The sequence below is a fragment of the Rhizobium sp. WYJ-E13 genome, assembly GCF_018987265.1.
GTDB lineage: Bacteria > Pseudomonadota > Alphaproteobacteria > Rhizobiales > Rhizobiaceae > Rhizobium.
The window spans coordinates 1,798,920-1,855,769 of sequence record NZ_CP076853.1; the positions used below are offsets into that span (position 1 = coordinate 1,798,920).

52 protein-coding genes and 1 pseudogene (2 of these 53 running past the window's edge) are annotated in these 56,850 nt (G+C 60.9%); 21 read left to right on the top strand and 32 right to left on the bottom strand.

Annotation, left to right across the window (positions count from 1 at the left end):
- A protein-coding gene (locus tag KQ933_RS09050; RefSeq protein WP_216758456.1) for a methyl-accepting chemotaxis protein crosses the window boundary here: on the bottom strand, positions 1 to 1,796 show its 5' portion. 25 nt of this gene lie to the left of the window's left edge; only the first 1,796 of its 1,821 coding nucleotides appear in the window; the start codon lies at positions 1,794 to 1,796; its stop codon lies beyond the left edge, outside the window.
- A gap of 299 nt (positions 1,797 to 2,095) precedes the next feature.
- Here KQ933_RS09050 and KQ933_RS09055 point away from each other — a divergent pair, with 299 nt between their 5' ends.
- Both KQ933_RS09055 and KQ933_RS09060 read left to right on the top strand, forming a co-directional pair.
- The gene (locus KQ933_RS09055) at positions 2,096 to 2,482 is read left to right on the top strand and encodes an acyl-CoA thioesterase (RefSeq protein WP_216758457.1); all 387 of its coding nucleotides are present in this window, start codon (positions 2,096 to 2,098) and stop codon (positions 2,480 to 2,482) included.
- A gap of 4 nt (positions 2,483 to 2,486) precedes the next feature.
- A complete protein-coding gene (locus KQ933_RS09060; RefSeq protein WP_216758855.1) occupies positions 2,487 to 3,071 on the top strand; it encodes a hypothetical protein in 585 nt (194 codons plus the stop codon).
- A 51-nt stretch (positions 3,072 to 3,122) separates the two neighbouring features.
- Here KQ933_RS09060 and KQ933_RS09065 read toward each other — a convergent pair whose 3' ends face one another.
- The 7 genes from KQ933_RS09065 to KQ933_RS09095 all read right to left on the bottom strand — a co-directional run bounded on the left by KQ933_RS09065 (position 3,123) and on the right by KQ933_RS09095 (position 11,561).
- A complete protein-coding gene (locus KQ933_RS09065) occupies positions 3,123 to 4,295 on the bottom strand; it encodes a DUF1501 domain-containing protein (protein WP_216758458.1) in 1,173 nt (390 codons plus the stop codon).
- A gap of 40 nt (positions 4,296 to 4,335) precedes the next feature.
- Complete coding sequence (locus KQ933_RS09070; protein WP_216758459.1) at positions 4,336 to 5,865, bottom strand: DUF1800 family protein; 1,530 nt, start codon at positions 5,863 to 5,865, stop codon at positions 4,336 to 4,338.
- Positions 5,866 to 6,070: 205 nt separating this feature from the next.
- Positions 6,071 to 7,273 (bottom strand): diguanylate cyclase, encoded by a 1,203-nt coding sequence (locus KQ933_RS09075; RefSeq protein ID WP_216758460.1) that lies wholly within the window; start codon positions 7,271 to 7,273, stop codon positions 6,071 to 6,073.
- A 156-nt stretch (positions 7,274 to 7,429) separates the two neighbouring features.
- Positions 7,430 to 8,668: an endonuclease/exonuclease/phosphatase family protein gene (locus KQ933_RS09080; RefSeq protein ID WP_216758461.1), complete on the bottom strand. Its 1,239-nt coding sequence runs from the start codon at positions 8,666 to 8,668 to the stop codon at positions 7,430 to 7,432.
- 234 nt (positions 8,669 to 8,902) lie between these two features.
- Complete coding sequence (locus KQ933_RS09085; protein ID WP_216758462.1) at positions 8,903 to 10,156, bottom strand: MFS transporter; 1,254 nt, start codon at positions 10,154 to 10,156, stop codon at positions 8,903 to 8,905.
- A gap of 338 nt (positions 10,157 to 10,494) precedes the next feature.
- Positions 10,495 to 10,779 carry a hypothetical protein gene (locus KQ933_RS09090; RefSeq protein ID WP_216758463.1) on the bottom strand — a complete coding sequence of 95 codons (285 nt, stop codon included), beginning with the start codon at positions 10,777 to 10,779 and terminating at the stop codon, positions 10,495 to 10,497.
- Positions 10,779 to 11,561, bottom strand: a complete 783-nt coding sequence (locus tag KQ933_RS09095; protein ID WP_216758464.1) for a thioredoxin family protein — start codon at positions 11,559 to 11,561, stop codon at positions 10,779 to 10,781. Before KQ933_RS09095 ends, KQ933_RS09090 begins: the two co-directional genes overlap by 1 nt.
- Positions 11,562 to 11,678: 117 nt before the next feature.
- Here KQ933_RS09095 and KQ933_RS09100 point away from each other — a divergent pair, with 117 nt between their 5' ends.
- Positions 11,679 to 12,899: a helix-turn-helix domain-containing protein gene (locus KQ933_RS09100; protein ID WP_216758465.1), complete on the top strand. Its 1,221-nt coding sequence runs from the start codon at positions 11,679 to 11,681 to the stop codon at positions 12,897 to 12,899.
- A gap of 32 nt (positions 12,900 to 12,931) precedes the next feature.
- On the top strand, positions 12,932 to 13,564 hold the full coding sequence (locus KQ933_RS09105) for a PQQ-binding-like beta-propeller repeat protein (RefSeq protein WP_216758466.1): 633 nt from the start codon (positions 12,932 to 12,934) through the stop codon (positions 13,562 to 13,564).
- A gap of 126 nt (positions 13,565 to 13,690) precedes the next feature.
- Here the strand turns inward: KQ933_RS09105 and KQ933_RS09110 are convergent, their stop codons facing one another.
- The 3 genes from KQ933_RS09110 to KQ933_RS09120 all read right to left on the bottom strand — a co-directional run bounded on the left by KQ933_RS09110 (position 13,691) and on the right by KQ933_RS09120 (position 16,009).
- The gene (locus tag KQ933_RS09110) at positions 13,691 to 14,494 is read right to left on the bottom strand and encodes a class I SAM-dependent methyltransferase (protein ID WP_216758467.1); all 804 of its coding nucleotides are present in this window, start codon (positions 14,492 to 14,494) and stop codon (positions 13,691 to 13,693) included.
- A gap of 88 nt (positions 14,495 to 14,582) precedes the next feature.
- Entirely contained in the window at positions 14,583 to 15,035 is a 453-nt protein-coding gene (locus KQ933_RS09115) for a TspO/MBR family protein (RefSeq protein ID WP_253958297.1), read from the bottom strand.
- A gap of 68 nt (positions 15,036 to 15,103) precedes the next feature.
- Positions 15,104 to 16,009 carry an AraC family transcriptional regulator gene (locus KQ933_RS09120; RefSeq protein WP_216758468.1) on the bottom strand — a complete coding sequence of 302 codons (906 nt, stop codon included), beginning with the start codon at positions 16,007 to 16,009 and terminating at the stop codon, positions 15,104 to 15,106.
- Between the two features lie 92 nt (positions 16,010 to 16,101).
- Between KQ933_RS09120 and KQ933_RS09125 the strand changes: the two genes are divergently transcribed.
- Entirely contained in the window at positions 16,102 to 16,839 is a 738-nt protein-coding gene (locus tag KQ933_RS09125) for an SDR family oxidoreductase (RefSeq protein ID WP_216758469.1), read from the top strand.
- 108 nt (positions 16,840 to 16,947) lie between these two features.
- Here the strand turns inward: KQ933_RS09125 and KQ933_RS09130 are convergent, their stop codons facing one another.
- Positions 16,948 to 17,823, bottom strand: coding sequence for an NmrA/HSCARG family protein (locus tag KQ933_RS09130; protein ID WP_216758470.1), 876 nt, complete (start codon positions 17,821 to 17,823; stop codon positions 16,948 to 16,950).
- Between the two features lie 109 nt (positions 17,824 to 17,932).
- Between KQ933_RS09130 and KQ933_RS09135 the strand changes: the two genes are divergently transcribed.
- Together KQ933_RS09135 and KQ933_RS09140 are read left to right on the top strand one after the other, a co-directional pair.
- Entirely contained in the window at positions 17,933 to 18,850 is a 918-nt protein-coding gene (locus tag KQ933_RS09135; protein ID WP_216758471.1) for a LysR family transcriptional regulator, read from the top strand.
- A gap of 68 nt (positions 18,851 to 18,918) precedes the next feature.
- Positions 18,919 to 19,677 (top strand): adenylate/guanylate cyclase domain-containing protein, encoded by a 759-nt coding sequence (locus KQ933_RS09140; RefSeq protein WP_216758472.1) that lies wholly within the window; start codon positions 18,919 to 18,921, stop codon positions 19,675 to 19,677.
- A gap of 49 nt (positions 19,678 to 19,726) precedes the next feature.
- On the opposite strand, the gene KQ933_RS09145 is transcribed toward KQ933_RS09140, so the two are convergent.
- Positions 19,727 to 20,587: a hypothetical protein gene (locus KQ933_RS09145; RefSeq protein WP_216758473.1), complete on the bottom strand. Its 861-nt coding sequence runs from the start codon at positions 20,585 to 20,587 to the stop codon at positions 19,727 to 19,729.
- A 144-nt stretch (positions 20,588 to 20,731) separates the two neighbouring features.
- Between KQ933_RS09145 and KQ933_RS09150 the strand changes: the two genes are divergently transcribed.
- The 4 genes from KQ933_RS09150 to KQ933_RS09165 all read left to right on the top strand — a co-directional run bounded on the left by KQ933_RS09150 (position 20,732) and on the right by KQ933_RS09165 (position 26,962).
- Positions 20,732 to 21,301 carry a TetR/AcrR family transcriptional regulator gene (locus tag KQ933_RS09150; protein WP_216758474.1) on the top strand — a complete coding sequence of 190 codons (570 nt, stop codon included), beginning with the start codon at positions 20,732 to 20,734 and terminating at the stop codon, positions 21,299 to 21,301.
- A 171-nt stretch (positions 21,302 to 21,472) separates the two neighbouring features.
- Positions 21,473 to 22,630, top strand: coding sequence for an efflux RND transporter periplasmic adaptor subunit (locus KQ933_RS09155; protein WP_253958323.1), 1,158 nt, complete (start codon positions 21,473 to 21,475; stop codon positions 22,628 to 22,630).
- A gap of 6 nt (positions 22,631 to 22,636) precedes the next feature.
- Positions 22,637 to 25,795, top strand: a complete 3,159-nt coding sequence (locus KQ933_RS09160) for an efflux RND transporter permease subunit (RefSeq protein ID WP_216758476.1) — start codon at positions 22,637 to 22,639, stop codon at positions 25,793 to 25,795.
- A 369-nt stretch (positions 25,796 to 26,164) separates the two neighbouring features.
- A complete protein-coding gene (locus KQ933_RS09165; RefSeq protein WP_216758477.1) occupies positions 26,165 to 26,962 on the top strand; it encodes a class I SAM-dependent methyltransferase in 798 nt (265 codons plus the stop codon).
- Positions 26,963 to 27,010: 48 nt separating this feature from the next.
- Here the strand turns inward: KQ933_RS09165 and KQ933_RS09170 are convergent, their stop codons facing one another.
- From KQ933_RS09170 to KQ933_RS09180, 3 genes are all read right to left on the bottom strand, one after another.
- Positions 27,011 to 27,355, bottom strand: a complete 345-nt coding sequence (locus tag KQ933_RS09170) for a hypothetical protein (protein WP_216758857.1) — start codon at positions 27,353 to 27,355, stop codon at positions 27,011 to 27,013.
- 183 nt (positions 27,356 to 27,538) lie between these two features.
- Positions 27,539 to 28,291, bottom strand: coding sequence for an SDR family oxidoreductase (locus KQ933_RS09175; RefSeq protein WP_216758478.1), 753 nt, complete (start codon positions 28,289 to 28,291; stop codon positions 27,539 to 27,541).
- A 172-nt stretch (positions 28,292 to 28,463) separates the two neighbouring features.
- Positions 28,464 to 29,363 carry a helix-turn-helix domain-containing protein gene (locus tag KQ933_RS09180; protein WP_216758479.1) on the bottom strand — a complete coding sequence of 300 codons (900 nt, stop codon included), beginning with the start codon at positions 29,361 to 29,363 and terminating at the stop codon, positions 28,464 to 28,466.
- 145 nt (positions 29,364 to 29,508) lie between these two features.
- Here KQ933_RS09180 and KQ933_RS09185 point away from each other — a divergent pair, with 145 nt between their 5' ends.
- Both KQ933_RS09185 and KQ933_RS09190 read left to right on the top strand, forming a co-directional pair.
- A complete protein-coding gene (locus KQ933_RS09185) occupies positions 29,509 to 31,539 on the top strand; it encodes a hypothetical protein (RefSeq protein WP_216758480.1) in 2,031 nt (676 codons plus the stop codon).
- 70 nt (positions 31,540 to 31,609) lie between these two features.
- Positions 31,610 to 32,697, top strand: a protein-coding gene (locus KQ933_RS09190) for an IS3 family transposase (RefSeq protein WP_216758481.1) whose coding sequence is annotated in 2 segments (ribosomal slippage) — positions 31,610 to 31,859 and positions 31,859 to 32,697 — 1,089 coding nt in all. Because the reading frame shifts where the segments join, the coding sequence is not laid out codon by codon here.
- A 124-nt stretch (positions 32,698 to 32,821) separates the two neighbouring features.
- Here the strand turns inward: KQ933_RS09190 and KQ933_RS09195 are convergent.
- Positions 32,822 to 33,859 (bottom strand): MBL fold metallo-hydrolase, encoded by a 1,038-nt coding sequence (locus KQ933_RS09195; RefSeq protein ID WP_216758482.1) that lies wholly within the window; start codon positions 33,857 to 33,859, stop codon positions 32,822 to 32,824.
- Between the two features lie 604 nt (positions 33,860 to 34,463).
- Between KQ933_RS09195 and KQ933_RS09200 the strand changes: the two genes are divergently transcribed.
- The 3 genes from KQ933_RS09200 (at position 34,464) to KQ933_RS09210 (ending at position 39,021) form a co-directional block, all read left to right on the top strand.
- Complete coding sequence (locus KQ933_RS09200) at positions 34,464 to 34,664, top strand: hypothetical protein (RefSeq protein WP_216758483.1); 201 nt, start codon at positions 34,464 to 34,466, stop codon at positions 34,662 to 34,664.
- Positions 34,665 to 35,017: 353 nt separating this feature from the next.
- Positions 35,018 to 36,808 (top strand): glycoside hydrolase family 15 protein, encoded by a 1,791-nt coding sequence (locus KQ933_RS09205; protein WP_216758484.1) that lies wholly within the window; start codon positions 35,018 to 35,020, stop codon positions 36,806 to 36,808.
- 101 nt (positions 36,809 to 36,909) lie between these two features.
- On the top strand, positions 36,910 to 39,021 hold the full coding sequence (locus KQ933_RS09210; RefSeq protein WP_216758485.1) for a catalase: 2,112 nt from the start codon (positions 36,910 to 36,912) through the stop codon (positions 39,019 to 39,021).
- 98 nt (positions 39,022 to 39,119) lie between these two features.
- Here the strand turns inward: KQ933_RS09210 and KQ933_RS09215 are convergent, their stop codons facing one another.
- Both KQ933_RS09215 and KQ933_RS09220 read right to left on the bottom strand, forming a co-directional pair.
- On the bottom strand, positions 39,120 to 39,446 hold the full coding sequence (locus KQ933_RS09215) for a helix-turn-helix domain-containing protein (RefSeq protein WP_216758486.1): 327 nt from the start codon (positions 39,444 to 39,446) through the stop codon (positions 39,120 to 39,122).
- Positions 39,439 to 39,681, bottom strand: a pseudogene (locus KQ933_RS09220) (type II toxin-antitoxin system RelE/ParE family toxin); the annotation flags it as partial. The pseudogene KQ933_RS09220 and the gene KQ933_RS09215, both read right to left, overlap by 8 nt.
- A gap of 442 nt (positions 39,682 to 40,123) precedes the next feature.
- Between KQ933_RS09220 and uvrB the strand changes: the two are divergent.
- Positions 40,124 to 43,066 (top strand): excinuclease ABC subunit UvrB, encoded by a 2,943-nt coding sequence (gene uvrB / locus KQ933_RS09225; protein ID WP_216758487.1) that lies wholly within the window; start codon positions 40,124 to 40,126, stop codon positions 43,064 to 43,066.
- 110 nt (positions 43,067 to 43,176) lie between these two features.
- On the opposite strand, the gene KQ933_RS09230 is transcribed toward uvrB, so the two are convergent.
- Positions 43,177 to 44,673, bottom strand: coding sequence for a reverse transcriptase domain-containing protein (locus tag KQ933_RS09230; RefSeq protein ID WP_216758488.1), 1,497 nt, complete (start codon positions 44,671 to 44,673; stop codon positions 43,177 to 43,179).
- A gap of 865 nt (positions 44,674 to 45,538) precedes the next feature.
- On the opposite strand from KQ933_RS09230, the gene KQ933_RS09235 reads away from it, so the two are divergent.
- Positions 45,539 to 45,898 (top strand): hypothetical protein, encoded by a 360-nt coding sequence (locus KQ933_RS09235; RefSeq protein WP_216758489.1) that lies wholly within the window; start codon positions 45,539 to 45,541, stop codon positions 45,896 to 45,898.
- 251 nt (positions 45,899 to 46,149) lie between these two features.
- On the top strand, positions 46,150 to 46,536 hold the full coding sequence (locus tag KQ933_RS09240; RefSeq protein ID WP_216758490.1) for a GNAT family N-acetyltransferase: 387 nt from the start codon (positions 46,150 to 46,152) through the stop codon (positions 46,534 to 46,536).
- A 100-nt stretch (positions 46,537 to 46,636) separates the two neighbouring features.
- Here KQ933_RS09240 and KQ933_RS09245 read toward each other — a convergent pair whose 3' ends face one another.
- The 3 genes from KQ933_RS09245 to KQ933_RS09255 form a co-directional block, all read right to left on the bottom strand.
- On the bottom strand, positions 46,637 to 47,245 hold the full coding sequence (locus tag KQ933_RS09245; RefSeq protein WP_216758491.1) for an exonuclease domain-containing protein: 609 nt from the start codon (positions 47,243 to 47,245) through the stop codon (positions 46,637 to 46,639).
- Between the two features lie 214 nt (positions 47,246 to 47,459).
- A complete protein-coding gene (locus KQ933_RS09250) occupies positions 47,460 to 47,750 on the bottom strand; it encodes a GIY-YIG nuclease family protein (protein ID WP_216758859.1) in 291 nt (96 codons plus the stop codon).
- A gap of 484 nt (positions 47,751 to 48,234) precedes the next feature.
- Positions 48,235 to 48,561 carry a hypothetical protein gene (locus KQ933_RS09255; protein ID WP_216758492.1) on the bottom strand — a complete coding sequence of 109 codons (327 nt, stop codon included), beginning with the start codon at positions 48,559 to 48,561 and terminating at the stop codon, positions 48,235 to 48,237.
- A 388-nt stretch (positions 48,562 to 48,949) separates the two neighbouring features.
- Between KQ933_RS09255 and KQ933_RS09260 the strand changes: the two genes are divergently transcribed.
- On the top strand, positions 48,950 to 49,597 hold the full coding sequence (locus tag KQ933_RS09260) for a pyridoxamine 5'-phosphate oxidase family protein (protein WP_216758860.1): 648 nt from the start codon (positions 48,950 to 48,952) through the stop codon (positions 49,595 to 49,597).
- An 81-nt stretch (positions 49,598 to 49,678) separates the two neighbouring features.
- Here KQ933_RS09260 and KQ933_RS09265 read toward each other — a convergent pair whose 3' ends face one another.
- Positions 49,679 to 50,278: a J domain-containing protein gene (locus KQ933_RS09265; RefSeq protein WP_216758861.1), complete on the bottom strand. Its 600-nt coding sequence runs from the start codon at positions 50,276 to 50,278 to the stop codon at positions 49,679 to 49,681.
- A 674-nt stretch (positions 50,279 to 50,952) separates the two neighbouring features.
- On the opposite strand from KQ933_RS09265, the gene KQ933_RS09270 reads away from it, so the two are divergent.
- Positions 50,953 to 51,165, top strand: coding sequence for a cold-shock protein (locus KQ933_RS09270; RefSeq protein ID WP_007818490.1), 213 nt, complete (start codon positions 50,953 to 50,955; stop codon positions 51,163 to 51,165).
- Positions 51,166 to 51,268: 103 nt separating this feature from the next.
- Here KQ933_RS09270 and KQ933_RS09275 read toward each other — a convergent pair whose 3' ends face one another.
- From KQ933_RS09275 to KQ933_RS09310, 8 genes are all read right to left on the bottom strand, one after another.
- Positions 51,269 to 51,556 (bottom strand): hypothetical protein, encoded by a 288-nt coding sequence (locus tag KQ933_RS09275; protein WP_216758493.1) that lies wholly within the window; start codon positions 51,554 to 51,556, stop codon positions 51,269 to 51,271.
- A gap of 141 nt (positions 51,557 to 51,697) precedes the next feature.
- Positions 51,698 to 52,015 carry a hypothetical protein gene (locus KQ933_RS09280; RefSeq protein ID WP_216758494.1) on the bottom strand — a complete coding sequence of 106 codons (318 nt, stop codon included), beginning with the start codon at positions 52,013 to 52,015 and terminating at the stop codon, positions 51,698 to 51,700.
- Positions 52,016 to 52,112: 97 nt separating this feature from the next.
- A complete protein-coding gene (locus tag KQ933_RS09285; protein WP_216758495.1) occupies positions 52,113 to 52,667 on the bottom strand; it encodes an alpha/beta fold hydrolase in 555 nt (184 codons plus the stop codon).
- Between the two features lie 181 nt (positions 52,668 to 52,848).
- Entirely contained in the window at positions 52,849 to 54,036 is a 1,188-nt protein-coding gene (locus KQ933_RS09290; protein ID WP_216758496.1) for an arabinose transporter, read from the bottom strand.
- Between the two features lie 210 nt (positions 54,037 to 54,246).
- Positions 54,247 to 54,783: a GNAT family N-acetyltransferase gene (locus tag KQ933_RS09295; RefSeq protein ID WP_216758497.1), complete on the bottom strand. Its 537-nt coding sequence runs from the start codon at positions 54,781 to 54,783 to the stop codon at positions 54,247 to 54,249.
- 32 nt (positions 54,784 to 54,815) lie between these two features.
- Positions 54,816 to 55,346, bottom strand: a complete 531-nt coding sequence (locus tag KQ933_RS09300) for a GNAT family N-acetyltransferase (protein WP_216758498.1) — start codon at positions 55,344 to 55,346, stop codon at positions 54,816 to 54,818.
- Between the two features lie 27 nt (positions 55,347 to 55,373).
- Positions 55,374 to 56,171: a glycosyltransferase family 25 protein gene (locus KQ933_RS09305; protein ID WP_216758499.1), complete on the bottom strand. Its 798-nt coding sequence runs from the start codon at positions 56,169 to 56,171 to the stop codon at positions 55,374 to 55,376.
- Positions 56,172 to 56,308: 137 nt separating this feature from the next.
- A protein-coding gene (locus KQ933_RS09310; protein ID WP_216758500.1) for a YdcF family protein crosses the window boundary here: on the bottom strand, positions 56,309 to 56,850 show its 3' portion. It continues 244 nt past the right edge of the window; 542 of the gene's 786 nt are visible here — the last part of the coding sequence; the start codon falls outside the window, past its right edge; the stop codon is at positions 56,309 to 56,311.

Consider the following 56,850-nt stretch of genomic DNA (forward strand, 5'->3'; position numbering starts at 1 on the left):
CCCTGCCCCGTATCACCCCGCAGCCGGAACTTCGACAGCAGCGACCGCAGCTGCTGGCTCTCTTCCGCGAGCGTCTGGCTGGCCGCCGTCGTCTCCTCGACCATGGCGGCGTTCTGCTGGGTCATCTGGTCCATGTGGTTGACCGAGGTGTTGATCTCGTGAAGGCCCGTCGCCTGTTCGCGGGCAGCCGTCGCGATGGAATCGACATGGGCGTTGACGCGGTTGACCAGCGCCTCGATCTCGACCAGCGCATCGCCGGTCGAACGCACCAGCGCCACGCCGCCTTCGACCTCGGATGCCGAGCTCGAAATCAGCGTCTTGATCTCCTTCGCCGCATTCGCCGAACGCTGCGCCAACTCGCGCACTTCCTGCGCCACGACAGCAAAACCGCGACCGGCTTCACCGGCACGTGCCGCTTCCACACCGGCGTTCAGTGCCAGGAGGTTGGTCTGGAAGGCGATCTCGTCGATGACGCCGATGATCTGGTTGATGCGGCTCGAACTATCCTCGATGCGGCTCATGGCCAAAACGGCGTTTCGGACGATCTCGCCGGATTTGCCGGCACTGGTCTTCGTTTCCGCCACCATGGTACGCGCCTCGTTGGCGCGCTCGGAGGCGGTGCGAACCGTCGCGGTGATCTCGTCGAGAGCGGCGGCCGTCTCTTCCAGCGCAGCCGCTTGCTGCTCGGTGCGCTTGGAGAGGTTGTTGGTCGCTTCGCTGATATCCCGGGCGCTGTCGTTGACGATATGGCTCGATTCGGCAATCGCATTGATGACGCTGTTCAATGCATCCACGGCGGCGTTGAAGTCGGAGCGGAGCTTCGCATAATCCTGGCCGATATCGTCGATCGCAACCGTCAGGTCGCCGGCCGCAAGCCGTTCCAGTCCGGCGCCAAGCGCCATCATCGCCGCAGTCTGGCGTTCTGAGGAGGAGCGCAGGCTCTCCTCGTTGCCGCGCCGCTCGCCTTCGATCTCGCGCTGGCGCTCGTCCTCGCGCACCCGCAGCTCCGCGCGCTCGGCAACGGAATCGCGCAGTACGATCAGCGATTTCGCCATCTGGCCGATTTCGTCGCGACGGTCGGCATCGGATATCTGAACGCTCGCATCCTCATCGGCAATCGCGTTCATCGCCGCCTTCAGCCGGGCAATCGGCGAGGTCACGCTGCGCACGATGGCATAGGCGATGGCGAGCGTGGCGATGGCGCCGAGCAGGCAGAGCACCGCAGCCCATATCGCATTCTGGCGATAAAGCGCGGCAAGGTCGTCTGCATAGACGCCGGTGCCGACGATCCAGCCCCAGGGCGCAAAACCGGCCACATGCGAATATTTCAGCACCGGCTGATCGGCGCCCGGCTTCGGCCAGTAGTAATCGACGAAGCCCTGCCCGCTCGCCTTCACCGTATTGACGAATTCGATGAACAGGAACTTGCCGTTCGGGTCCTTGTTCTGGCTGAGGTCCGTGCCGTTCAACTCCGGCTTGACCGGATGCATCACCATGGTCGGATGCATGTCGTTGATCCAGAAATAGCCGGTGCCGCCGCCGTAGCGCATGGAGGCAATCACGTCCTTGGCGGCAGACTGCGCCTGTTCGCGGGTCATCGTGCCCGCCTGCTCCAGCTTGTAATATTTGTCGAAGATGGCAAGCGCCGTCGCATCCATCTGCGCCAGACCGGCTTTGCGCTCGGCTTCCAGCTCCCGATAGGAAAAATTGAGGAAGAAGATCATCGTCGCGGCAAGCACGGCGAGCGCGAAAGCGACGAGGCTGTAGAGGCGGGTTGAAATCCTGATGTTGCGCATGGGGTTCCGGCGGTTCTCATGTGTGACAATTATCAAATACTGATGTGAGCCGCTTACCGGACGGTAAAGCTTGATTAGAATGTGATGAAATAACGCTACGTGAGGCAATCGGGCGCAGCCCTTATCCTCAGATCAAACAATTGAATTTTAACAGAATTTCAACAGTTGAGAATCTTGCGCAGGCAGCGGATATTTTTCGCCTGACACACCGGGACCGCCTGTCTCGCAGGCCTTCGCATCACTTGGGCTTTGCATTACGGTGAGTCCAGATGAATCACCGGCCAGATGAGGAGCCCTTGATGACCGATGCCGCCAAGCCGACAGGCGAACTCACCTTGCGTACGCTGGCCATGCCGGGCGATGCCAATCCCGCTGGCGATATTTTCGGCGGCTGGGTCATGGCGCAGATGGACCTGGCAAGCGGCATCCGCGCCGCCGAGCGCGCCAGAGGCCGCGTGGTAACGGCGGCGGTAAAGGAAATGGCCTTCGAACTGCCGGTCAAGATCGGCGATACGCTATCCATCTATACGCATGTGGAGCGCGTCGGCCGCACCTCGATCACGTTGCGGGTGGAAGCCTGGGCGCATCGCTCGCGCTATAACGAGCAGGAAAAGGTCACCGCCGGCACCTTCATCATGGTGGCGCTGGACGAGGACGGCAAACCCAAGGTGGTCCCGCAGGATTGACATGATGCAGGCGGCGGCGACACCGGAGGTTTATGTCTACATCCGCACTGTCATGTCGATGGTGATCGGCCTCTCGCTCGCCCGTTTGCTCACCGGCCTCGGCGGCATCGTCCAGACGCCCGGCAAGCACCGCGTCTACTGGGTGCATCTCGGCTGGGTCGCCTCGATGTTCCTGTTCATCATTCATTTCTGGTGGTGGGAATATCGCCTTCAGTCGCTCGCCGTCATCTCCTTCGGCGTCTACCTGTTTCTCATCAGCTTCTGCTGCCTGTTCTTCTTCCTCTGCGTGCTGATCTTCCCGACGACGCTGGAGGATTACGGCGGCTACGAGGAATATTTCATCTCGCGGCGCCGCTGGTTTTTCGGCATGCTGGCGGTGACCTATGTGGTGGATTTTCTGGATACGCTTTTGAAGGGCAAGGCGTATCTGGCGGCGCTCGGATGGGAATATCCGGTGAGGAATGCCGTCTATATCGTGCTGTGTGTCGTTGCGGCCTGGACGGCGAACCGGCGGTTTCATGCGGTGTTCGTCGGCGCCGGCCTGCTCTACCAGATCACCTGGATCTTCAGGCTTTACGATTTGATCTGAAGCCTCTCTCCTCCTGTGCCATTGTGCTGAGATGAGGGAGGTGAGGATGCCTCAAGCCCGCAAGAACTGCGACCCCTTGTCGAAACTCAATCCCGGAAAAATCTTCCCCGTCAGATCCTCGGCCGACACATCGAACTGCCGGTAGAGCATCGCCGCCGCCAGTTCCCGCACATCCGCCGTCGGCATCAGATCCCGATCATCGAGCAGCGCACCATCCACAATCCCCGGCCATCTGCCGAGAATCCTCCCGCCGTCGATCGCCCCACCCGCCAGCACTGCGCAGCCGCCCGTGCCATGATCCGTCCCGGCGGAACCATTCTCCCGCACGGTGCGACCGAATTCCGTCATGGCAAGCACCACCGTCTTCGCCCAGAGATCGGCTCCCATCGTCGCCTTCAGCGTGGTGATCGCTTGCGCCAGATCCTGCACCGGCCGCTTGAACTGGCCGAACTGGCCGACATGCGTATCCCAGCCGGTGATCGAGAAGCTGGCGATGCGGTAATCGCCCTTCAGCATATTGCCGGCTAGCGCTGCGACATCGGTGATCTTCTCGCCGCGCTGACCGGATGGTTCTGCCATCATGGAGGCGCTGTTGGCGCGCATCGCCTCATCCATCGCCTTGGCAAAGGCCGGGTCGGCGGCATAGAGCCGCATCAGGAACTGCATCTCGTCCTTGGCCGGCCCGAGATTGGAGTCCGAGGCCCAGACATCGACATTGTTCGGCCCGGTCAGGATCAACTCGGTCGATGTATTGACATCGATCGCCTTGCGCGCATCCGAGCGCGGGATGACGGCGAGCGCCCGGTTCAGCCAGCCGGTCTTTTCCTCGGCCACATGTTCGCCGCCGGATTCCAGCATGTCCTGCCCGTCGAAATGGCTGCGCTGATCGCGATAGGGCGTGGAGACGGCATGGACGAACGCAAGCTCTTTGGCCTTCCACAGTGGCATGAGATCGGCCGCTGCCGGGTTTAGCCCGAAATGCCCGTCGAGATCGATAAGCCCCTTGTCCGGCGTTAGCGCCAGCGTGGGCCTCAGCGCCGCAAAACCGGCATCGCCATAGGGCTGTACCAGATCGAGCCCGTCCATCGCCCCGCGCAGCACGATCGTCACGAAACGGTTGTCGCCGGGCATCGCCGCGAAGGTCACCGGCGTGAAGATGGGGGCTGCGGCAAGGCAGCAGGCGGAAGCGAGAAAACCGCGGCGGGAAAGCGTGAACTCTGTCATGACCGGCTCCTAAAGCAATTCCAGCAAAAGCGTTTTGCGTCTATCGACGGTTGAATTCGGGGGAAGCGAGAACCAGCGTCAGGCCGCTCACCCTGTTCGGTGCCTGCGAGACGACGCGGATCGTCTCATCGCGGGCGGCATCTGCCAGCGTCGCCTTCAGGAACTCACGCGGATCGACATCCCTGCCGAACTGGGCGCTGGCGCGTCTGGCCCAGGCAAGCCGCTCCGAGAGCTGGCTTGCGGTAATCCAGGCTGAAAAGCTCTCCTCGAAGCCGGCCGGGCTCGGCGGCAGCCATGTGGGCTGGCCCATGCGGCGAAGAGCCCCCTGCCCGAGCGCGCGTGCCATCTGGAAGGCCTTGCGGCGCTTGATGCGCGCCTCGTCATCAGGGCTCGGCGGCGCCTCCATCATCGCCTGCCCGTCAGGCGCCCCATCCTGCTTCTTCGGCTGCATTGCCATCATCTCGTCGCTATCGGCATCGTCCTCCTGATAGGCCTGCATGAAGGCTGCGACATCGCCGGTGCCCGATCCGCCGTTCAGCGCCCTCAAGCCGGTAACGATATAGTCGAAAGGCTGGCGCGCCTTGGCGCCTTCGTTCGCCCAGGCGGCAGGATGATCGAGCATGGTGCGATAGACGGCGGAGAGCTCGCCATCCGTCTTCTTCCACGCCTCGCTCATGGCCGCGATCATCTCTTGCGGCGGCTGGTCGGAGATGAAATGCACTGCGAGCTTGCGGCTGATATGCTCCGCCGTCTTCGGATGGGCTGCGAGATCGTCGAGCATGGCAAGGTAATCCTTGCGCGTGCGCTTCGCCCCGCCATAGCTGACCCCAAGCACCTCGTGTTTTCCGGGCTCGGAAATCTGCGGCCGGAAGGCGGTCTCCATTTCCTGCGGGTCGATTGTCAGCCCGGTCAGCACCATGGCCGCCGATCGCACATCAGCCTGCGTATAGCCGCTGCCGGCGCCGAGGGTGTGCAGTTCCAGAAGCTCGCGGCCGAGATTTTCGTTCAGCCCCTTGTTGCGCCGCATGCCGCCCTTCGAATCCGGCCCCAGCGACTGCGCCTGGTCAAGATAGATCAGCATCGACGGATGCTCGGTGGCGCTGCGCAGCAGCGTCGAAAACTTGCCGCCCATATAGGGACGGATCGCCTCGGCCTCATAGAGCGGCACGATCAGCCGCATCGGCAGGCTCTTGGCGGCACTCGTGGAGAAATGATTGGTCCAGAACGTCGCTAGCCGCTCGTTGAAACCATCGGGCGAAAGCACGGATTGCATTAGCCGCGCATTGGCATCCATCTGGAAGAGCACCTGCGCCCGGCGCTGAAGAAGCCGCCGCTGCTGCCGCCGGGCAAGATCGTCGCCATCGGCTTGCCGGATCTGCTTAAGCCTCTCCTGCAGATCGAGGATCTGCGTATGCCGCGCCTCGATGCCGCCGACGGGAAAGCTCGGCACGATATCGGCGCCGCGCGTCACCTGCCCGATCAGATCATCCTTCGTCTGCGGCGGGCTCTCGCCTGGCCGCAACCCGTAACCGAAACGGATCGCCGCCATCGTCGGAAAAGACAGGCTCATGACCGTTCACCTCCTCATCACCAGATAGTGACAAGGTCTCAGCCAATTGCGACGGCAATCTGCAGGAATTGCGGCAATTTTCCGACATGGACGATTTGTAATATATTGAAATCGTTGGGATTGGCCCTGTCGCCGACACTGCATCGGCAGCGGCGGATTCGTCAATTGCACCATGGGGCCGGGTCGAAGACCAGCCGATATCGCCTCAGCAGTCGTGTCTTTCCGATGCGCGATAAAGACGCGGCCCGGACATGTCGCTGGGTGGTTCGCCCTCGACCATCACCTTGTTGCGCCCGGCCTCCTTGGCCCCATAGAGCGCCTTGTCGGCCCGGGCGATTTGCTCGTAGAGGGAATGATCGGCGGGATTGGCGCCGGCAACGCCGAAGCTTGCGGTGATCACGCCGTCGGACCCGATCGGCATGCCGTCGGACCCGATCGCCTTGCGGTCGATCGCCGCAAAGGCAAGCCGCGCCCGGTTGGCGAAATCGGCACCCGCCACCAGCGGCGTTTCAGGCAGGAAGATCACGAATTCCTCGCCGCCGAAACGCGCCGCAAAACCGCCTTCCGGCAACCGCACCTGCAATATCCTAGCAAAGGCGCGGATCACCTCGTCGCCGGCGCCATGACCGAACGTATCGTTCACCCATTTGAAATTGTCGATGTCGCAGATGATGGCGGCGCCCTGCACCCGGCCGCGCTCACGGACCATACGATCGAAACCGCGTCGGTTGAGCATGCCGGTCAGCGGATCGCGCTCGGCGGAATCGCGGTGCGCCGTGATGGTATCGAAGGTGGCTGCCGCAAGTGCCGCGAGCGCAAACATCAGCGCCAGGATGGATGCCGAGGCCTGCATATAGAAGGCATATTGCGACGAGATGAAGTCATCGTGGCCGCCATAGGACGGGATGATGAACACGAAAACGATATTGCGGATAACTGTATCGGCAACCACAAGGCCGGAGACCGCCAGGAGCACCTTGTCCGCCGCATGGCGCATGCGCCGCAGGCTGGTGGCGATCGCAAAAGCGAGCAGCGCCGCGCAGCCGAGATCATCCAGCAGAAATTCCACCGGAATGCTCTTGAGGACCAGAGCGGCATAGAGGATCCCCGCGTAGATCGCCCCTGCAAAGCCGAGACGCTGCGCCAGCCAGGACGGCCGCCCGAAGCGGGCGAGCAGCGCGCCCGAATAGAAAATGAATGAGATCAGGAACAGCGCGTCGGCGATCAGCGATGCGGTGCGCTCGGCAACCAGGCTGTCGATCAGCGGAACGGAAAAAGCGGCCGCGGCAAAGAGATAACCCGGCCCCCACAACCTGGCTTCCCGCGACCCGAAACGGCTCACGATCAGGAAGGTGCAGCCGAAAATCAGCATCATGACCGGCAGCAGGAAGGCGAAATTACTATCCATGAACCCTCGCGGCGGGACGCGATACAGAACCGGCGCATGGAGGACGTTAGACCGGACGGGTTAAGAAAGACCTATGCGGGAATTTCTGCCAGGGCCGGAACGGGACGACGCCGATGCATCCGTCCCGAGCGTCCAAGGCGGATGGTGTTTTCCCCCTCACGGGATGACCGGTTCGTCGTTCTTCAGCTTGTCGAGATAGCCTGCGGCAAAATCGATATTCAATTCCACGAAAAGCGGGAAATGATCGCTGATCTGGTAGGTGCGCCATTCCTCGTAGAAGGCCTGCAGCTTCGGCTCATCGGTCTTCAGGACCGTCTGCTCGGCGATGAAGGCCCTCTGCTTGGTGATCTTCCTCTGTGCGGTCGCTATTCTTTCAGGCGTGGCGCCTGGTTTGTCTGCGGCCCTCTGCTGACGAGCGATCTCTTCTTCGGCGGCTGCGATCTTGCTGTCGATGGAGGCGATCACGGCATCGCGGTGAAGCTTCAAATCGTCCTTCCGGAAAACGGACTCGAACACGTTCAGCACACCATGCTCCTTGCCGCTGCCAGGATTGGCGAGGCTCACCTCACCCGCCTCCGGCATGAAGGAAATCTGGTCATAGAACTTCGTCTGGGTGGAGTTGCTGCCTATATTATTCTTGAAGACCTGAAAGCCGTGTCTATCCAGTGCATCGAAGGTCGGCGCATCGAAAGCGTCAATATTGAAATCGCCGACGAGGATATGTGCGGTCGTCTTGTCCTCCTTGGCACGATCGGCGACGAATTTTGCAACCGCATCGATTTCATTCACGCGCCTTTTGAACTCCGGCGCCGTCAGTTTGTCCTTGCCGTAATAGATGTGGACGGTCGCGAAATTGAACTTGAACCAGCCCGACTGGAAACTGCAGGAAAAAGGCGTTCGGGCAAATTGTCTCGCCTTGGTCACGTCGGAAATCTGCTGCTCGAAAGGCAGCACCAGTTCACCGGCAACCCCGGTGAAATGAACCTTGTTCTTGTTGTAGATGAAGCCCAGTCGCTCCTTGTTGCCGGATTCCCCCAGCGTAACATCGGTCATGATGTAATCATATTCCGGACCGACCGTTTCCATCAGCCGCTCGAAGGGCGCCATATCTTCGCAAATCTCCTGTACCGCGATGATATCGAAGGCCGAAACCACCTCTGCGAGATAGAAGAAACTCTCATCGAGCCGCGGGCCGTTGCCGAAGCGGTTGTCATCGAAATTGCGGATGTTCCATGTGCCCAGCAGCAAGGTCTGTCCGGCAGTCCGGATCGGCATGGCGGCAGCGATCTGCGCCTTGAGCAGTTTCAATCCGTCGATCGTCTGATCTCGCAACGCCTTCCGTTTGTCTGCCGGATAACGTCGAAATGCGTAACGCAATTTCCAGTAAGCAACCATTTCCCCCTCCCCAAGTTTGCAAGTTAAAGTTTTAACCGCAGTCCCAAAAAAGAAAAGCGAAATAACCGTCATAATTGCAGGAATGAAAAGAGGAGGCCGCGCACGACAGCGCCGCGGGGTCTTTTAAGACGCGCAAAGGACGCTGTAACACTTTGCGGTTCTGCATAATTTTGCCCTTAAATGGATTCCGATTTAAGGAATTATGCAGCAGGCGCGGCCCCTATCGAGAAGAAGTCAGGCGCGATGAATCGCTCCACTGGGCGCTTCAGCCTCCTCCGTGCCGAAGAGCACATCCTTCTTCTCGTACCCGAGGCCCGACAGTACCGCGACCGCGATGGCGACGACGACGGCTACGATGACCAACGCGGCCGCGTAGTCACCGTTCCAATGGGCGGCGAGACCTGCCTGCATCGTCGCATTGCCGGACGCAAGCAGATTGCCGAGCTGGTAGGCAAAGCCCGGAAATGTGCCGCGTACCTCGTCGGGAGAAAGCTCGTTGAGATGCACGGGCACGATGCCCCAAGCACCCTGCACGAAAAACTGCATCAGGAAGGCGCCGATCGCAAGCAGCACCGCCCCCGGCGCATAGGCCCAGAGCGGTGCCACGGGTACGGCGATCAGTGCGGCGATGACGATCGCCCGCTTGCGGCCGATGCGCTGCGAGAGCGCCCCGAAGAACAGCCCGCCTGCTATCGCGCCGATATTGTAGACGATGGCGATCGCGCCGACCGTATAGCTCGAATAATTGCGCTGCGTTTCCAGGAAGGTCGGGTAGATATCCTGCGTGCCGTGGCTGAAGAAATTGAAGGCGGTCATCAGGAGCACCGCCCAGATGAAGAGCGGAATGTTTTCGCGCAGCACGGCGAGGAACGGCCGGCGCCCCTGCCGCTGGCGTTTCACGAAGACCGGGCTCTCCTGAACATTGCGGCGGATATAGAACACGAGCAGCGCCGGAGCCACGCCGACGAAGAACATGCCGCGCCAGCCGATCACAGGAAAGAGCAGGAAGAACAGCAGCGAAGCCAGCAGATAACCCGAGGGGTACCCCGCCTGCAGAATGCCCGAGACGATGCCACGGCTTTCCTCTGGCACGGTCTCCATCACGAGCGAGGCGCCGACACCCCACTCGCCGCCCATGGCGATGCCATAGAGCGCGCGCAGCACCAGGAACATGGTGAGTCCGGTGGAAAAGCCGGTCAGGAAATCGAAGAGCGAATAGAGCAGCACATCCACCATCAGCGTGATACGCCGCCCGTAACGGTCCGCCGCAAGCCCGAAGATCAGGGCGCCGAGCGCCCGCATGGCAAGGGTGAGGAAGATCGCAATGGACACCGCGGGAACGTCGGTATGGAACTCTTCGGCTATATATTTGAGAACGAAGACGAGAATGAAGAAATCGAAGGCGTCGAGCGTCCAGCCGAGATAGCTGGCGATAACGGCGTTGCGCTGCTGCGGCGTGAGCGCTCGCAGGCTTGCCAGTGCGGACATATGCATTTCCTCCGTCCGAAAGCGGCGGCGAGGCGGGCAACTCCGGATGCCGTCAGAAGGGGTGTCAGGGTGGGCTTGCTGTCGGTTGACAGCGGTGCGGAAACGTCAGTGTTGCTGACTGGGTTCCATCACATCGGCGCGATTGGGGGGATGCCATCGGGAAAAGGGTTTTCGTCGGGCGTTTGCACACCTGCCCCTCACCCAACCCTCTAGAGGGGACGTGCCATACGGCGCCTTCGGGCGTGCGAAGACGACGCAGCATTTCCCCTTCTCCCCGGCGGGAAGGTGGCCCGAAGGGCCGGATGAGGGGGCTACCACCTCTGCGGCAGCGTCTCTGTTCACCGCCGAAAACCTCCCTCGCCGCCCATCCACCTCAGCCACGGCCCGACATGGAACAGGCTCATCAGCAGATACATTGGCACCATGCCGCTGAACACCGACGCCCCATGCATCGACATGCCGCTCATCGAGCAGATCATGTCGGCCGCCGGATCGCCGGCGGAAAGTGCCGCCATGGCGGCAAAGGTCGGTGCCGCCGCAAGGGACAGACCCCGCGCAATGCCCGATGGCAGGTGGGAACCGGCAGAACTGCCGGCCCCTGGTGTAGATGCTGACGGGCGCATCAGGCTGCCTCGTAGCGATCGTGGTGGCGCCACCAGACGCCCTCCTCGTTGCGGCCGAACGGAGCGCGGTCGAGCCACTGGTACATGCCCCAGACGCCATCCAGCCCGCGGGCGTAGGAGGAGTAGGTGTGGTAGATATCACCGTCCCGCATCACGAAGGCGCTGAGACCTGGTCTCTCGCGGGCGAAGGTGTTGATGTCGGTGCCGGTCATCGAGGCGATCAGGTCGGCCGGGCTCTGTTCGGCACTCGGTTCCTGCTTCTGCAGCACGGCGGGGACAGGCGGTTCGCGGCGGAAGTTATATTCGATGCCGCCGCTTTGCTGTTCCTCCGGCGTGAACCAGACATTGAAGTCACGGTTGAAATCACTTGACGATGACGAGGCCCAGTCGAAGGTCCAGCCCATGCGGCGCTTGAACGCCAGAAGCTTCTCCAGCGGCGCGCGGGAAACGGCGCTGAAGGCGACATCGTGGTTTTCCAGATGCACGGTCACACCGTTGAAACCATCGGCGATCGACGAGCAGGACGGGCAGCCCGCCGTATAATCCGGGCCGAACATGAAATGGTAGACGAGAAGCTGCGAACGGCCCTTGAAGAGTGCCGAAAGCGGCTTGACGCCCTTTTCCGTCTCCAGCCTGTATTCCTTCTCGATCTTCACCCAGGGCAGGTCCTGGCGCTTGGCGGCGATCTCGTCGCTGCGGCGCGTCAGCGCCTTCTCTTCTTCCAGGAGTGCCAGCCGCGCCTGCAGCCATTCCGCCCGTGTTCCGGTCTTGTGCGTCATCATGGTTCTTCTCCTCACTTGCGTTGATACGTGTGTGACGGCGGGCCGTTGCCTGCCGATGGGGAATAAACTAGGTCTGGATGCCCAAGGGGTGGGAGTTACAAGTGTGACGGGATTCCGATGGACTCGCTGATAACAGCTGCCGCACAGGCTCTCGCCGTGGGCGATGCGCTGGGCGCGATGAAGCGGGTGGCGCTGCGCGACGACCCGCCGGCGCTTGCCCTGCGCGGCATTGCCATGGCCCAGCTCGGCGATCTCACCCGCGCCAAGATGCTCCTGAAAAGCGCTGCCCGCGCCTTCGGCCCGCGGGAAGCGGTGGCGCGTGCCCGCTGCATCGTCGCCGAAGCCGAGATCGCCCTGGTCTCGCGCGATCTGACCTGGCCGGAAAAGGCGCTGGAGGCGGCCCGCGCCACGCTCGAAAAGCGTGGCGACCGCGTCAACGCAGCCCACGCCCGCAACCTGCAGGTCCGCCGTCTGCTCTTGATCGGCCGTCTGGACGCGGCCGAAAGGCTGCTGGCCGATCTCGACCCCTCGCCGCTGCCGCCGGCCGCCCGCGCCGGCCATGAGCTCGCCGCAGCCGGCGTGGCGATCCGCCGGCTGCGCACGGAACCGGCGCGCGCCGCGCTGGCAAGGGCAGCACAGGCAGCATTAAAGGCCGATATCCCCGCGCTCGCCGTCGAGGTGCGGGATGCGGCAAGAGTTCTGGAAGCGCCCGCCGCCCGGCTGATCGATGGCGGCACGGAGCACCTGCTGCAGCTTCAGGAGGTCGAGGCCCTGCTTGCCTCCGATACGCTCGTCATCGATGCCTGCCGCAATGTCGTGCGCGCAGGTGCCCAGATCGTGCCGCTGGCGAGCCGCCAGGTGCTATTCACGCTCGCCCGCGCGCTTGCCGAAGCGGCACCTTCGGATGTCTCCCGCTCGGCTCTGCTTGCTCGCGCCTTCCGCGCCCGCCATGCCGATGAATCGCATCGGGCGCGGCTGCGCGTCGAGATCGGCCGGCTGCGCGCCGCCCTTGCCGGTCTTGCTGAAATCAAGGCGACAAGCCACGGTTTTACGCTTCAGCCGCACGGTGGGAGAAAAGTCGTCGTCCTCGCACCTCCGGTCGAGGAAGAGCACGCCTTCCTGCTGGCGCTGCTCGCCGACGGAGAATCCTGGTCCAGCACGGCGCTGGCGATTGCGCTCAGCCTCAGCCCGCGCACGGTGCAGCGGGCGCTCGATGCGCTCGGAGCGGCCGGCAAGGTGCAGTATTTCGGCAATGGCAGGGCGCGGCGCTGGATGATGCCGCCGGTCGTCGACTTCCCGACAACATTGTTACTCCCGGGGCCGCTGCCGAGCGAATAGCATCATTGGTGTGAGAGAGAGGATGGAGCACCATGAAGACATCACAGGCAGAGATCATCAGGGAATACGGCCCCTTCGAGGGCAGTCGCAATATCGGCGGCGTCACCTATGACGGCAACCGGGTGTGGTTTGCCGCCGGCGAAAACCTTCGGGCGCTGGACCCCGAAAGCGGCGCCGAACTCACCACCATCGACGTCGCCGCCCATGCCGGCACCGCCTTTGACGGGCGCTACATCTTCCAGATCGCCGAAGACAAGATCCGCAAGATCGACCCCGAGACCGGCACCGTCGTCGCCACCATCCCTGCCCCCGGTAAGGGGGCCGATTCCGGCATGGCCTGGTGCGAGGGCAGCCTCTGGGTCGGCCAGTACCGCGACAACTGCATTCACGAGATCGACCCGGAGACCGGCAAGATCCTGCGCACGATCGAATCCAAGCGCCATGTGACGGGTGTGACCTGGGTGGATGGCGAGCTGTGGCACGCCACCTGGCAGGACGACAAGAGCGACATCAGGCGCGTCGACCCCAGGACGGGTGACGTTCTGGAGCGGCTTGACATGCCCGAGGGCACCGGCGTTTCCGGGCTGGAATCCGATGGAGCCGATATCTTCTATGCCGGCGGCGGCGGCAGCGGCAAGGTACGGGCGATCCGCCGGCCGAGGTGAGGCTGGGGATCGATGTCGCTCCTCAAGCGCAGCGCTGGCGTGAGCGCACAGGATCAGGGAGCAAGGGTGCCCACGGCACACCCTCGCCTCCCTAACCTCCTGATATCGATCGCACCCAGATCAACCTCACGCCGCCACCCTGCCCCGGCAAGCCCACGCGACCGACGCAAACGACCGAGGCCCGTCCGGCTCTCCGGCCTCATAGGCCTCCCTGACCGCGGTATCGACCCTGGTGCGGGTATAGGCATCCAGCCCCGCCACATATTTGCCGAGCGGGCCTTCACCGGCGGCGATGGGCGCCCAGAAGTCGTCGAAGGAACTGTAATCCATGCGGATCGTCAGCGACGTCTCCTCGATATCGGCGAGACCGTTTTCGACGAAGCTCGCCTTCATCTCCCCCGGCCGCATCATCGGCTGGAAAGAATAGCGATGGCGCATCGCCCGCGCGCTGGCGTCGATCATGGCGACCGTATCGCACACCATGCGCATGCCGGACATGCCGCCATAATGATCCCAGACGGCGGCGGCGACCACGCCGCCCGGCCGCACGACGCGGCGCATCTCGGCCACCGCCTTGCCGGCCTCGGGCACGAAATGCAGCACGAGCAGCGACAGCGCCCGGTCGAAGCTGTCATCCTCGAAGGGCAGCGCGCAGGCATCGGCCTGTTGAATGGTGATGCGCGGGTCCGTGTTGCCTTGGGTGACCGCCTCCACGAAAACGGGCGAAAAATCGATGGCCGTGATCGATTTGAGACCGGGCCTTTCCGCCAGAGCGAAAGTGAGGCTTCCCGTGCCGCAGCCGACATCGAGAACGCTTTCCCCATCCGCAAGCCCGGCGAAATCGATGAACCCGGGCGCGAGCCGCTTGCTCCAGCGCCCCATCAGCCGTTCGTAACCATCGGCACTTTCGACATTGAAACTCGACGCCATCGCAGCCTCCCCCGAAAGCGACATATAAACGGGACATGCCCACCTTTATTTTTAGGGCTCGTGGGCACTGCGGCAAGCGGCAGGAACCCTAATTCAACGCGACGACAGCCGCATTGAGAACAGTGGCGTATGCCACCCACAAGCCGTAGGGAACAAACAGCACCGATGCCAGCCGATCGCGTCGCCACGACAATCCGATGAAGACTGTTATCAGCACCAGCAGGGCGATGATGATGACAAGGCCGAGTGCGGGAAACTGCAGGCCGAAAAAGGCCGGCGACCAGGCAAAGTTCAAGACGAGCTGGGCGATCCAGATGATCATGACAGGTGAATTCCTGCTGTGCTCGAAGGTCCGCGCGCCGGCGATGCCAACAAGGATATAGAGGATCGTCCAGGCCGGACCGAACAGCCAGCCCGGCGGCGTGAACCAGGGCTTGGCAAGAGAATCATACCATTCGCCCGGCTGGTTCATGAGGCCGATGAGAAGCCCGCCGCCGAGCGCCAACAGGATGAAAACAAGATAATGATCGAACCGGTGCACCGGAACCCTCCGCTTCAGTGATGAAGTGAAGTGGTGCCCGGTGACCCGCCGTCAAGGGAGCCGGCAGATCAGCCCGCGTCCTGCCAGTAGCGTTTCGGTGCACGGCCGAAAACGCGCTTGAACGCATTGCCGAAGGCACTTTCGGAGGAATAGCCGAGGCTGGCGGCAAGGCTTGCCACATTCGCTTCCTTGCGACGCAGCGCCTCGCGGGCGCGGTGCATGCGCCAGCGCGTGACATAATCGAGCGGTGCGACGCCGACCAGTGTCCGGAAGCGCTCGGCAAAGGCGGAGCGCGACATGCCGGTGCGGCCTGCAAGCTCATTCACCGTCCAGCGATGGCCGGGCTCGTTGTGAACAAGGCTGATCGCTTTGCCGATATGCGGATTGCCAAGCGCGCCGATCCATCCGGCATTCTCGGGGCCAACGCGGGAGACATAGGCGCGCAGCGCTTGCACCAGGAGAATATCGCCCATGCGCCTCGTCATCAGCGTGGAGCCCATCTCGCCCGCCCCGAGTTCATCGTCGAGGGTGGCGAGCGTGGCGCGGAGGATGCCGGCGGCGCGATCACTTGCCGGAATATGGATGAAGGGCGGCAGCGCATCGATGAGCAGCTGCGCATTGCCGCCGGCAATGACGAAACTGCCGCCGATCAGCGCCGTCTCGTCGCCGCCGTGCCGGGCGATATTGGAATGCTCCCAATCGAAGAAGGCGATGCCATCTTCAGGTTCGCTCTGCAGATCATTGGCGATCACGTAGGCGGGCGCATTGGCAAGCAGGAACGTATCGCCGGCTGTCAGCGCAAAGGGCGGCTCGCCGGGCAGGATGATCCAGCATGCGCCCTTGAGAACCGCCACGAACTTCAGCGCCGGCTTTGGCGGAAAGCGGAAGGCCCACTGCCCGCCGACCTCGAAACGCGTGCAGCGGGCGCTCTCGATATCAACGAGCGAAAACACATCGGACAGGGGATCGATCATGGTTTCTGGACGATCTCGACGAAATGACGGAGCCTGCAGCATAGATTCTCCATTCCGTCGCTGCAATCCTTTGGGTAACAAAGGAGAACGAGATGTCACCGATCAAGGACAAGATCATCGCCATCACCGGTGCCAGCAGCGGCATCGGCGAAGCGTCCGCACTGCTGCTGGCCGAGCGCGGCGCGAAGATCGTGCTCGGCGCAAGGCGTACCGAGAAGCTGCAGGCGTTGGCGCGGCGCATCAAAGAGCAAGGCGGCGAAGCGATCTTCCACACCGTCGACGTGAAGAAACGCGCCGATCTGGAAGCGCTCGTCGCACTCGCCCGCGACACCTATGGAAAGCTCGACGTGCTGATCAACAATGCCGGCATCGGCCCGATTTCGCCGATGGACGAATTGCGCGTCGAGGATTGGGAGGAGATGATCGACGTCAATATCAAGGGGCCGCTCTATGGCATTGCCGCTGCCCTGCCCGTCTTCCGCCGCCAGGGTTTCGGCCATTTCGTCAATACCCTGTCGACCGCGGGCATCACCATCAAGCCGACCATGGCCGTCTATGCCGGCACCAAGAACGCCATGCGCACCATCGCCGAGGGCCTGCGCCAGGAGGCCGGCCCGAACCTGCGCGTGACCAATATCTCGCCGGGTTTCATCCGCACGAACTTTGCGGACTCCCTGACCAGCCCCGCCGTGAAGGCTGGCATCACCAGGAGCATGGAGGAGATGGCGATTACGCCAGATGCAATCGCCCGCGCTATCGCCTTCGCGATCGAGCAGCCCGCCGATGTCGATGTCGGCGATATCGTCATCCGGCCGACGGCACAGGGGTGAAGGACGCCCTCAAGAAGACGACAGCCCACCCTCCGCCATGCTCGGGCCTGTCCCGGACAAGCCCTGACAGGACGGACTGCGGTAGCCGGTACCGCAGTCCGCAAAACATCACGCCTTATCAAGAACACTCCAGTCAAAACCCTTCGCCCAGTCGGCATAGCTGTGCCAGCCAACCTCGGGGAAATCGCGGCGGAGCGCTGCGATATCGGCGGAGTAGCCGGTGCGGTCGAACCACTCATACATCAGCGCCAGATCCTCGTTCTGCTGGCGGAGTACGGAGATCGGCAGCTCTTGGAAACGGATCGGCCGGCCGATGGCGTCCGAGAGGATCTTCGCCTGCGCCTCGCCCGAAAGCTCGTCGCCGGCAATATCGAATCGCTTGCCGAAGACCTGCTCGCGGCGCTCCGCAAGGACGGCAACGAAATGGCCGATATCATCGGTGGCGATCTGCTGCAGCACACGGGCCGGCGGCAGGGCCGCGGCATAAAAGCCCTGTTTCAGGCCAGCGATCGTCCAGGGGGCAACGGTGTTTTCCATGAAGGCGACCGGGGCCGATATCGTGTAGGGAATGCCGAGCCCGGCAATATGTTGTTCGACCAGATATTTGCTGTCGAAATGCCTGATACCTGTCTTCCGGTCGGCATCGGATACCGAGGAATAGATCAGATGGCCGATGCCGGCCTCCTTTGCCGCATCGGCCGCCGCAATGCCCTGGCGCGTCTCCGCCTCGACGCCTGCCTCATAGCTGTTGCCCATGAGAAACATCGTCTCGACGCCTTGCGCCGCCCTGACGATGGAGGCCTTGTCGTCGAGATCGCCGGCGACGACTTCGACACCGGTGGCGGCAAGCCGCCGGGCGGTATCGCTGTCCGGCCTGCGGGTCAGCGCCTTGACGTGGTGGCCGCGCGAGACAAGAGCGCGGGCGACGCCGCCGCCCTGCTGGCCGGTAGCGCCTGTTACGAGAACGGTTCTGCTGATGCTCATCTCAATACTCCCTTTCGTTGGGATCGTTGCTGATGATCCGAAGTTAGGGACTGTCGCATTGGGCCATAATGGCCTACAAATGCAAAACATCGTCCCATCACAGGCATCAATGATCGACCTGAACGACATCGCGATCTTCGCCCGCGTCATCGAAGCCGGCAGCTTTACCGCCGCCGCGCGGCTGATCGGCACCCCGAAGACGACGGTCAGCCGCCGGATCGCCGCTCTGGAGCGCGAACTCGGCGTCCGGCTTCTGCAGCGCACCACCCGCAGCCTCGGCATGACCGATGCCGGGCGTCTCTATTACGAGGAGGCGAGCCAGGCGCTGCGGCGCATCGAGGAGGCCAATATCCGGCTGGCCGAAGCCCGCGCCGAGCCCGCGGGCACGATCCGCATTTCCGCCCCTGTCGGCTTCGTCAGCCACTTCCTGGCCGATACGGTCTTCGAGTTCATGGCGACCTACGAGAAATCCAGGGTCGAGCTGCGCCTGACCGACGAGAAACTGAACCTGATCGACAACGGCATAGATCTCGCCTTCCGCACCGGAACGCTGGAGGATTCCACCCTGATCGCCCGAAGGCTCGGCCCCACCTACCGCCTGCTCTGCGCCAGCCCCGCCTATCTCGCGCGTGCAGGCATGCCGTCAACCCCGGCCGATCTCGCCACCCATCAATGCGTGATCGCCGGGCCGTCAGCCGCTCATGCGCTCTGGGTGCTGCAGGGAGAAAAGGGCGAAGAATCCGTCACCGTCTCGGGCCGTTTTGCCGCCAACGAAATGCAGGCCGTCATGGCCGCCGCCCTTGCCGGCTACGGCATTGCGCAACTGCCCTATGGCATCGCTTTCACCTGCATCGCCGATGGCAGGCTGCAGCGTGTGCTGGAGAACCATACGACGCCGGCGGGCGGGCTGCATGTCGTCTATCCTAGCAGCAAACACCTTTCGCCGCTGGTGCGCGCCTTCATCGCGCTTGCCGAAAAGCGGCTGCATGAGGCCGATGCGCGCAACGTCCTGCCCTCCGTCGCCTGACCTCCGGCATTGCCTGTTGCCAAACCTGCCGGACTGGCGGAAGCTGCCTTCACCAGGGGATTGCAGCCATGACCACCACGACAGCGACCAGGCATCCGGCAAGGCCAGGCAGCGCAGGCATCTGCCGCGGCTGCTGGGACCAGATGCACATGCCGATCCCCATAGGCGGCCCGCTCTCGCTGCCGCTGCGCGCCTTCGGCATCACCAGAAGCAAGATGAACCCCGATATCTGCACGATTTGCGAGCGCTCCTTCCAATATGTGAAGAAGCAGCGCCAGATCACCTCAGGCGCTACCATCCTCTTTGCCGATATAAGGAACTATACCGGCCTGTCGGAACGGACAGGCGCAGTCGAGCTGAGCCAAATCGTCAGCCTGTTCCAGGACCGCGCCGCACAGGCGATCTGGGCAAACGACGGCATCGTCAACAAGCAGATGGGCGACGGGCTGATGGCGATCTTCAATTTCCCGATCAAGCGCGGGGACCATGCCACAGCCGCCATCACGGCCGCACTTGAAATCCAGCGCGCGTGCGCCGAAGCGCTGGGCGAAATCGACGTCGGCGAACCGCTCGGCGTCGGTGTCGGCATTCATACCGGCGACGTACAGATCGGCGAATTCTCCAGCTTCCACAGCGATTTCACCGCGATCGGCGGCGTGGTGAACCAGGCATCGAGACTGGAATCGCAGGCCCAGCCGGGCGAGATCGTGATCTCCGCCGAAGCCGCCCGTCAGGCGCCGGAACTGGTGGCCGAGAGCGAAGCGCGGATGCTTTCGCTCAAGGGCATCGGGCAGCCGGTGGAGGCGCGGGTTTTACGGGCGGGCTGAGTGCGGAGCCCCAAGCTGTGTCCCGCCCATCCTTATCCGTTACGAATGTCTACTCCGGATAAGCGGAGGCAAGTAAGCCGGCTTTCCACTCCTCCACGGTGATCAGGGCCTTCTTGAGCAAGCCCTCGTCGGAGACGACCAGCCCCTGCTCCTTGATCCATTCGATAAACGGCTTTGCACGGCCCGGTTCAACAGACACCGCGGCCTGCGCCGCATCGGCGACAAAGCTGCTGACAGCGTCCAGATCATTGCTCAGGCGCACCGTCAGTGCCTCGAGTTCCACGGGCCAGCCCAGAACTTTACAAGCACGATTGAACTCGTCGGCCAGCTGGAGAAAAACTCGGTGCCTCAATTCCACATACTCGACCGATCTGACATAGTTGGCATCGCTCTGAGCCCTGCGGATCGCTACGAGGCCCATGGTCAGCAGCCATGCCCTTTCCCTGAGGAACCAGTAATTCACAAAAGCTTCCCTGTTCGCCCACATGTCTCCTTCGGTCTCGCTCTCCGGCTTGGTAAAGAAAGGCTTCGGGATCAAAGACATGATCTCTTCTGCCCGCCACTGAACTTCTATCCCGAGAGCCTCGCCGTTCTGAAACAGAAGCCAATGCTCTTCGAGCGTCTTGGGTTTATTTGGAGCGGTGTTGAACAACGTGCTCGTCTCGCCTGTGCTGCTTTTGGCGACGGGGCTTTGAGCCACCGTGGTCCCAGATATCGAGCTTTCAGGCCCTGACACCCCCGTGATCCGCCGTGTACCCAGCAGACCAAACGCCGCAGCGACGATGAAAGAAAAGACCCAATCGCTCCCATAAATGCCGCTCTGGGCAAATGACAGCAGCTGAAGGAAGACGATGACCCACGCCGTTCCGATACAGGCATAGCGCTGAGCCTGAGCCAATTTGATTCGCACTTGTTCCCCCTGTGTTCACGCCCGAACCATAGTGGGCGGCACTGCGAAAAGCCATGCCTATCAGCGCCTCAGCATCCAAAACAAAACCGCTTGCATTTAAATCCGAACGTTCGTATTTTTTTTGCGAAACCGGGAACCATAGCCGTGACGCGAACGCGCAAGATCACCACTGACGATATTCTCGACGCTGCCGAGCGCGTCGTCGTACGATCAGGTGCGACGGGGCTTTCGATCGATGCCGTCGCCAGGGAAGCGGGCGTCAGCAAGTCGCGCGTCGTCTACGACCACAAGACCAAGAGCGCCCTTCTGGAAGCGCTGGTGGACCGCCGCGTCGGGGCCGATATTGCCCATATGGAAAAGTGCGTGAAGGCGAGTGCGGACACCCCTCACCCGGAGCTTTACGGCCGCATAGCCGCTGCAGACAAGACGCTCGACGATACCGACCGGGCCGTCGCCATGGCGATCAGCGCGTCGATGTCGAGCGAGGAAAATCTGCAGCAGATCATCCGCAAATGGGTGCTCGACGATCTGGCGGCCATGACCGCCGGGGCGAAACCGCGGGCGGCGCTGATGGCCTATCTGGCGCTGACCGGCTTCTACTGTACCGAACTCTTCGATTTCCACCGCTGGAGCGGCCCGGAACGACAGGAACTGCTCGAGGATATCCGCAAGGTCTACACGACCTTCCCCGAGCCGCCTGACACGAAGACTTGAAAAGCTGGAAACGACATTACTCTAAGCAATTCCAGGAAAAGTGTGAAACGGTTTTCCGTCCGGAATTGCGTGAAGACGAAGAAACCAAAGCAATAACCTAGCAAGCCGCCGGGGCGGCCAAAAAGGGATATATTCATGTTGCGCAATACCAGACTGCCGCGCCTGAAGGCGATGATGGCGGCCACCACCCTTCTCGTACTCGCCGCCGGGCAGACGCTCGCTCAGGAAGGCATGCAGATGCCGCCGGCGGCCGTCGGCGTGGTCGAGATGAAGGCCCATGCCGTGCCCGTGATCAACGAATTGCCGGGCCGCATTGCCGCAACCCGCGTTTCGGAAGTGCGCGCCCGCGTGTCCGGCATCCTGCAGGAGCGCGTCTTTGAACAGGGCACGCTCGTCAAGCAGGGCGACGTGCTCTACCGCATCGATCCGCGCCTCTTCCGCGTCCGCGTCGCCTCTGCCGAAGCGACGCTGCAGCGCGCCAAGGCCACCCAGCAGAATGCCCGCCTGCAGCTGGAGCGCCAGCAGAGCCTTAGGGAACGCAATATCGCGACCGGCATCGATTACGATACGGCGGCCGTCGCCGTCGCCCAGGCCGATGCGGATGTCGCAAGCGCCGAAGCCGGCCTCGACGAAGCCAAGATCAATCTTGACTATACCGAAGTCCGCGCGCCCATTACCGGCATCATCGGCGGCGCGCTGGTCACCGAAGGCGCGCTGGTGACCGCCGACGGCACCTCCAACCTGGCGCTGATCCAGCAGATCGACCCCGTCTATGCCGACTTCACCCAGTCGGCCCAGGATCTCCTGAACCTGAAACGCGCAGTGGCCGAGGGCAAGCTGGAGAGTGCCGCACCCGGCGAAGCCCGCGTCGAGCTCGTCTTCGACGATGGCAGCCTCTATGCCGAACCCGGCCGGCTGCTGTTTGCCAGCGCCAATGTCGACCCCAATACCGGACAGGTGACGCTGCGCGCCGAATTCCCCAACAAGCATGGCGATCTCCTGCCCGGCATGTATGTGCGCGTGCGCATCGAACAGGCCGTGCGCCAGGATGCGCTGACCGTGCCGCAGCGCGCGGTGACCCGCAACGAGGCCGGCCAGGCGCAGGTCTATGTGCTCGCCGAAGGCAACAAGGCGGAGCTGCGCCCCGTCACGCTCGGCCAGGTTCTCGGCTCCGAATGGGTCGTGGAAACGGGCCTGAAGCCCGGTGAAACCGTGATCGCCGATGGCGTGCAGAAGGTGCAGCCCGGCGTCACCGTCGTGCCCGAACCCTGGAAGCCGGATGCGACGGCAGACGCCTCCATCCCGGCCCCCACGAAGCCTGCGGAGTAAGAACTCATGGCACAATTCTTCATTCGCAGGCCGATCCTGGCCTGGGTCTTCGCATTGTTCATTTCGATTGCCGGTATCATCGCGATCCCCTTCCTGCCGGTCTCGCAATATCCGAAGGTCGCCCCGCCGCAGCTTTCGATCTCCACCTCCTATCCCGGCGCCTCGCCGCAGGAAATCTATCAGGGTGTCACCCGCCAGATCGAGGATGAGCTGAACGGCGTCGAAGGCCTGATGTATTTCGAATCGACCTCGGACAATTCCGGCTCGGTCAGCATCAACGCCACCTTCCGCGCCGGCACCGATATCGACCAGGCCTCCGTCGATGTGCAGAACGCCATCCGCCGCGTCGAAGCCCGCCTGCCCGCCACCGTGCGCTCGCAGGGCATCAACGTGGAAGAAGCAAGCTCCGGCTTCCTGATGTTTATCTCGCTGACCTCGACAGATGGCACCCGCGATGAAGTGGCGCTCGGCGATTACATCACCCGCAACATCATCGGCGAGCTGCGCCGCATTGATGGCGTCGGCCGCGCCCAGCTCTTTGCCGCCCAGCGGGCGCTGCGCGTCTGGATCGACCCGGACAAGATGGTCGGCCTCAACCTGACGACCGACGACATCAACGCCGCCATCACCGCCCAGAATGCCCAGGTGGCCGCCGGCCAGATCGGCGCCGCGCCGAACCCGGTCACCCAGGACCTGACGGCAACCGTGCTCGTTCAGGGCCAGTTGCAGACGCCGCAGCAATTCGGTGAGATCATCCTGCGCGCCAATGCCGATGGCTCCACCGTGCGCCTGAAGGATGTCGCCCGCGTCGAACAGGGCGCGGAATCCTATAACTTTACGAGCCGCCTGAACGGCCAGCCGAGCGCGGCGATCGCCATCCAGCTCTCGTCGACGGGTAACGCCGTGGCCGTCTCCAATGCCGTCAACGCGAAGATGAAGGAGCTCTCCCGCTTCTTCCCGTCCGGCATCGAATATTCCGTTCCCTACGATACCAGCCCCTTCGTCTCGGCCTCGATCGAGAAGGTCATCCACACGCTGGTCGAGGCTGTCGCCCTCGTCTTCGTGGTCATGTTCATCTTCCTGCAGAATTTCCGCTACACGGTCATCCCGACCCTCGTCGTGCCGGTGGCGCTGCTCGGCACCTGCGCGGTCATGTATGCGACCGGCTTTTCGATCAACGTACTCACCATGTTCGCCATGGTGCTCGCGATCGGCATCCTCGTCGATGACGCGATCGTCGTCGTCGAAAATGTCGAGCGCATCATGGCCGAGGAAGGGCTGTCGCCCAAGGCGGCCGCCCAGAAGGCGATGAGCCAGATCACCGGCGCCATCCTGGGCATCACGCTGGTTCTCTCCTGCGTCTTCATTCCCATGGCCTTCTTCCCCGGCTCGACTGGCATCATCTACCGCCAGTTCTCGCTGACCATGGTCGTCTCGATCCTGTTTTCGGCCTTCCTGGCGCTGTCGCTGACGCCGGCGCTCTGCGCCACATTCCTGAAGCCGATCAAGCAGGGCCATCACCACAAGCGCGGCATCGGCGGCTGGTTCAACCGCAATTTCGAGCGCATCACGTCGGGCTATTCGAAGACGGTGACGGGTATGGCCCGCCGCGCCGGGCGCATGATGATCGTCTATCTCGCCCTCGTCGTCGGCCTCGGCTATCTCTTCATCAACCTGCCGACGGCTTTCGTGCCCGATGAAGACCAGGGCTACATGATCGTCGATATCCAGGGACCGCCGGAAGCGAGCGCCAACCGCACGATCGAATCCATCAAGCAGGTTGAGGCGATCTTCCGCTCCGAACCGGCCGTCGAAAACATCGTCGCGATCCAGGGCTTCTCCTTCTCGGGCAACGGCGCCAATGCCGCCCTCGCCTTCGTCACCTTGAAGGACTGGGCAGACCGCGGCCCCGGCAATACCGTGCAGGAAATCGCCAATCGCGTGAACGGCCAGCTCTTCGCCCTGAAGGATGCCACCACCTTCGCGCTCTCGCCACCGCCGATCGAAGGCTTCGGCGCAACCGGCGGCTTCTCCTTCCGCCTGCAGGACCGCGGCGGCAAGGGCCAGACGGCGCTTGTAGAGGCGGCCGGCCAGCTGATGCAGATGGCGGGCAAGAGCCCCGTTCTGACGGGCATGCGCGTCGAAGGCATGCCGGATGCCGCCCAGGTGCTGATGGTGATCGACCGCGAAAAGGCCAACACCTTCGGCATCTCCTTTGCCGACATCAACAACGCCATCACCGCCAATCTCGGCTCGTCCTATATCAACGACTACCCGAATACCGGCCGCATGCAGCGCGTCATCGTCCAGGCCGATGATCGCTCACGCCTGCAGATCGACGACGTGATGAAGATCAACGTGCGCAATGCGAGCGGCGGCATGGTGCCGCTCTCCTCCTTCGCCATAGCCCAATGGCAGAAGGGCGCGCCGCAGATCGTCGGCTATAACGGCTATCCAACCGTGCGCATCTCCGGCGCCCCGGCGCCCGGCCAATCGTCAGGTGCGGCAATCGCCGAAATGGAGCGTCTGGCTTCCCAGCTGCCGGATGGTTTCGGCTTCGAATGGTCCGGCCAGTCGGCGGAAGAAATCACCTCCGGCAGCCAGGCGCCCTTCCTCTTCGGCCTGTCGATCCTCTTCGTCTTCCTGCTTCTGGCAGGTCTCTACGAAAGCTGGTCGATCCCGCTCTCGGTGATGCTCGTGGTTCCCCTCGGCGTCATCGGCTCGGTCGCGGCGGTGATGCTGCGCGATATGCCCAACGACATCTACTTCAAGGTGGGTCTTATCGCGATCATCGGCCTCTCGGCCAAGAACGCCATCCTGATCGTCGAATTCGCCAAGGATTATTACGCTGAAGGCAAATCCCTGCTGGAATCGGCGATAGAAGCCGCCCGCGTCCGCTTCCGCCCGATCATCATGACCTCGCTAGCCTTCACCCTCGGCGTCGTGCCGCTGGCAATCGCGACCGGCCCGAGCGCCGCCAGCCAGAACGCCATCGGCACCGGCGTCCTCGGCGGCATGATCTCCGCCACCGTGCTTGCCATCTTCTTCGTCCCGGCGTTTTTCGTGTTTGTGCTGAAGCTGATGCGCACGAGGCGGCCGGTCGCTGAGGAGGAAACGACGCCTGCCACAGAAACCCCGCCAACCGCGCCGGCCATCCACTCCTGACCGCCGACCGGTGCGCGAATGCCTCCCGGGCTCCGACCCAGAGCCCGGGAGTTTTTGTTTTTGAGGCTGGTTCATTTGGGCTTGGAGTGCTGGACACCCCCCCCTGGCCTGCCGGCCATCTCCCCCCACAGGTGGGGGAGACAACAAACCGCCTGACCTTCGCGTCTCCCTACCGTTTCGTGAAGCTGCAACGCTGGTTGTTTGGGGAAGCCGGTGCGCCCAGCGTTTCTCCCCCACCTGTGGGGGGAGATGGCCGGCAGGCCAGAGGGGGGTGCCGCGCCCGAAAACGCCAATCGCCCCCACCCAATAGACGCCACCCCCATCCGCCCTATATCCGCCCGGCACAAGCACATCAGCCGGGGAAGCCCAATGCCATCCACCTTCATCGCCAAGGGCGCCGAAGCCTATGAAGCCAGCATGGGCCGTTGGAGCCGCCGCCTCGCCGACCCCTTCCTCGCCTTCGCCGGCATACCGCCCCACGGCCGCGTGCTGGACGCCGGCTGCGGCACCGGCAGCCTGACATTGGCGCTATCAACCCACCCCGAACTCACTGCCATCGAAGCCCTGGATTTCGAGGAAAATTTCGTCACGGCACTCCGCGCCCGCGCCGATGACCCGAGGATATCGGCCCGCCAGGGCGACGTCTGCGCCCTGCCCTATGACGACAATAGCTTCGACGCCGCCTATTCCCTGCTCGTCCTCCACTTCGTCTCCGATGCCGACAAGGCCATCACCGAAATGCGCCGCGTCCTGAAGCCCGGCGCCACCGCAGCCGCCGCCGTCTGGTCCCATGACGGAATGCCGAGCTGGCGCCTCTTCTGGAACACGATCCGCGCCGTCGAACCCGCAGCCGAAGGCAACGGCATTCCGTCAGGCCCGCGACCGATGACATCAGAGGGTGAACTGCGGGCGCTCTTTGCGAATGCCGGCTTTGCCGATGTCACCGAGGCACGGCTGACGATCATGATGGATTACGCCGATTTCGACGATTTCTACCTGCCGAAGGTCTATGGGCAGGGACGGTTTGCGGCGTTTTTCGAGGGGTTGCCGGAAGCAAGACGGGATCGGCTGCGGGAGGCGCTGAAGGCGGCCTATCTGGATGGCAGGTCTGCGGATGGGCCGCGTGGGTTTGAGAGTATCGCCTGGGCGGTGCGAGGCAGCGCGTAAGACGGATTTAGCGCCGCCTGCCCGTATTGGCGGCCGAAGCCGGCTCTGTCAGTACTTCATGTTCCGCAGCTCGGGAAAATCGTAGTAACGCAGCCGCTCATCGCGGCAACGGTAGTCATTCTTTGAGAGGCCCATGATCATGTTATGCTCTAGGGTCAGGTCGATATAGGACCAGTTCGGGTTGGCACGCTCCGCCGTCCGCGTGCAATAAGCGTAGACCTGCTTTTCAGGATCGAGCAGCACCACGCTCGAAATCTCGGCCTTCACGAAATATCCCGGTTTGATGGTTCCGCGCAGGGCATCCACATACTCGCGTTTAACCGAGCTGGACGGAGGACGCTGCGAATCCAGAACGGATTGTGGTGCTGGCGTCTGGCAGCCAGCCAGTGTCATCGCGGCGGCACAGAGAAGTAAAGGCGTCCTTATCAAGTTCAATCTCCAAAAAAAGCAAAGTACAAGGCACACAATATTTCCTACAAATATTACGAGAATAATATCCGCGATACACTGAAATCCACAGCCGATGCCGCGAACCCGCGACACCGGCCTTATGCAAAGGTCAAGACTGCGCCCTAATCACCAGGCCTGCTGCGTCGGCATCATAAACACCTCGGCAATATCCATATGATCAGGCGACTGCACCGCAAACAGAACCGTCTCGGCGATATCCTCGCCCCTCAGGAATTCCATCTGCGTCTTCAGGTCTTCCATCTGCTGGCGCACCGCCGGATCGGAGATCTGGTCGTAGAGTTCGGTATCGACAGCGCCCGGCTGCACGCAGGTCACGCGGATATTGTGCTTCTTGCCGAGCTCCATGCGCATGCCGTCCGACAGCGCCGTGATCGCATGTTTCGTCGCGCAATAGACCGTAAGCCCCGCAAAGACCTTGCGGCCGGCAATCGATGATGTGTTGACGATATGCCCGGATTTCTGGCCGATCATATGCGGCAGCACGGCGGCCGTGGTGTTCAGCACGCCCTTGATATTGACGTCCACCATCCGGTGCCATTCCTCCGTCTTCAGCGCCTCGATATCCGACAGCGGCATGAGACCGGCATTGTTGAAGAGGATATCGACACTGCCGAAGGCCTCGGCGAGCCTGGAAACGCCCGCCTCGACGGAGGCGACTTCGACGACATCCATTTCCAGCGCGATCGCCTGCCCACCGGCCCGGCTGATCTGCGAAACAAGCTCTTCCAGCCGCCCAGTGCGACGCGCGGCAAGCCCGACCTTGGCGCCATTGGCCGCGAGCTTGAGTGCCGTGGCAGCGCCGATCCCGCTCGACGCACCGGTGATGAGAGCGGTTTTTCCTTGGATTGACATGGTCATTCCCTTTCATTGCCGTCCCTGAGACGGTTGGTTTCGACGGGAACAAACTAGAAAAATCACACGAGGCCTTCGCTCGGCCGCTTGCTGGAACTGTCGCGGATTTGCTGTGAAAGAAAGCAATTCCTGCAAAACTGTGCAGCGATTTTGCGTCCGGAATTGCGCAAAAAAGAGCCTACCCGCGATAGTCGCGCGGGCTGACGCCCACCTGCCGGCGGAACACCTGCGCGAAATGGCTGGGGCTGGAATAGCCGAGATCGAGCGCGATCTGGATGATGCTGGCATCCGTCTCGCGCAGCAGCCGGCGCGCCTCAGCCATCCTCAGCTGGATGAAATAATCCGATGGCGAAGAACCGGTCGATTGCTTGAAGACGCGGGAAAAATGAAAGGGGCTGAGCTCGGCCTCGGCAGCGAGGCTTTCGAGATTGAAGGCCCGGTCGAGCCCCGCCTCCATCATCCGCACCACCTTCTGCAGCTTGAAGGCCGGCAGCGCCCCGCGCCGGGCGGGTGCTGCGCCATCCCGCCTGCCGTAATGCCGCACGAGATGGACGGCGAGCGCCTGCGCAATGCCCTGCACCGCCATTTCGCTGGGCTCGGCCGCCTCCGTCAACTCTTTCAGGATCATCCCCATCAACCCCGAAATCGCCTCGTCGCGCGCCCCCGAAACATCCGCCAGCCGAAACCGCTCCGCGCCCTCGGCGCCCAAAACCTCCGCTATCGCCCGCTGATAGATCGGCAGCCCGAGATAGAGATGCATGACGCAAAGCGCCTCGCCGGCGCTCGTCTCCCACCTCAGCTCATAGGGCGTCTCGCTCTGCGTCAGATAAAAGTCGCCGGCGGAGACCTCCACGGACATCCATTCGCCGCCGATGTCGCGCTCCTCGACGCGCGCCGAGCCGGAGACGATCCAGACCAGGAGCGGTTCGGCGACGGCTGGCACGAGGAGGTTGGTTTCCAGCGGCTGATGGGAGAGAAGGTGGACGGAGATGGTGCTCCATGCCGGGCCTTGGCTGCGGGCGAGAAGGCGGGCGTGGATGCGCTGGCTCAGGGCTTCGGGGGTGGATTTATTGGACATTGGGTTAGGGACCCTGACTGCTATCCGCCACCGGACAGTGCATTTAAATCTGCAATACACGAGGACAATGCGCCACTACTTTTACGAGCCATCAATCATCAGACTATATGATTGTTTTGCTTTGATATTCACAATGGTAGGCATCATGTCTGATAACAGATCAATAATCCATGCCAGAGCAACTAGCAGAAATGGAGATGCCCTCAAGCATCCAACCGCCCGGGCGTATAGCGCCAAAGACTGGCAGCAAGCACTTAAAGAGATAAAAGATCCCACCGATAGAGATATAGCACTTGTGTCCTCTGCTATACGGTTTGGCACGGAAATTCGCTTATTGCGCGGTGGCACTGACCACATACTTCGGCAACTTAGTCAGAGAGATGCGGTAACGCTTGCTGTTGCCGTAGTTAATCGGGAGTACGCAAAGCTACAGAAAATATTGACTCGAAAGAGGGTAGAGGACGGGAGGCAAGATTATGTTGATATGCAATACGCGAGTCAGCGACCGATTCCGCTGGGCCTGCCAGGAAGTAGCCTGCCCGTCGACGACATCAATGATGCCCTTATAGATACCCTACCTGTATGGCTATACCAAGCGGCCCAAGTCCCTGAGAATTCAGCTTCCCGAAATGCTGATTTAGCGAACTTAGGCTCAACATCGCTAGCAGCATTTTCATTGGAGCGTACGCTAACAAAACTCTGGCAGCAAAGTCTGTGGCTAGACTGGCGGTTCGATGATTCAGATGACGGATTACATTTCGCACCATACGACAAAGCCGCGGAGATTTTGCGCCACGCATGGCTCTGGCGACAGCAATCGTTGTCTAGTCAAAACAGCTTTAGCAATATTGCGATCGAGCAGATTGCGAAAAATGCGGGGCACAAATCGGAACGAAGCTCTAGCATTACTATCACTGGTCAAGAAGATCGCCCTGGTCAAAAACGACGTTTTGTTACGGGACGAACGTCAGAGAAATTGGCCTCCCATATACAGAGGCACATGTGGCAAGGTGGTGTTGAGAACTCCTACGTGGCCATGTTTCTGGATACGCCACTTCCGAAACTTGGTTTTTCCTGCAGCGACCTCCAGGACGTTTGGTGTGTGATTGTCGATGCTTGCGCTGTACTTGCAAATCGTTGTTCGGAAAAGCGCCCAGTAAATTCTTCCACGCTTCGCGAATGGGCACTGGTCTGCAGTCGCGCAGACCTAGCGCGCAGTCTTTCAACTTGCTGCAACCGGTCATTGGAGGATGTCGATCGAATACTGAATTTCCTGATTTACGACGGTACAGATTTTCGGAGGGGCGTCTGGTCGATGCCGCTGATTAAAATACCGGAACAAGACTACGTAATGATGTGCCGATCACCGCTTGAGATTGGCAACCCGATCCGAAGAGTTGAACAATGGCTAGAGCGCGGGGGATTAAGCGACCATCTTTCCGATTCAAAGCGAGGGAATACTTATGAGGCTTATGTTCGCGAACAATTATCTGGCAGCATCGACGAAAACGCTTTGCTCCAGGACGTCTTCTGCATTCGCGATCCCATAAAACCAGATGATAAAACAATCGGCGATATAGATGCGCTGTTTCGCATAGGTAATCTTATTTGCGTGATTGAAGTAAAATGCTTGCTAACGCCGGCGGAACCTATCGAGCAATATCGCTATCAGAACAAGTTAGAGGACGCGTCTAAACAAGCGATTAGAAAGGCAAAATGGCTCTCCGAAAACATCCATAGATACATGGACGAGTTTGGCATTAAGGATGCAAGAGAACTTGAATACGCACCTCTTGTGTTGACCAACCAAGGTTTTGGATTCTCGCGGAGGTTTCATAACTGCCTAGTTTGCGATTTCCATTTCCTAAACAGCTACCTCAGAGACAATGTGTTACGAACCGGAGGCATAACACACCCTAAGTCCGGAAGAATTGAATATATTGAGGAGACAATTTATCGAACAGAACATGAAGCGCGCGAAAAACTTCTTGAGCGAATAGCAACTGCGCCAACGCTCAGGCGATACGTTGATCGTGCAGAATTGTTTGAAACTTCTCTTCCTTGGTATGCCGAACCAGCCAATCTTATAAAGGTTACCGGAATAAGATTGGGACATGACCGCGACAAGAGAGCTGCGGCGTTGGCCGAATTTCTTGCTTCATCTCGCGTTCCATAGGTAATCCCCCCGCCAATTAACGGGCTTCAAAAGTAGAATTTTCTCGGGCTTTATGAACGAGGAGATTTTGATGAAGACGAGCAGATTTAGCGAACCCCAAATCCTTGCCATCCTGCGCCAGGCAGAAGGCGGCGTTGCGGTGCCGGAGTTATGCCGGGAACATGGAATGAGCACCGCCTCCTTTTACAAGTGGCGTTCGAAGTATGGCGGTATGGACGCCTCTATGATCAGCCAGATGAAGGCTCTGGAGGATGAGAACCGTCGGCTGAAGAAGATGTATGCGGAGATGAGCATGCAGGCGGAACTGCTGAAGGAGGCTTTGGGAAAAAAATGACACGGCCATCTCAACGCCGAGAGATGGCCGGGAAAGCTGTGGCGTTGCGCGGGGTGAGCATTGCACTTGCCTGCCGCACCTTCGAGGTCAGCGAGACCTGCTATCGTTACAGCGCCAAGCTGAACGACGAGAACGAGCAGATCGCCGATCTCCTGATCGGGCTGACGCGGGCAAAGAAGACCTGGGGCTTTGGCCTGTGCTTTCTATACCTGCGGAATGTCCGAGGACATCGCTGGAACCACAAGCGCGTCTACCGCATCTACCGCGAGCTGGAGTTAAACCTCAGGATCAAGCCACGCAAGCGTTTGAGGCGGGACAAACCCGACGCTCTGACTGTGCCGGATGCGCCTAACCTGGTCTGGTCAATGGATTTCATGGCGGATCGTTTGGAGGATGGTCGGCAATTCCGACTGTTGAATGTCCTGGACGACTTCAACCGCGAGGGACTGGGCATCGAGGTGGACTTTTCGCTGCCTGCTGAACGCGTCATCCGCAGCCTGAACCAGATCATCGAATGGCGAGGCAGACCATTCGCCATTCGTGTGGATAACGGACCTGAGTATGTCAGCGGCAAACTGATGGAATGGGCCGAAAAGCAAGGAATTGCCTTGAGCCACATTCAGCCCGGAAAGCCGCAACAGAATGCCTATGTCGAGCGCTACAACCGCACCGTCCGACATGAATGGCTTGATCAACACATCATCGAAAGCATTGAGGAGGCGCAGGAATTCGCCACGCAGTGGCTATGGACCTACAACAACGAACGGCCCAATATGGGCATCGGCGGCATCACACCCGCCCAGAAACTGAAAATGGCCGCGTGAATTCTACTGCGAAGCCCCGTTCAAAACGGGGGGATTACCCATAGCGCATGCGTGAGCGATTAATTGGGGAGACGCGAGCCAACAGACATCAACTTAGCGTGATATCGCGGTTGCTATCTCCCCCTCACTCGCCCACCACACCTCCAGCCTTCTTCCAGGCATCAATCCCACCCTCAATATGGCACGCCGTCCCCACGCCGGCATCCTGCGCCGCCTGCACAGCCATCGCCGACCGCTCCCCGAACGCACAGTAAAACACCACCCTCTTCCCCGTCGCCACCGCCAGCTCATGTAGCATCCCGCCCTCTGACAGGTTCTCCTGCAGATCCGCATAGGGCGCATGCAGCGCGCCCGGGATCACCCCATGCCGTTCCCGCTCGTTCTTCTCCCTCAGGTCCACGATCACGACATCGGCCCGCCCGCGCAGATCAAGCGCATCCTTCGCGCTCACCGCCCAGCCCTTGCGCGCAATCTCCTCCTGATGCAGCCCGATATGGATGTTGGCGGGGACGGCGACGTCCATCATCTTGGGGTTGGGCAGGTGCAGGTTGTTCATCAGCTCCACATATTCGTCGATCGATTTCACCTGCAGGCGCGGGTTGAAGCGTTTTTCCTCACCGATGGTGGAGACCGTGTCGCCCTTGTAGTCATGGGCGGGGAAGAGCAGCGTTTCCTCCGGCAGGCGGAGCAGCTTGTTGAAGATCGAGTCATATTGGGCGCGCGGATCGCCGTTCTGGAAGTCGGTGCGGCCGGTGCCGCGGATGAGCAGCGTGTCGCCGGTGAAGATGCGGTCGCCCATCAGGTAGGAATAGGAATCGTCCGTATGGCCGGGCGTATAGAGCACGTCGAGGCTGATGCCCTCGATGGTGACGCGGTCGCCTTCGGAAACCCGCATGGCCACGACATCCGCCTTGGTCTGCTCGCCCATCACGGTGATGCAATGCGTCTGGTCGCGCAGCGCGCCGAGGCCGGTAATGTGGTCGGCATGGAGGTGGGTATCGACGGCTTTCACCAGCTTCAGGTCCAGCTCGCGCACGAGCTGCATGTAGCGGTCCACCTTTTCCAGCACGGGATCGATGATCAGCGCCTCGCCGCCGCGCCTGGAGGCGATGAGATAGGTGTAGGTGCCGGAGACACTGTCGAAAAGCTGCCGGAAAATCATCTGTCCACTCCTTTGCCTTCTGACACTGGCGCTTTCTGGCCTGCGGCTGCGAACTGCATCGGGACGTCTACGCCGATAATATCTTTGCGCCGAAAAAAGCGGAAGAAGCGGGCGGCGGATCCGCCCTCACCCAATCTTGGTATCCCGGCCTTGCGGAGCCGGTACGATGTGCGAGGCGCAGATGGATGAACGCAGCTGTATTAACCCCAGGAGAATCCAGCAAAATCACCGTTTTTACTGTGCAGGAAATAATATAAGTGCCCGGCGGAAAGCACCGCCGGGCACTTATTAAGCACACACTGAAATAATTTCGCCGCGATTTAAAAAGTGAAATTACGGTTCTATTATTCCGGCCTACAATGCTCCACGCTGGATGCTGCAAACCCAGTGGAGAAGGGGTGCCCAAACGTCTGGATCGCGGGCTGCCCTTCTCCTTCCATATAGCAAGCGCCGATCTGTTGCTATTACGTGCGTAACATCGTGAACAGGCATTGAAAAAATCCCCTGGGCGGACGGGGCTGCACGATGACGTGATCTCTCTTTTGTTGAAGAACGCGATCTGCGCCCTAGAACCTCCCCCGTGGGGACGCGTGAGGGAGTTTCGATGATCAGAGAAAAGATGTCGGCGAGCCAGACGCCGCTGCAGGAAGAGGACGTCGCGCTCTGCCAGAGCGTCTACGACCATATCTGCGAGGCAAGGCAAATCTCCACAGCCCGCGAACGCGAGGAACTGGCCATCCAGATCCTGCATTTCTACCAGCATGGGGTGAAGGATCGGGGCAGTTTGGAGCGGTTGTTGCTGTAAGGGCGGGTGGTTTCTTTTGAAAGAGCGACCTCCTCCCCTCCGTCATTCCTGTGCCCTCGTGCAAGCACAAGGGATGTCACAGGAATCCAGCCGGCTTGCGTCTGCAAGCCGAATTGACTCTCTAACATTGGTGTTGGCCGGACTCTTTCGCCGCGTGGACACGCGGCTGCTGGATTCCTGTGACGATCCCCGGAACAAGCCCGAGGACAGGAATGACGGAGATGGGGGTTGTCCTCACCATCCATCAAAACGTCACGATGCGTAGCAGGACTGGTCGACCGGAAACCCGTCGCAGTTGACCTCCACGCACAAGCCCTACCTTAAGAGCCCGGCTACATGCGAAGGAGGCTATGGTGACGGCACCTATCGAGGATTATGCCCTTATCGGCGATTGCGAAACCGCGGCACTCGTGTCCAGAAACGGCTCGATCGACTGGCTGTGCTTTCCGCGCTTCGATTCGCCCGCCTGTTTCGCCGCCCTGCTCGGCACGAGGGAGAATGGTTTCTGGTCGCTTGCGCCCTCGGGCGGCAAATACAGCACCACGCGCCGCTATCGCGAAGACACCCTTATCCTCGAAACCGAATTCCAGACCGAGACCGGCACCGCCGTCCTGACCGACTTCATGCCGCTACGCGACGGCGCCAGCGACCTGATGCGCATCGTCGAGGCCAAGAGCGGCAGCGTCGCCTTCGATATGGAGCTCAACCTTCGCTTCGATTACGGCCGGACCGTTCCCTGGGTCACGCATGGCGAGGACGGCGGCATCACCGCCATTGCCGGCCCTGACAGGCTGACCCTGAACTGCGCCGTGCCGCTCGAAGGCCGCGGGCTGAGCACGGTCGGCGCATTCTCGGTCGCGGCCGGCGAACAGCAGATCTTCACGCTGACCTGGTCGCCCTCGCATCTTCCGCAGCCGGCGCCGCGGCAGGTGGAATATGCGCTGCCGGACACGGAGGAATTCTGGCAATCCTTCGCCGCGAAATGCCCCAAGGTGGGCAAGTGGACGGAGCAGGTGAAGCGCTCCCTCATCACGCTGAAGGCGCTGACCTATATGCCGACGGGCGGCATCGTCGCGGCCGCCACGACGTCCCTGCCCGAAAAGATCGGCGGGCCGCGCAACTGGGACTATCGCTATTGCTGGCTGCGCGACGCGACGCTGACCCTGCTCGCCCTGATGAAGCTCGGCTATTACGAGGAGGCCACCGCCTGGCGCAGATGGCTGCTGCGCGCGGTCGCCGGGGCACCGGCACAGATGCAGATCATGTATGGCGTGGCCGGCGAGCGCAACCTGCTGGAATGGCAGGTGCCCTGGCTGCAGGGCTATGAAGGCTCCGCACCCGTGCGCATCGGCAATGCCGCCGCCGAGCAGGTGCAGCTCGATGTCTATGGCGAGGTGGCCGACGCCATACTGCAGGCCCGCAAGGGCGGCCTGCCGGCGCATCCGCGCGAGCGCGAACTGGCGAGGGCCATTCTGCCCTTTCTGAAAAAGATCTGGGTCGAACCCGACGAGGGCATATGGGAGGTGCGCGGCCAGCGCCAGCATTTCACCTATTCCAAGGTCATGGCCTGGGTGGCCTTCGACCGCGCCGTTCAGATCGCCGAGGCCGATGGCGAGTCGGAAGCCGCCGCCCGCTGGCGCGCGCTCGCCGATCGCATCCATGCCGAGGTCTGTGAAAAGGCCTTCAATGCCGAGCTCGGCTGCTTCACCCAGGCCTATGGCTCGAGCGCGATGGATGCCAGCCTGCTGCATCTCGGCATGGTCGGCTTCATTGCGCCTGACGATCCGCGCTATGTCGCGACCGTGGAGATGGTAGAGCGCAAGCTGCTGCGCGACGGCCTGCTGCTGCGCTACGAGACGCAGGAGGTGGATGACGGCCTGCCGCCGGGCGAAGGCGCCTTCCTCGCCTGCAGCTTCTGGCTCGTCGACGCCTACAACATGATCGGACGGCGCGACGATGCGCTCACACTCTTCGAGCGGCTGCTTGATATCTGCAACGATGTCGGGCTGCTGGCGGAGGAATACGATCCCGCCGCGAAGCGGATGCTGGGGAATTTCCCGCAAGCCTTCAGCCATATCGGACTGATCAACAGCGCGTTGAACCTGGCGCGCGCAGAAGGGCCGGCGGATCAGCGCTCGGCATGATCGTCGAGACCATGCTTGCACAACCTTGAGATTCAGGCCCTGCGGACGGGAACCATCAGCAGCCGGGGGCATTGAGTCCCGTCCAGCAACGGGAGGAACTCATGGCACGCAAGACCGGCAAAACAGCCGCGCCTGATGGCGTAACCATTCACGACCAGCAGCTTCACAGGGGCAATGGCGGCGAACTTCACCAGACCGCGGCCGATGGCGCTGACATCCTGACCACGGCCCAGGGCGCGCCCGTCTCCGACGATCAGAACACGCTGAGGGTCGGAGCCCGCGGGCCGGCCCTGGTGGAGGATTTTCATTTCCGTGAAAAGATCTTCCACTTCGACCATGAGCGCATTCCCGAACGCGTGGTCCATGCCCGCGGTTACGGCGCGCATGGCTTTTTCGAGACCTACGAATCCCTGTCGAAATACACGAGGGCCGATCTCTTCCAGCGGCCCGGCGAGAAGACGCCTGCCTTCGTGCGTTTCTCCACCGTGGCGGGCAGCAAGGGCTCCTTCGACCTCGCGCGCGACGTGCGCGGCTTCGCCGTGAAAATCTATACGAAGGAAGGCAACTGGGATCTCGTCGGCAACAACATTCCCGTCTTCTTCATCCAGGATGCCATCAAGTTTCCCGACATCATCCACTCCGTCAAACCGGAGCCCGACCGCGCCTTTCCGCAGGCCCAGTCGGCCCATGACAATTTCTGGGATTTCATCTCGCTGACGCCGGAAAGCATGCACATGATCATGTGGGTCATGTCCGACCGCGCCATCCCGCGCTCCTTCCGTTTCATGGAAGGCTTCGGGGTCCACACCTTCCGCTTCGTCAATGCCGACGGCCAGTCCACCTTCGTCAAGTTCCACTGGAAGCCCAAGCTCGGGCTGCAGTCCGTCGTCTCGAATGAAGCCGTCAAGATCAACGGCGCCGATCCGGATTTCCACCGCCGCGATCTCTGGCAATCCATCCAGTCCGGCAACTTCCCGGAATGGGAGCTTTGCGTTCAGCTCTTCGATCAGACATTCGCAGACGAGTTCGATTTCGACGTGCTCGACCCGACAAAGATCATTCCCGAGGAAATCCTGCCCGTGCAGCCCATCGGCCGCCTGGTGCTGGACCGTATGCCGGAGAACTTCTTTGCCGAGACCGAGCAGGTTGCCTTCATGACGCAGAACGTGCCGCCCGGGATCGATTTTTCCAACGATCCGCTGCTTCAGGGACGCAACTTCTCCTACCTCGACACCCAGCTCAAGCGCCTCGGCAGCCCGAACTTCACGCATCTGCCGATCAACGCGCCGAAATGTCCCTTCCATCATTTTCAGCAGGACGGGCATATGGCGATGCGCAATCCGGCCGGCCGCGCCAATTACGAACCAAATTCATGGGGGCTCGGGCCGCGGGAAGCCCCTGACAAGGGCTTTCGCACCTTCGCCTCCGAAGAGGACGGTCAGAAGGTGCGCCTGCGCCCCGAAAGCTTCGCCGATCATTACAGCCAGGCCCGCCAGTTCTTCATCAGCCAGACGCCGCCGGAGCAGCGCCACATCGCCATGGCCCTGACCTTCGAACTCAGCAAGGTGGAAACGCCCGTGATCCGCGAGCGGATGATCTCCCATCTCATCAACATCGACGAGACGCTGGCGAACAAGGTGGCTGCTGCGCTCGGCATCGCGGAGATGCCCAAGCCGGCCGATGCCGCCATGCCGACCCGGCAGGATCTGCCGCCCTCACCGGCTCTCAGCATTATCGAGCGCGGGCCGAAGCGCTTCGAGGGCCGCAAGCTCGGTCTGCTGGTGACCGATGGTTCGGATGCGGCGCTGGTGAAGGCTGTCAGCACCGCCATCACCGGGGAAATGGGCCTTGTCGAGGTCATCGCTCCGAAAGTGGGCGGCGTGACGCTGTCCGACGGCTCCTTCCTCGAGGCGCAGCAGATGATCGATGGCGGCCCCTCGGTGCTCTACGATGCCGTCGCCGTTCTTCCCGGTGAGGAGGCGCTGGCCGACCTCATCAAGGAAGCCGCCGCCCGCGATTTCGTTGCCGATGCCTTCGCCCATTGCAAGTTCATCGGATACACGGCTGCGGCCCTCGCCCTGATGAAGAAGGCCGGCGTGGAAGACCTCGATGAAGGCACGATCGAACTCGCCTCGGCCAAGGACGCAAAGGCCTTCGCGGCCGAACTCGGCAAGCTGCGCGTCTGGGCGCGGGAACCATCGGTGAAGCTGTAGGCGCGACGGCTTCGGTCGGTTGTGCGGGAGTGCAAACGCCTCCGACGCCCCGTATCACGGCACGGCATCCCCGGCCCGGACAGGTTGGGGATGGCAGACTATGCCGTTTGCTTCACATAGATCTCTGGATCGAAATCAACGCGCCTGGCCTTGCCATCACGCGTTTTCAGGACAAGCTCGACGCCGCCACCGATAGAATGCATGTAGCGCACGATCGACGACAGGAGGACATCGTCAGCGCTCTCGATCTTGGAAACGGTGTTTTGCGTCATACCGGCGCGAGCGGCGACCTCCTGCTGCGTGGCCTGCATCGCCTTGCGCACTTCCGCCAGCGCCTTGCCCAGACGCCTTTCCCCACGTTTCGCATCGAGCCGCGCGCGGACATCCTCGGGAAGCTCCTCGCGTAACGTTTTCCAGTCAGTCATTTTTCTTTCCCTTCAGCCATGCCGCAAAACGCGCATCGGCCTTGTTGATCAGCTGTTTGTAAAACAGGGCTTCATTCATGCCCTGCTTGTCGCCACCACAAAGGATGATGGCGCTCTGCGTGGGATCAAAGGCGAAAGCAAATCGCCAGACCTGTCTTGCAAACCTGACCCTGATCTCTTTCATATTCGCATAAGCGGAACCCGAGAGCGTATCGACCTCCGGACGCCCCAGAAATATATATTTAAAGATATAAAATCAAGATCGGTTGCTCAATACGCCCCACCTCGCTTTGGGCACCAACGGCTACTCCAGATTCCGTCATTCCTGTGCTTGTCACAGGAATCCAGCCGGCTTGCGTCCGCAAGCCGAAAGGACTCTTGCGGCCACCAAAAGTGTCAGTAAGATCTATGACTTCCTTGCTGTGAAGGAAATGGTCTCTCCTGCCCAAGGACTTGGGCAGGCTGGATTCCTGTGACAAGCACAGGAATGACGGAGGTTGGGTTGGCGCCCGTGCCCAAAGAGAGTTCGTGCCCAAAAAGAGAATGTGCCATTGAGCAAGGCTGCGCGCCGCCTACCCATCCCACCCCACTATTCCAAAATCCCGAACGATTCATTCGTTTCCCTTTTGTACTCTCCACCCCTTCCAATTCGCGGTGACAACAGCCATATTTCGCCCATGGCAAAATCTCCGAAGAAATCCCCCGCCTCGACCGGTTTCGAGGAAGCCCCCCAATCGTCTTTCGAAGGCGCTCCCCTCTCAGGCTCCGTTGCCGACTGGGTGAAGCAGCTCGAGGCGGATGCGGAGGCCGCCGGTGTCGAAAGCCAGCGCGAAATCGCCTCCAAGGCGGGCAAGCACCGCAAGAAGGTCGAGAACGAGGCGCGCAAGCACACCGAGGCCGTCAGCGTCAACAAGAAGGCGACGGTGAGCAAGACCGCACGCGGCGTCTCCATCGGCGGGTCCAGCGATCCGAAGACGCGCGCGGCCGCGGGCCTGAACCCGGTCGCGGGTCTCGATATTTCGCTTGAGGATGCCGGTAATCTGGCGCAAGGCGGCGTCACCGCCACGGTGGAGGCGCTGTCCAAGCTGATCGAGAGCGGCAACCCGCTGCACAAGAACGGCAAGATCTGGACGCCGCACCGCCCTGCCCGGCCGGATAAATCCGAAGGCGGCATCGCCATCCGCATGAACTCCGAATACCAGCCCGCCGGCGACCAGCCGACGGCGATCCGCGATCTCGTGGGCGGGCTGGAGACCGGCGAGCGCAGCCAGGTTCTGCTCGGCGTCACCGGCTCGGGCAAGACCTTCACCATGGCCAAGGTGATCGAGGAAACGCAGCGCCCGGCCCTGATCCTCGCGCCGAACAAGACGCTGGCCGCCCAGCTCTATTCCGAATTCAAGAATTTCTTCCCCGACAATGCGGTGGAATATTTCGTTTCCTACTACGATTATTACCAGCCGGAAGCCTATGTGCCGCGCTCCGATACCTATATCGAGAAGGAAAGCTCCATCAACGAGCAGATCGACCGCATGCGCCACTCGGCGACGCGTTCGCTGCTCGAACGCGACGACTGCATCATCGTCGCCTCCGTCTCCTGCATCTATGGTATCGGCTCGGTCGAAACCTATACGGCCATGACCTTCCAGATGAATGTCGGCGACAGGCTGGATCAGCGCCAGCTGCTGGCCGATCTCGTGGCCCAGCAATACAAACGCCGCGACATGGATTTCCAGCGCGGTTCTTTTCGCGTGCGCGGCGACACGATCGAAATCTTCCCGGCCCACCTTGAGGATGCCGCCTGGCGCATCAGCATGTTCGGCGACGAGATCGACGCCATCACCGAATTCGACCCGCTGACCGGCCAGAAGACCGGCGACCTGAAATCGGTGAAGATCTACGCCAACTCACACTATGTCACCCCGCGCCCGACGCTGAATGCCGCGATCAAATCCATCAAGGAGGAGCTGAAGGGCCGCCTCGTGGAGCTTGAAAAGGCCGGCCGCCTGCTGGAGGCGCAGCGCCTGGAGCAGCGTACCCGCTACGATCTGGAAATGCTGGAAGCGACAGGCTCCTGCCAGGGCATCGAAAACTATTCGCGCTACCTCACCGGCCGCGACCCCGGCGACCCGCCGCCGACGCTGTTCGAATATGTGCCTGACAATGCCATCGTCTTCATCGACGAAAGCCACGTCACCATTCCGCAGATCGGCGGCATGTACCGGGGCGACTTCCGGCGCAAGGCGACGCTGGCCGAATATGGCTTCCGCCTGCCCTCCTGCATGGATAACCGCCCGCTGCGCTTCGAGGAATGGGACGCCATGCGCCCGGATACGATCGCCGTCTCGGCGACCCCGGGCAACTGGGAAATGGAACAGGCCGGCGGCGTCTTCGCCGAACAGGTCATCCGCCCAACCGGCCTCATCGATCCGCCCGTCGAGGTGCGCTCCGCCCGCAGCCAGGTGGACGACGTGCTCGGCGAAATCCGCGAGACGGCCGCCAAGGGCTATCGCACCCTCTGCACCGTGCTGACCAAGCGCATGGCCGAGGACCTGACCGAATATCTGCATGAACAGGGTGTTCGCGTGCGCTACATGCACTCGGATATCGACACGCTGGAGCGCATCGAGATCATCCGCGACCTGCGCCTCGGCGCTTTCGACGTGCTCGTCGGCATCAACCTCTTGCGCGAGGGCCTGGATATTCCCGAATGCGGCTTCGTCGCCATTCTCGACGCCGACAAGGAAGGCTTCCTGCGCTCCGAGACCTCGCTGATCCAGACGATCGGCCGCGCCGCCCGTAACGTCGACGGCAAGGTCATCCTCTACGCCGACAACATCACCGGCTCCATGCAGCGCGCCATGGACGAGACGGCGCGGCGCCGCGAAAAGCAGATGGCCTATAACCAGGAGCACGGCATCACGCCCGAAAGCGTCAAGGCCAAGATCTCCGATATCCTCGACTCGGTCTACGAGCGCGACCACGTCCGCGCCGATATCTCCGGCGCCTCCGGCAAAGGCTTCGCCGATGGCGGCAACCTCGTCGGCAACAACCTGCAGGCCCATCTCAACGCGCTCGAAAAGTCCATGCGCGACGCCGCCGCCGACCTCGACTTCGAAAAGGCCGCCCGCCTGCGCGACGAAATCAAACGCCTCAAGGCGGTGGAACTCGCCGCCATGGACGATCCTCTGGCGAGAGAGGAAGCCAAGGCGATGGAAGGCAAGAGCCGCGGCGGCTCCTCCGGCGCTCCGTCATCCTCGGGCTCGTCCCGAGGATCTGCCACGGTCGAAGCGACGCAGGCCACCTACTTCGCCAAACCCCACCTCGACGAAATGGGCCGCCACGTCGCCACCCCGGCCGACGGCAAGAGCCTCTTCCGCCGCAACACGCTGGACGAGATGACCGTGGGCCGGACGGAAAAGCCGGTGACCGGGCATGTGCCGGAGAAGCCGGAAGCGTCGATGGGCACGAAGCGGTTTTCGCCGCTGCTTGAGGGCCAGCCGGAGCGCGATGATGTGCGTCCGCTGGTGCGTGGGAAGACGGGTGTTGGGAGTTATGAGGATCCTGGCGAGCAGAGGCGCAAGGGGCGGACGAAGAATAAGACCGGGCGGCCGGGGCGGTGATAGAGGGGTGTCTCTGTCGCTAATAAACGCCTGACATGATCAGGCGTTTTAAGCCTTGAAGGGAGCCGCTGCGTCCGACACCCTCCTGCGTTAGATCCCAGGCGGGCATACTACTTAAAGTACAATTTCAGGGCTTTATCAAACAACTTCGCAATTACAAACTTTGCATGGCGGCGATATCTCTGCGTTTGAGCCGAGAAGATTGAATTGTATCCAATAAAAGCTTTGCTTGATCGACTTACGTATTTCGAAAAGGTCCAGGTCTCATATCCCGTGTCTTGATTGAAGGTCACATCGCGGAGCAATCTCGTCTCAAGCTTCTGTTGATTGTAATTGGCAATCAGCCATAGTTTCCCTTTCGCGCGGTATCGTTTCACATACCGCCACGCATCACCGTAGGCGCGTCTTTTCAGCTTTCTCCAAGCATTGGATAAAGTCGAATTTTTGATTTTCACAGTCCGGCCATCGAATTCAAATCCGAGATATTCGAGACCATTTTTTGATGCCTTTCCGTATAAGTGACTAAATGAAAGGCTCCCGCCACCACTGCGGAATTCACACACAGCGACTTTCTTGTCCTGTATTTTTAGCTGTCTGCCATATTTTTTGATTTCGTTCTGAAGAACCTGCTTTGCAGCCATTGGATCTGCAAGTCCGTTTTTCGGAAGCACGACAACGATATCATCGGAATATCGTCTATAAAGTCCACCGTAAGCCTTCGCCCAAGAATTCATTTCCTCGTCAAAATCGATAAGATAAAAGTTTGCTATCAAATCGGACAACGGCGTTCCTTGAGGGATTCCAAAATCAAATCCGTTCTTTTGAATTAAGCTACCTTTTCCAGATTGGTTTCCGGCTACAATATTTCTGAACTCTTTTGGCGTGCAAATCTGTTTATAGCCATTAATCCTAAGAGTATCAATTTTTCGCCTTCGTTTTTCTACCCTATTCTTTCCATGCCCTTTGCCATGCATTTGAAGGCGAGCGAATAATTCATCAATATCAACAACTGAATATCTTGTAACAGCGTTAAATACAGAAAGGTGATCTTTGGGGAGCGGCGTACCAAGCAGACGCTCCCAAACACCTTTTATACGTTGATGATCCAAACTCTCAAAATATGATTTAATATCAACGACAGTTACGTAACAATCTCCGCATTCCCTTACGAACGAAAATACGTCTCTTGCAATTTCAATGTTGGATTTGTTACCGCCACCGATCTTTGGCAGTCTGCGATAGGCCACCGGGACATCAGAAATATCCCGCCTTCTCAATTCCCTCTCATACAATCGCGAGAGCTTCGCCCGATAACGTGCAAAAATCGCAGCATCTTTTCTGGAGGCGAATCTAATTGGCCGTATCTTCCGCTTTCTAACGCCATCTTTCCGGAATTTTGTCCACTCCTCATGGAACAACAGCAATGGGAGAAAAGAATTCGCAGCAACCTCACTCGGGTTGTTCGCGATCTGCGCAAGCTTCAAAGCCGAGATACTTCTATCGAAATGGATATATGTCTTAAGATCTTTATCTCGAGGCACCCAATCAGCTTCTACCTCATCAAGGTCATAGACTAGGTGAGAGGAGGCAAAAACACCATCAGGCATGGATTAGTTTTTGCCTCCGCCAGTAATCATGGTACAAGTACCACTGTCATCCTTAAACAACGAAGTATGCTATTCTGCCATCGTGGAGATTGCGTCGACTATGGTCGGCGTCATCGCCAGGAAGACGGGAGAGCGGAGAGCCATCGGAATATTGATGATTGCAGCGCTATTAACCGTCTGTCCTATTGACAGTATAAACACTTGACTCACGCGTTACCGTGATCCGGGACATCAACAACGGTCAGACCAATTGCTGCGCTTGCCGTCTGGGAACCCCCATGCCCACCAATGTCAGATTTGACTTATCAACTTTCAAGCCCAACGCGAAAAAAAATTACAATTTTCCAGAGTTTATTCTCACAAAACCAACTTAGTTGTGCACGCAGCAGTTTGTCAGCCTAACAATAATAGGAAAATTGCTTAGAAGCCATTCTTGTACGCGGATGGCGGCATTGAGTGGGCGGCCTATTCCGTCTCCACCCTCATTCCTGTGCCTGTCACAGGAATCCAGCCGACGCGCGTCCGCGCGGCGAATGACTCATTGACCTACGACAAGCAGAAGGTCTCCCCTGCCCAAGACTTGGGCAGACTGGATCTCTGTGACAAGCACAGAGATGAGGGGGTGGGTTTGCCCTTACGTTCCACCATTGCCCGTCATCGACCCCAGCACCATTCGCAGCGGTCACATGGCTGCCCGGACCAGCGATGACGCCCGCTCATCCCCGCCTATCACGCCCGCTGCCCACCGCAGTGAGCAGATGTGACAAGAAGTGAGCAAAAACTCTGAATTGTGGCAGGTATTCACCAGATTCGATGAACATATCCTGATGGCGGCTACACAGAGCCGTTTTATAGGAAAGATACCATGTCTATGCTTCGTAAGATCGCAGCAACGGGTCTCGTCTCCCTGACCCTCGCAATTGGCTCCATCGCAACAGTAACGCCCGCGCTGGCGCATGGAGGAGGAGGTCATGGGGGCGAGAGCCATGGCGGAGGCGAGCACATGGGAGGAATGGGAATGGGCCACTTCGCCGAAAATCGCGGCGGAGGGTTTTTCGGTCACGACCAGTTCGGGCACGACCACTTCGGCCGCGACCACTTCGATGGACGGTTCAGAGATCGCGAATCCCTTCTGTTCGGCAGCAATGACGACTACGACCGCTGCCAGTGGCAGTGGATGGCGGCGCCTGACGGGCGTACGATCAGGGGCGAAGTATGCTACTGACCGAAGGGAAGCGGACGGTCTTGCCAGCGAGCCGATGACCGGCACTCGGAGGAACCTGACCTGATCGCTCCACTGTTGCCGCAGCTTTTCGTCTCGAAACGCTGCGGCAAGTCATCATCAGCAATTTGAGGCAAGAATACTCTCTCCAGCGCAAGCGGCTCATCGGATCGTGTTTAGCAGAGCGTGCTCGCGGCGACATTTTCTGTCACTTTGCATGAACAGAAACGCCCGACCAGACCGGACACCGCTCCATGCCAGACATCCGCATCGACCCCTTCCCCCCGCCCGACGAACTCGCCGCGCTCTGGGCCGTCGCCTGGGGCACATCAGAGCCGCCGGATTTTACCCGTATCCTGCCGCGCAGCCTGGCCCATCTCGGCGCCTATCAGGAGAACAGGCTGATCGGCTTCGTCAATGTCGCCTGGGATGGCGGCATCCATGCCTTCATTCTCGATACGTGTGTGCATCCGGATCTGCGCCGGCAGGGCATTGCGACTGAACTGGTGAAGGAGGCGGTGCGGATCGCCCGTGAGCGCGGGGCGAAATGGCTGCATGTCGATTTCGAACCGCATCTTCAGGGCTTTTACCGCGCCTGCGGCTTCAGGCCGACCGAAGCGGGGTTGATGCGGCTTGGTTGAGCGATTCCGCAAAAGCGGCTTTGCGCCGGAAATCGTGTGAAAACAGAGTGATAGAGAATTTTTCTGTCAACGGAAAGATCGAAATGCCCTCGCCCTTACCTTACGACAGAAGCGGCCGGTAGCCGCCGCCGGGCTCGCGCCTCGTCAGCAGGAAATGCAGGAGATTGGCATAGCCGCGGGCATCGTCGATGGCGCGGTGCGTGTGCTCGATATTGCCGAGCCATTCGCGCGGATAATGAGCGATATCGCATTCCCAAGGGCTGCGGCCCGTCACTCCTGCCACCATCGACATGATACAGAGCGGCGGATGCCGAAACAGCCGATCGGCAATCCACGGCCCCTGGAACAGCGGCCGGCCGGTGAAGCGCTTCAGGTAATGATCAATCCAGGGTCCGTCGAGCGCGACGGGATGGGCGGCGAAAATCGGCTCGGCGCCGAAGGATCTTACCCAGGCGGTGAAGCGCGCCATGACCTCGGCAGCAGGCTCGGGATTGGCGGTCGCCGCCGCGAAGGCCTGCGGATGGGCTTGCCAGAAGGCCATGGTCACGGGGTCGCGCCCGGCCCCTTCCAGCGGCTGCAGCACGGCCTCGAACTCGCCGAGCATCTGGCCGGTCTCGGAAACGGCGACGGAGCCGAAGGAGAGCATCGAGTGAGTGCCCGGTATGGGGCCATCGAATTCGCAATCGGTGACGATGTAGATATGCGGCACGCGCGGTGTGCTCCCCGGAGCTGTTTTGGTGTCGGGGATGAGCATAGCGGGATATTCGTGGGTTGCCATGGGGAGTTGTTATGCAGGTTTAGCGTCGGCACTGAGTCGGAAGGTAGTACGCCGGCTGTCCCTCTCCTCCCTCATTCCTGTGCTTGTCACAGGAATCCAGCCGGCTTGCGTCTGCAGGCCGAAAAGACTCTCACGCTTGCAACAATCAGAGTCCCATCAGGTGCCAGGAAATGTCCTCCCATTCCGGGTTGTTCTCCTCGATTAGATTAAGCTTCCATTGCCGCGGCCATTTCTTGATCGTCTTCTCCCGCGTGATCGCCGCAGTCACGAGATCGTATTCCTCGAACCAGACGAGCGTCTTGACGCCATATCGCGAGGTGAAGCCCGGCGTCAGCTCGTTCTGATGCTCGTACAGACGACCTGGAAGATCGCTCGTCACGCCAGTATAGAGCGTGCCGTTTCTCTTTGACGCGAGGATGTAGACGTAACCTTTCATGGTTGAAGAGTGGCGTATTTCGGCATTGTTTTTCAAGAGTCTTTTCGGCTTGCAGACGCAAGCCGGCTGGATTCCTGTGACAAGCACAGGAATGACGGAGGAGAGGGTGTGCCCGCCTCTCCATCATCGCTCCAGGCACTACATGGAGCTGTGCCGCGTGCGTTCCACCAAGACCTGCCCTCCTGCACAAAGCTCTCTTGTGGCACCGACGCTCCCTCCTCTCTACCGTCATTCCTGTGCTTGTCACAGGAATCCAGTCGGCTTGCGTCTGCAAGCCGAGAAGACTCTTAGAAAACAGCCGCCGCGTGGACACGCGGCTGCTGGATTCCTGTGACATCCCTCGTGCCGGCACGAGGAGGGAATGAGGGACGATAGGGAAGCACGCCCGCGCTTACTCATCCGCCGAGCCCGCTGCAGACCTGCCCGCACGCAAAATGCCCGGCCACCTCACGATGACCGGGCATCCTCTCACCCCACACCGCGATCAGTTATTGTGCGCCGCGCAGGCTTCGTCCATCGGGGTGGCGTTGCTGGTGCCTCCCTGGGTCTGCAGCTTGCCGGGGCCGGTGCCGCTGCTGCTGGCGTGGTCGGGGCAGTCGGGCTTATCCATCTTCATGTTGCCCATCCTCGTGCTGCCGGTCGTGGTCTTGTCCGTCGCCATCGGCTTCTTGGCCTTGACGCCCGCGCCGCCGCCGGAATCGACGGTGCTCTTGTCCATCGTGGTGCCGGTCGGGGCCGGGTTGGATTGGGCGAAGGCGGACGTGGCCATGCCGAGGGCGAGCAGCGAGGCTGCGACAATTTTCATACGCATTGGTATTCTCCTGGTTAGATCAATGATCGACACTTGGGGAACCGCTGATGATGGTGATTGTTCCCAGCCAATTTCCATAGGTTTTCCCCCGCTCAATTCCTGCGCGAGCTGTGCGGCAGGTTTCAATCAAGTTATATTGCCGGGATTGCACGCGTCGGAGGAGAAGGCCGCGTAAGGAGGTGGGGCGGAAACGAGCCGCCACGCCCATCACCTGATCTCAAGCCCGGAAACCCCACCGGGCTTTTTTCTTGGGAAGACCCGTTCATGCTTCGGCCACCCGGTGCGAGCGGCCCCCTCGCACGGTCGATCCACCTTGATTGCAACGACAATCTGCGATATCAAATCTGATGTACGTACATCATTTCAATTTCGAGGGGGGAATATAACGATGGCGTTCACGTTCAATCCGGAATTTGCCATAGCGGATGAGCAATCTCTGCGAAGCCTGTTCGAGGCGACGCATACCCTGGCGATACAGAAGTGTCGGGGCACCCTCGGCATGCACGCGCAGGAGTTTATTCGGCGCTCGCCATTTCTGTGCATCGGCACGCAGAACCCCGATGGCAAGGCCGATGTCAGCCCGCGTGGCGACCCTATCGGCTTCGTCAAGATTCTCGATGAGCGCACGCTGGCGATACCGGACCGGCCCGGCAACAACCGTCTCGATACATTGGTGAATATTCTCGCCAATCCGAGTGTCGGGCTGCTGTTCATGATCCCGGGTTTCGACGACACGTTGCGCGTGAATGGACGCGCCGTTCTGACAACGGATCCTGACCTTCTGGAGAGCATGAGCGTCAACGATCGCCGTCCCAAACTCGCTGTCGTGGTCACGGTGGACGAGGTCTTCATGCATTGCGCCAAGGCATTCCGGCGCTCTCACCTGTGGAGCCCCGAGCATCGCCAGGATCGCGCCGAGATGCCCTCGCTTGTGAAGATCATTCTGGACGAAACATCAGGCGCGCCAGACGACAAGGATGAGCAGAGCAGGATGGATGCTGATCTTGAGGATGCGTACAAGAGGACGCTTTACTGACGGATTGTCGGGTCAAGAAAATGCGGCGGAGAGGCGCACGACCCGGTGCTCTGGCCTCAATTAGGAGAAGTCGGCGCCCCCCTACTCCGCAGCCTCCCCGCGCTGCGGCTCCGCCAAATCCACCTCTTCCACCGGCCCCAGAATCTCCACCTCATACGAATACCCTTCGAGCATCGTATAGGTATGCTCGATCGTCGCGATCTGCTTTTCCGTCTTGCGGATGGCATCGGCGATGGCTTCGCTGCGCGCACGCATCATGGAGCCGAGCACGTCGGTTTCCGGCCGCCGGCCGAGACGGTCTATGTGTTTGCGCACGCGGGCGCGGTGGCGTTCGAGCTCGAGGATATGGAAGCGGCTCTTGACGATATCGTCGGAGAGTTTGCGGCGCATGGCAGCGACGGGGTCGAAGCTGCCGGGTTCGCGCTCGTCGAGGATTACCTCGTTGACGAGCGATTCCAGCATCAGCACGCCTTCGAGGTCCTTGGGGTCGGCAAGCTGCGGATCGTAGCCGGTATCGTCGTAGACGCGCCGGCGCACCGGATCCTGCAGCAGTTCATAGGCGATCTGCAGCCGGTTGAAATGATCGGTATCGCCGCCGGCATCCGGATGCGCACCCTTGGCGGCCTTGCGCCAGGCAAGCCTGATCGCCTCGCCGGTGGCGTCGCGCTCCAGTCCGAGCATGGCATAGGGATCGATCACGCCGGCACTTCCTTCATTCACTGCTTCGTCCCTCCGAGACCTAACCGCAGGCGGCCACCGCATCAAGCCCCGAAACACCCTGCCATAATTGCGGCCGCTCGGGACGAAATTGTGGAACGCGGCAGATTTTCCCACAGGTGAAGGGTTAACGTGTTCGATTTCCGCTGCTCATCCTCGGTCTTGTGCATTGCGGCTCACCGTAAAATGCACTGGCCTGGAAAGCCTGTCATCCGGAAGTTGGCAGCCGGCCGCCCTCAGGTTGCAAATCCGGTCGCGTCCCACAACGATACACGCGCATCAGCATATACTAACACTCTGCCAACCACTTGAATCGTCACCGTTTCCCGCAACGCAAAAAACCATGCCACAATATTGCCGCTTGCTTTTTGCCCGAAATGCTGGCACGAACTGCGACACTCGGGCATTTCGCATGCCGGTGACTGGACTGAAGTGGTAATGCCTTGCCGGAGCGCCAATTCCGGTCTGGCGGCATGGGTGACACCCATGCGCGTAGATGTTCTTTCCCCGTACGTGACGTCTCGACTGACCCTTCGCGTCCGGCTTCCAGGGCCGATACGCGAAAGCTAAAGCCGTCCGCCTCCCCACCGCCGGGGGTGCGGATAAACTAACCAGACATGGGAAAAAGGACTATCCCTATGGCCACCAAGGGCACCGTAAAATTCTTCAACCAGGACAAGGGTTTTGGTTTCATCACGCCGGAAGGCGGCGCCAAGGACGTTTTCGTCCATATCTCCGCTCTCCAGGCTTCCGGCATCCAGTCGCTCCGCGAAGGCCAGCAGGTTTCTTTCGACACCGAGCCGGATCGCATGGGCAAAGGCCCGAAGGCCGTTAACATCCAGGCCTTCTGATCTGACTTGACTGCTTTAAGCAGGCGACGGCGCTCCGCAAGGGGCGCCGTTTTTGTTTTGGGGATTGCCGCCGTCAGCACAGGCAGTGCGGGGATGGCCTCATTCATCCTTCACCCAGATAGGTTCCGATATATTCGCCCCGCTTCCAGAGCGTCGCACGCAGCCGGGCCTCGGCCCCACCCGATGTCGCCGCCTGCAGACACAGGATCTGGTCGGCGATCACCTCACCCGGCTGCAGGATCGCCTCGATGGCAGCCGCTTCCTCCACGGTATCGGCATAGTCGGGCATCGCTTTCAGCCGCAGTTCCGCAAACATTGCCGCTTCGTGCAGCTCGCTGCAGAGCAGGACGAGCTCCGTATCGTCGCTCCGTTGGAGCGGGCAGGCCTGCATGGAAAACTCCCTTTCTGGTATCGCTGCCGTCATAAGGTTGTACCCGCCTATGCCGACAACAATCAAGGAAATTATTCCTATCTTCGATCACGATCCATATCGCCGAGACTTTTTCAGGAGCCTTGGCACCGGCACACGACGTCAGGCCGCCTCGCCGTGGCGCTCCACGAGTTCGGCCCATTCCATCGCCGCATGGCGGCCGAGAACCGTCTTGTCGTTCCCGATGACATCGGCGATGCGCCGAAAGAGTTCGTCGGCAAAGGGCGCCGGCCGCCCGGATTCGGCATTGCCGGCCGGGCGCAGCATGGTGCCCTGGGCAAGATAGATGGCCTCGACGCTGAACCCCTCATGATCGCCCGAGAGCTCGGCTGAGCCATAGAGCAGCAGGCCATTGTCGTTCCGGCCGAGGATGGGGATGACGAGTTCGTCGAAATCGAACCGCAGGCTGAATATGTTCATCGGCCAATGACCTCCTGATGGATGCGCTCCTCGCGGATGAGGATGCAGGAGGATGCGATGCCGATGGTTGGGTGATGGAATGGGCGGGTCTGCCGGCCTATACGGCCAGCGCGCGTATATCCTTGGCGATGTCGGCGAGATCGTTGTCGAGCTGGTGATCGCGCCCCGGCAGCGAGCAGAGGACGGCATCCGGGATGGCCCTGGCATAAGCCTCGATATGGGCAAAGGGCACGGTGTCATCATCGCTGCCGTGATAGATGAGCACGGGCAACCCTTCCGGCAGGCTTTCGGAAAAGTCGTCGTGCCCGCCGATCTCATCGCTCTCCCACCCGCCCTCGCCCATGAAGGGCGGCGCGATGAGGATGACGCCGCCGGGCTCGAATGCCGGCCAGGCTTCGGCAAGCGTGTGAAGAAGCACCGCGCCGCCGAACGAATGGCCGATCAGGATCGCGCCGTCTTCGAGGGTTTCGAACTCCTTCAGCAAAGCGGCTTTCCAGGCCTGATAATGCGGGTCCGCTTCATCGGGCATGCGGGGGTAGCGGATGGCATAGGCCTCGCCAAGTTCGCGGGCGAGACTGTCGACAAGCTTGTTGTCCCACTGGTCGTGGGTGGTTTCGCCGGCGCCCTGGATGAAGAGGATCTGTCTTGGCATGGATCGTGTTCCCGGTTGTGACCGTCAGGAGATGGGTCGTTACGGCAGCTGGACAAGATCGGCTCTCACCGCCTGGCGAGCAACGCGCCTCGATATTATGAGAAGATGCCGACAACAGTGACAAGCAGGGAGATGATGGAGGTGGGGATGCGTCCTCACCTCCATGGGCAGGAAGGCTCTGTCACCCCGCAGCAACCACCTTCCCTCGCCGCAGCATCACGGCAACGATGAACCCGCAAACCGCCGTCACCCCACCGACGAGAAAGACACTGCCATACCCTGCCCGATCCGCCAGCACACCCGCCAGCGGCCCGGTCAGCCCATAAGCCAGATCCTGGAAGGCCGAGAATCCCCCAAGCGCCGTGCCGCGCAGATGCGGTGCCACGAGAAGCACGACTTCACGCCCCATGGCGGGAAAGATCATCGAGCAGCCGAGGCCGGTCATGAAGGCGCCGATGAGCGCGATGGTGGGATCGGCGGCACTCCAGATCAGCAACTGGCCGATAGCCTCCACCGCCAACGACACGACGGCGACCGAAAGCCCGCCATAGCGATCCGGCAGGTGGCCGAAGAGGATGCGCACCAGCACGAAGCCGCTGCCGAAGGCGGTGAGCCCCAGACCGGCATGATCCCAGCCGAGATCGCGGAAATAGAGGGTAAAGAAGGAACCGATCGCGGCAAAGCCCATGCCCTGCAGGCAGACGATCAGCCCGTGCACCCAGATGCGGCCGATGACGGCGGCAAGCGGCGGGCGCTCCTTGCCCGGATGGGCTGCAACGGTGGGCACGCTGCGGATTGCGGCGAGCCCCAGCAGAGGCAGCACGGCGCTGACAGCCATCGCGCCGACAAAGCCGATGTTATCGAGCAACAGCAGTCCAAGAGGGCCGCCAAGTCCAAGCGCGCCGTAGATCGCCGCCCCGATGAGCGCCAGCACCCGGCCGGAGCGCCCCGGCCCGACGAGCCCGATGCCCCAGGCGATGACGCCGACGGCAACGAGGCTTTCGCCGAGCCCGATTGAAAGCCGCCCGGCAACGAGAATGGCGAAAGCCGCAGCCGGCGCCTGCAGCGAGAGCCCGGAAGCGAGCGAGATAAGCGCGCCTGCCGCATAGAAAAGCAGGCCGCGCTGCACCGCGAGCCTGGCGCCCCGGCCATCGGCAAGCCCGCCGGCATAACCGCGGGTGAGAATGGTGGCGAGAAAGGCAATGCCGACGCCAAGGCCCGCCCAGCCATTGCCGAGGCCGAGCGTACCGGTCACGAACATAGGCACGACAGGAAGGGCGATCGCAACGCAGAGATAGGAGATGAAGAGGATCGCGGTCAGCAGGTAAAGCCTTGCCTGCTCGCGATCACCGGTAAGACGGAAAGCCATGAAAACCTCCTGGCTGTTCCTCGTCGACGGGCACAAAAAAACGCACTCCGACCGGCGAGGATCGATAAGTGCGTTGCTTGACGTCAAACGCTTACGGCCAGAGGACTGGCATAGGCCGGGAGATACGGGATATGGGGCCGGGTGTCAATGATAGCTGTACCGCCACACTACCCGTTTCGTCCCTCTCCCATGTTAGACGGCGATACTCCACTATCGTCCTGATACGGCCTCTATCAGCTCCCGCCTCATGAAAAGGCTTATGGGTGTCGCCGTATAAGGTGCAAAAGGCTCGCATGGCTTATACCCGCCGCGGCGATACAGTTGTTGTGCTTCGATATTGCGTATTCCAACTTCGAGCAGCATGGTCTGTGCTCCGAGCGTCAGGGCCTGAGCTTCCGCTCGCCGAAGCAGTGCCACACCGATACCAGCACCCCGCACACCGGCATCCACGATCATGCGCTTAAGCTCCGTGGTGCCGTCACCTCGCTCAAACAGCACGCAAAGTCCGACCGCCCTGTCAGCGAGACGCGCGATGAGGACATGCGATCCCGGTTTTGCCAGCGACTCCGCGGTGATCGGTCGACGATACTCACCCGGATAGAGCGCTGCGGCTACAGAATCCGACTGCGACAGAAGCACCGAGACTTCGTGCTGCAGCGCAGGTTCGATATTGACGGAAACTTCAGACATCACGCCAGGACACCTCATCAACATCAGGTGAATATGGCTGCCGCAGCTTGTCAACAAGCTCGATATCCATACCTGAAAGGCCGCCCGTATCAGGCAATGAGCGGCGTCATATCATCCCAGAAGAAGACGAGGTTTTCCGATCGCCAGATCGGGCCGGGATCGATGAATTCGCCGGCAAGATCGCCATCCAGCGCCCGATAAAACGCTATCGCCGCCGCATTCCCCTTCACGACGCCGAGCGCAACTCCTCGAAACTCCCTCGCCTTGAGATGCTCCGTCAGCCGCGAAAGCAGCATCCGGCCGATACCGCGGCGCTGGCTGCCCGGATCAACATAGAGAAATTTGATTTCGCCGCGATCCCCAAAGATCGGCTCCGAAGGCCGGCCAGCGGCGCCGATTCCAACGATCTGTCCGTTCGCTTCCGCGACCAGTACCATCTGGTCGACGTCAGCGGACACGAGCTTCTCGCGCCAGCGCTGACCGCGATAGGCTTCGTCGAGCGTCGCATGGGCCACAACTGGCGCAAGCGTTGCGTAAGTGTGCCGCCAAACCTTCACATGGAAGTCTGCAATCGACTGGGCGTCGGCGATGCCTGCGGCTCTGATCGAAATGCCATACATTTCCCGTCCTCATAAACAGCAGCCCAGCTACGCCGACTTCACCGCCCCCGCCTTGAACCTGGAGCGATCGACGCGAACATTCCTTTTCTGCCCCAGGAACAGGCCGACAACGAGGTTTCTCGCCTTGATGCTCTCGAGCTCCAGCCGGCGCGCGACCTTGCGCACCTTGCTGAGCGGCAGGAAGACCAGATCCTTTTCCGGGCGCACGAAGTCGGCGCTCTCGGCCTCATCCTCCAGAAACCGCTGCTGGATGACCGGCGCCGGCTCGATCTGGTAGGCGGCAAGCCATGAGCGGTGCCAGAAATGCGCATCGATCAAGGAATAGCTTGTGGTTTCCGCAAGCATCCGCCGCGCCGCCTCGGGGCCGATGATATAGCCTGCGAGCCCCACACGGTTCTGATAGACGCGGCTCGCGCCGAAACGACCGGCCGTGTCCTGCCAGGCGGGCCTGCGATTGAGGATATGACGGCGCGGGGCGAATTCGAGGTCGTAGACGCTGTTCCAGGCATCGTTGCGGGCTTCGATAGTGGCGAGGACGGCGGCGATATCGTCAGACAGCACCGCATCGTCTTCGAGGATGAGCACTTTGGCGCCATGCGCGATCACCGCCTGCCAGGCATTGCGGTGCGACAGGAAGCAGGCAATATCCTGCCGCCGCGTCGGGCTCGGCCAGTTGCTGGCTGCCGTCTGGCATTCCTCGGCCGTGAGGTCGGTGGCTTCGAACGCGTCGAGAAACTCAAAGGACAGGCCGAGTGCCGCCATCTGGCGGATCTGGAAGCTCCGCCGCACCTCTTCCGCCTTGCGGCTGATGATCAATATTCTCAATCGTACTCCCCGGCGCCGAACGCCTGCACCGAAAACCGGCTGTGTCAGCGCAGACATATAGCTATGTTCCGATGCGAGCAAAAGCGGACCGTCGGCGGGCGGCACGAGTTTTTCAGGGATTCTCTGAGCCCGCGGGCTCACTGCGGGTAAAGCGTCGCAACACGACCGGCGAAATAGTAGGCGACGATTCCGATCCATTCCCGCACGCCGGTGCTCAGAAGACCGGCATTGATGAGCGGATAGGCGACCGTCACCTTCAGGCCCTCCTTCCCGGTCGTGCGGTAATCGGCGACCCAGGGAGTGACGTCCATGCCGAGATTGCGAAAGATCGCCACGGCGCGCGGCATATGGAAACCCGAGGTCACGAGCAGGCAGTGGTTGAGGTTCAGCCGCTGCAGGATCGCCCTGGTATTGATGGCGTTTTCATAGGTATCGCGAGACTCCGCGTCATATTCGACCCTGTTTGGATCGATATGGAAATCATTGAACATCCGGCGGATGACATCCGACTCCGTCATGGCGACACCTTCGAGGCTGCCATCGCCGCCGGACATGATGATCTTCGCATTCGGATAGAGGCCTGCAAGCCGCACCGTCTCGATATAGCGATCGCCGCCGTCATCGAGATCGTAGCCGCCGCGCGCGCCGTCGACCTGCGTCGGGATACCGCCGCCGAGCA

Excerpts from the sequence above, each read along its gene's own strand:
- KQ933_RS09055 (WP_216758457.1), top strand. The coding sequence starts at position 2,096 with ATGACCGATGCCGCCAAGCCGACAGGCGAACTCACCTTGCGTACGCTG.
- KQ933_RS09060 (WP_216758855.1), top strand. The coding sequence starts at position 2,487 with ATGCAGGCGGCGGCGACACCGGAGGTTTATGTCTACATCCGCACTGTC.
- KQ933_RS09065 (WP_216758458.1), bottom strand. The coding sequence starts at position 4,295 with ATGACAGAGTTCACGCTTTCCCGCCGCGGTTTTCTCGCTTCCGCCTGC.
- KQ933_RS09070 (WP_216758459.1), bottom strand. The coding sequence starts at position 5,865 with ATGAGCCTGTCTTTTCCGACGATGGCGGCGATCCGTTTCGGTTACGGG.
- KQ933_RS09075 (WP_216758460.1), bottom strand. The coding sequence starts at position 7,273 with ATGGATAGTAATTTCGCCTTCCTGCTGCCGGTCATGATGCTGATTTTC.
- KQ933_RS09080 (WP_216758461.1), bottom strand. The coding sequence starts at position 8,668 with ATGGTTGCTTACTGGAAATTGCGTTACGCATTTCGACGTTATCCGGCA.
- KQ933_RS09085 (WP_216758462.1), bottom strand. The coding sequence starts at position 10,156 with ATGTCCGCACTGGCAAGCCTGCGAGCGCTCACGCCGCAGCAGCGCAAC.
- KQ933_RS09090 (WP_216758463.1), bottom strand. The coding sequence starts at position 10,779 with ATGCGCCCGTCAGCATCTACACCAGGGGCCGGCAGTTCTGCCGGTTCC.
- KQ933_RS09095 (WP_216758464.1), bottom strand. The coding sequence starts at position 11,561 with ATGATGACGCACAAGACCGGAACACGGGCGGAATGGCTGCAGGCGCGG.
- KQ933_RS09100 (WP_216758465.1), top strand. The coding sequence starts at position 11,679 with ATGGACTCGCTGATAACAGCTGCCGCACAGGCTCTCGCCGTGGGCGAT.
- KQ933_RS09105 (WP_216758466.1), top strand. The coding sequence starts at position 12,932 with ATGAAGACATCACAGGCAGAGATCATCAGGGAATACGGCCCCTTCGAG.
- KQ933_RS09110 (WP_216758467.1), bottom strand. The coding sequence starts at position 14,494 with ATGGCGTCGAGTTTCAATGTCGAAAGTGCCGATGGTTACGAACGGCTG.
- KQ933_RS09120 (WP_216758468.1), bottom strand. The coding sequence starts at position 16,009 with ATGATCGATCCCCTGTCCGATGTGTTTTCGCTCGTTGATATCGAGAGC.
- KQ933_RS09125 (WP_216758469.1), top strand. The coding sequence starts at position 16,102 with ATGTCACCGATCAAGGACAAGATCATCGCCATCACCGGTGCCAGCAGC.
- KQ933_RS09130 (WP_216758470.1), bottom strand. The coding sequence starts at position 17,823 with ATGAGCATCAGCAGAACCGTTCTCGTAACAGGCGCTACCGGCCAGCAG.
- KQ933_RS09135 (WP_216758471.1), top strand. The coding sequence starts at position 17,933 with ATGATCGACCTGAACGACATCGCGATCTTCGCCCGCGTCATCGAAGCC.
- KQ933_RS09140 (WP_216758472.1), top strand. The coding sequence starts at position 18,919 with ATGACCACCACGACAGCGACCAGGCATCCGGCAAGGCCAGGCAGCGCA.
- KQ933_RS09155 (WP_253958323.1), top strand. The coding sequence starts at position 21,473 with ATGATGGCGGCCACCACCCTTCTCGTACTCGCCGCCGGGCAGACGCTC.
- KQ933_RS09160 (WP_216758476.1), top strand. The coding sequence starts at position 22,637 with ATGGCACAATTCTTCATTCGCAGGCCGATCCTGGCCTGGGTCTTCGCA.
- KQ933_RS09165 (WP_216758477.1), top strand. The coding sequence starts at position 26,165 with ATGCCATCCACCTTCATCGCCAAGGGCGCCGAAGCCTATGAAGCCAGC.
- KQ933_RS09170 (WP_216758857.1), bottom strand. The coding sequence starts at position 27,355 with ATGACACTGGCTGGCTGCCAGACGCCAGCACCACAATCCGTTCTGGAT.
- KQ933_RS09175 (WP_216758478.1), bottom strand. The coding sequence starts at position 28,291 with ATGACCATGTCAATCCAAGGAAAAACCGCTCTCATCACCGGTGCGTCG.
- KQ933_RS09180 (WP_216758479.1), bottom strand. The coding sequence starts at position 29,363 with ATGTCCAATAAATCCACCCCCGAAGCCCTGAGCCAGCGCATCCACGCC.
- KQ933_RS09185 (WP_216758480.1), top strand. The coding sequence starts at position 29,509 with ATGTCTGATAACAGATCAATAATCCATGCCAGAGCAACTAGCAGAAAT.
- KQ933_RS09195 (WP_216758482.1), bottom strand. The coding sequence starts at position 33,859 with ATGATTTTCCGGCAGCTTTTCGACAGTGTCTCCGGCACCTACACCTAT.
- KQ933_RS09200 (WP_216758483.1), top strand. The coding sequence starts at position 34,464 with ATGATCAGAGAAAAGATGTCGGCGAGCCAGACGCCGCTGCAGGAAGAG.
- KQ933_RS09210 (WP_216758485.1), top strand. The coding sequence starts at position 36,910 with ATGGCACGCAAGACCGGCAAAACAGCCGCGCCTGATGGCGTAACCATT.
- KQ933_RS09215 (WP_216758486.1), bottom strand. The coding sequence starts at position 39,446 with ATGACTGACTGGAAAACGTTACGCGAGGAGCTTCCCGAGGATGTCCGC.
- uvrB (WP_216758487.1), top strand. The coding sequence starts at position 40,124 with ATGGCAAAATCTCCGAAGAAATCCCCCGCCTCGACCGGTTTCGAGGAA.
- KQ933_RS09230 (WP_216758488.1), bottom strand. The coding sequence starts at position 44,673 with ATGCCTGATGGTGTTTTTGCCTCCTCTCACCTAGTCTATGACCTTGAT.
- KQ933_RS09235 (WP_216758489.1), top strand. The coding sequence starts at position 45,539 with ATGTCTATGCTTCGTAAGATCGCAGCAACGGGTCTCGTCTCCCTGACC.
- KQ933_RS09240 (WP_216758490.1), top strand. The coding sequence starts at position 46,150 with ATGCCAGACATCCGCATCGACCCCTTCCCCCCGCCCGACGAACTCGCC.
- KQ933_RS09250 (WP_216758859.1), bottom strand. The coding sequence starts at position 47,750 with ATGAAAGGTTACGTCTACATCCTCGCGTCAAAGAGAAACGGCACGCTC.
- KQ933_RS09255 (WP_216758492.1), bottom strand. The coding sequence starts at position 48,561 with ATGCGTATGAAAATTGTCGCAGCCTCGCTGCTCGCCCTCGGCATGGCC.
- KQ933_RS09260 (WP_216758860.1), top strand. The coding sequence starts at position 48,950 with ATGGCGTTCACGTTCAATCCGGAATTTGCCATAGCGGATGAGCAATCT.
- KQ933_RS09265 (WP_216758861.1), bottom strand. The coding sequence starts at position 50,278 with ATGCTCGGACTGGAGCGCGACGCCACCGGCGAGGCGATCAGGCTTGCC.
- KQ933_RS09270 (WP_007818490.1), top strand. The coding sequence starts at position 50,953 with ATGGCCACCAAGGGCACCGTAAAATTCTTCAACCAGGACAAGGGTTTT.
- KQ933_RS09275 (WP_216758493.1), bottom strand. The coding sequence starts at position 51,556 with ATGCAGGCCTGCCCGCTCCAACGGAGCGACGATACGGAGCTCGTCCTG.
- KQ933_RS09280 (WP_216758494.1), bottom strand. The coding sequence starts at position 52,015 with ATGAACATATTCAGCCTGCGGTTCGATTTCGACGAACTCGTCATCCCC.
- KQ933_RS09285 (WP_216758495.1), bottom strand. The coding sequence starts at position 52,667 with ATGCCAAGACAGATCCTCTTCATCCAGGGCGCCGGCGAAACCACCCAC.
- KQ933_RS09290 (WP_216758496.1), bottom strand. The coding sequence starts at position 54,036 with ATGGCTTTCCGTCTTACCGGTGATCGCGAGCAGGCAAGGCTTTACCTG.
- KQ933_RS09300 (WP_216758498.1), bottom strand. The coding sequence starts at position 55,346 with ATGTATGGCATTTCGATCAGAGCCGCAGGCATCGCCGACGCCCAGTCG.